General features: G+C 64.1%; 53 protein-coding genes and 2 tRNA genes (2 of these 55 cut by a window edge). 26 read left to right on the top strand and 29 right to left on the bottom strand.

Features of this window, described 5'->3' with window-relative positions; all coding sequences use genetic code 11:
• Together JGZ97_RS01380 and JGZ97_RS01375 are read right to left on the bottom strand one after the other, a co-directional pair.
• Positions 1-1210: the 5' portion of an ATP-binding protein gene (locus JGZ97_RS01380; protein ID WP_207060801.1), read on the bottom strand. It extends 1061 nt beyond the left edge of the window; only the first 1210 of its 2271 coding nucleotides appear in the window; it begins with the start codon at positions 1208-1210; its stop codon lies off the left edge, out of view.
• A gap of 78 nt (positions 1211-1288) precedes the next feature.
• Positions 1289-2062 carry a hypothetical protein gene (locus tag JGZ97_RS01375; RefSeq protein ID WP_207060800.1) on the bottom strand — a complete coding sequence of 258 codons (774 nt, stop codon included), beginning with the start codon at positions 2060-2062 and terminating at the stop codon, positions 1289-1291.
• 118 nt (positions 2063-2180) lie between these two features.
• On the opposite strand from JGZ97_RS01375, the gene JGZ97_RS01370 reads away from it, so the two are divergent.
• Positions 2181-4499 carry a DUF6351 family protein gene (locus JGZ97_RS01370; RefSeq protein ID WP_207060799.1) on the top strand — a complete coding sequence of 773 codons (2319 nt, stop codon included), beginning with the start codon at positions 2181-2183 and terminating at the stop codon, positions 4497-4499.
• Positions 4500-4552: 53 nt separating this feature from the next.
• Here JGZ97_RS01370 and JGZ97_RS01365 read toward each other — a convergent pair whose 3' ends face one another.
• The 3 genes from JGZ97_RS01365 to JGZ97_RS01355 form a co-directional block, all read right to left on the bottom strand.
• Positions 4553-4825, bottom strand: a complete 273-nt coding sequence (locus tag JGZ97_RS01365) for an oxidative damage protection protein (protein WP_207060798.1) — start codon at positions 4823-4825, stop codon at positions 4553-4555.
• A 63-nt stretch (positions 4826-4888) separates the two neighbouring features.
• Positions 4889-5932, bottom strand: a complete 1044-nt coding sequence (gene mutY, locus JGZ97_RS01360) for an A/G-specific adenine glycosylase (protein WP_207060797.1) — start codon at positions 5930-5932, stop codon at positions 4889-4891.
• A gap of 1 nt (position 5933) precedes the next feature.
• The gene (locus JGZ97_RS01355; RefSeq protein ID WP_207060796.1) at positions 5934-8075 is read right to left on the bottom strand and encodes an AsmA family protein; all 2142 of its coding nucleotides are present in this window, start codon (positions 8073-8075) and stop codon (positions 5934-5936) included.
• 157 nt (positions 8076-8232) lie between these two features.
• Between JGZ97_RS01355 and hisB the strand changes: the two genes are divergently transcribed.
• Genes hisB through JGZ97_RS01330 form a run of 5 tightly spaced genes read left to right on the top strand, consistent with a single transcriptional unit; the run spans position 8233 to position 12213 of the window.
• Positions 8233-8826, top strand: a complete 594-nt coding sequence (gene hisB / locus JGZ97_RS01350; protein WP_207060795.1) for an imidazoleglycerol-phosphate dehydratase HisB — start codon at positions 8233-8235, stop codon at positions 8824-8826.
• A gap of 14 nt (positions 8827-8840) precedes the next feature.
• Complete coding sequence (gene hisH, locus JGZ97_RS01345; RefSeq protein ID WP_207060794.1) at positions 8841-9488, top strand: imidazole glycerol phosphate synthase subunit HisH; 648 nt, start codon at positions 8841-8843, stop codon at positions 9486-9488.
• A gap of 18 nt (positions 9489-9506) precedes the next feature.
• Positions 9507-10268 carry a 1-(5-phosphoribosyl)-5-[(5-phosphoribosylamino)methylideneamino]imidazole-4-carboxamide isomerase gene (hisA, locus tag JGZ97_RS01340; protein ID WP_207060793.1) on the top strand — a complete coding sequence of 254 codons (762 nt, stop codon included), beginning with the start codon at positions 9507-9509 and terminating at the stop codon, positions 10266-10268.
• Between the two features lie 15 nt (positions 10269-10283).
• Positions 10284-11057, top strand: a complete 774-nt coding sequence (gene hisF, locus JGZ97_RS01335) for an imidazole glycerol phosphate synthase subunit HisF (protein WP_207060792.1) — start codon at positions 10284-10286, stop codon at positions 11055-11057.
• 37 nt (positions 11058-11094) lie between these two features.
• Positions 11095-12213, top strand: coding sequence for a beta-ketoacyl-ACP synthase III (locus JGZ97_RS01330; protein ID WP_207060791.1), 1119 nt, complete (start codon positions 11095-11097; stop codon positions 12211-12213).
• Between the two features lie 10 nt (positions 12214-12223).
• Here the strand turns inward: JGZ97_RS01330 and JGZ97_RS01325 are convergent, their stop codons facing one another.
• Both JGZ97_RS01325 and pyrE read right to left on the bottom strand, forming a co-directional pair.
• Positions 12224-12613 carry a hypothetical protein gene (locus JGZ97_RS01325; RefSeq protein WP_207060790.1) on the bottom strand — a complete coding sequence of 130 codons (390 nt, stop codon included), beginning with the start codon at positions 12611-12613 and terminating at the stop codon, positions 12224-12226.
• A gap of 80 nt (positions 12614-12693) precedes the next feature.
• Positions 12694-13335, bottom strand: coding sequence for an orotate phosphoribosyltransferase (gene pyrE / locus JGZ97_RS01320; protein ID WP_207060789.1), 642 nt, complete (start codon positions 13333-13335; stop codon positions 12694-12696).
• Positions 13336-13540: 205 nt separating this feature from the next.
• On the opposite strand from pyrE, the gene JGZ97_RS01315 reads away from it, so the two are divergent.
• The 5 genes from JGZ97_RS01315 to JGZ97_RS01295 all read left to right on the top strand — a co-directional run bounded on the left by JGZ97_RS01315 (position 13541) and on the right by JGZ97_RS01295 (position 17561).
• Positions 13541-14314 (top strand): exodeoxyribonuclease III, encoded by a 774-nt coding sequence (locus JGZ97_RS01315; RefSeq protein ID WP_207060788.1) that lies wholly within the window; start codon positions 13541-13543, stop codon positions 14312-14314.
• A gap of 128 nt (positions 14315-14442) precedes the next feature.
• Positions 14443-14910, top strand: coding sequence for an inorganic diphosphatase (locus JGZ97_RS01310; protein ID WP_207060787.1), 468 nt, complete (start codon positions 14443-14445; stop codon positions 14908-14910).
• 156 nt (positions 14911-15066) lie between these two features.
• Positions 15067-16074 carry an NADP-dependent oxidoreductase gene (locus JGZ97_RS01305; protein WP_207060786.1) on the top strand — a complete coding sequence of 336 codons (1008 nt, stop codon included), beginning with the start codon at positions 15067-15069 and terminating at the stop codon, positions 16072-16074.
• A gap of 265 nt (positions 16075-16339) precedes the next feature.
• Positions 16340-17050: an MlaD family protein gene (locus JGZ97_RS01300; protein ID WP_207060785.1), complete on the top strand. Its 711-nt coding sequence runs from the start codon at positions 16340-16342 to the stop codon at positions 17048-17050.
• A gap of 19 nt (positions 17051-17069) precedes the next feature.
• Positions 17070-17561 (top strand): NlpC/P60 family protein, encoded by a 492-nt coding sequence (locus tag JGZ97_RS01295; protein WP_207060784.1) that lies wholly within the window; start codon positions 17070-17072, stop codon positions 17559-17561.
• Between the two features lie 255 nt (positions 17562-17816).
• On the opposite strand, the gene JGZ97_RS01290 is transcribed toward JGZ97_RS01295, so the two are convergent.
• The 11 genes from JGZ97_RS01290 to cysK form a co-directional block, all read right to left on the bottom strand.
• The gene (locus JGZ97_RS01290) at positions 17817-20951 is read right to left on the bottom strand and encodes an NAD-glutamate dehydrogenase domain-containing protein (RefSeq protein WP_207060783.1); all 3135 of its coding nucleotides are present in this window, start codon (positions 20949-20951) and stop codon (positions 17817-17819) included.
• 24 nt (positions 20952-20975) lie between these two features.
• Positions 20976-21896, bottom strand: coding sequence for a biotin-dependent carboxyltransferase family protein (locus tag JGZ97_RS01285; RefSeq protein ID WP_207060782.1), 921 nt, complete (start codon positions 21894-21896; stop codon positions 20976-20978).
• A complete protein-coding gene (pxpB, locus tag JGZ97_RS01280; RefSeq protein WP_207060781.1) occupies positions 21886-22578 on the bottom strand; it encodes a 5-oxoprolinase subunit PxpB in 693 nt (230 codons plus the stop codon). The genes JGZ97_RS01285 and pxpB overlap by 11 nt, the downstream gene beginning before the upstream one ends.
• Positions 22575-23309 (bottom strand): 5-oxoprolinase subunit PxpA, encoded by a 735-nt coding sequence (locus JGZ97_RS01275; protein ID WP_207060780.1) that lies wholly within the window; start codon positions 23307-23309, stop codon positions 22575-22577. Before JGZ97_RS01275 ends, pxpB begins: the two co-directional genes overlap by 4 nt.
• 126 nt (positions 23310-23435) lie before the next feature.
• A complete protein-coding gene (locus tag JGZ97_RS01270; RefSeq protein WP_207060779.1) occupies positions 23436-24743 on the bottom strand; it encodes a TRAP transporter large permease in 1308 nt (435 codons plus the stop codon).
• On the bottom strand, positions 24743-25261 hold the full coding sequence (locus JGZ97_RS01265; protein ID WP_207060778.1) for a TRAP transporter small permease: 519 nt from the start codon (positions 25259-25261) through the stop codon (positions 24743-24745). Before JGZ97_RS01265 ends, JGZ97_RS01270 begins: the two co-directional genes overlap by 1 nt.
• A 77-nt stretch (positions 25262-25338) precedes the next feature.
• A complete protein-coding gene (locus JGZ97_RS01260; protein ID WP_207060777.1) occupies positions 25339-26307 on the bottom strand; it encodes a TRAP transporter substrate-binding protein in 969 nt (322 codons plus the stop codon).
• Positions 26308-26366: 59 nt separating this feature from the next.
• Positions 26367-27182: a putative hydro-lyase gene (locus tag JGZ97_RS01255; RefSeq protein ID WP_207060776.1), complete on the bottom strand. Its 816-nt coding sequence runs from the start codon at positions 27180-27182 to the stop codon at positions 26367-26369.
• Positions 27183-27278: 96 nt separating this feature from the next.
• Positions 27279-28187 (bottom strand): LysR family transcriptional regulator, encoded by a 909-nt coding sequence (locus tag JGZ97_RS01250; protein WP_207060775.1) that lies wholly within the window; start codon positions 28185-28187, stop codon positions 27279-27281.
• The gene (locus tag JGZ97_RS01245) at positions 28184-29008 is read right to left on the bottom strand and encodes an ABC transporter substrate-binding protein (protein ID WP_207060774.1); all 825 of its coding nucleotides are present in this window, start codon (positions 29006-29008) and stop codon (positions 28184-28186) included. Before JGZ97_RS01245 ends, JGZ97_RS01250 begins: the two co-directional genes overlap by 4 nt.
• Positions 29009-29169: 161 nt before the next feature.
• The gene (gene cysK, locus JGZ97_RS01240; protein ID WP_207060773.1) at positions 29170-30657 is read right to left on the bottom strand and encodes a cysteine synthase A; all 1488 of its coding nucleotides are present in this window, start codon (positions 30655-30657) and stop codon (positions 29170-29172) included.
• A 163-nt stretch (positions 30658-30820) separates the two neighbouring features.
• Between cysK and JGZ97_RS01235 the strand changes: the two genes are divergently transcribed.
• Positions 30821-31282 carry an isoprenylcysteine carboxylmethyltransferase family protein gene (locus JGZ97_RS01235; protein ID WP_207060772.1) on the top strand — a complete coding sequence of 154 codons (462 nt, stop codon included), beginning with the start codon at positions 30821-30823 and terminating at the stop codon, positions 31280-31282.
• A 143-nt stretch (positions 31283-31425) separates the two neighbouring features.
• On the opposite strand, the gene JGZ97_RS01230 is transcribed toward JGZ97_RS01235, so the two are convergent.
• Positions 31426-32997, bottom strand: coding sequence for a PAS domain-containing methyl-accepting chemotaxis protein (locus JGZ97_RS01230; RefSeq protein WP_207060771.1), 1572 nt, complete (start codon positions 32995-32997; stop codon positions 31426-31428).
• Between the two features lie 232 nt (positions 32998-33229).
• Here JGZ97_RS01230 and JGZ97_RS01225 point away from each other — a divergent pair, with 232 nt between their 5' ends.
• From JGZ97_RS01225 to JGZ97_RS01190, 8 genes are all read left to right on the top strand, one after another.
• Positions 33230-33433 (top strand): hypothetical protein, encoded by a 204-nt coding sequence (locus JGZ97_RS01225; RefSeq protein WP_207060770.1) that lies wholly within the window; start codon positions 33230-33232, stop codon positions 33431-33433.
• Entirely contained in the window at positions 33426-36401 is a 2976-nt protein-coding gene (locus JGZ97_RS01220) for an ATP-binding protein (protein ID WP_207060769.1), read from the top strand. Before JGZ97_RS01225 ends, JGZ97_RS01220 begins: the two co-directional genes overlap by 8 nt.
• A 73-nt stretch (positions 36402-36474) precedes the next feature.
• Positions 36475-36561, top strand: a tRNA-Leu gene (locus tag JGZ97_RS01215).
• A gap of 111 nt (positions 36562-36672) precedes the next feature.
• Positions 36673-36759 (top strand) — tRNA-Leu (locus JGZ97_RS01210).
• A 77-nt stretch (positions 36760-36836) separates the two neighbouring features.
• Positions 36837-37331 carry a Fur family transcriptional regulator gene (locus JGZ97_RS01205; RefSeq protein ID WP_207060768.1) on the top strand — a complete coding sequence of 165 codons (495 nt, stop codon included), beginning with the start codon at positions 36837-36839 and terminating at the stop codon, positions 37329-37331.
• A complete protein-coding gene (gene znuC, locus JGZ97_RS01200) occupies positions 37328-38101 on the top strand; it encodes a zinc ABC transporter ATP-binding protein ZnuC (RefSeq protein WP_207060767.1) in 774 nt (257 codons plus the stop codon). The genes JGZ97_RS01205 and znuC overlap by 4 nt, the downstream gene beginning before the upstream one ends.
• A complete protein-coding gene (gene znuB / locus JGZ97_RS01195) occupies positions 38094-38882 on the top strand; it encodes a zinc ABC transporter permease subunit ZnuB (protein ID WP_207060766.1) in 789 nt (262 codons plus the stop codon). The genes znuC and znuB overlap by 8 nt, the downstream gene beginning before the upstream one ends.
• On the top strand, positions 38879-40240 hold the full coding sequence (locus JGZ97_RS01190) for an MATE family efflux transporter (RefSeq protein WP_207060765.1): 1362 nt from the start codon (positions 38879-38881) through the stop codon (positions 40238-40240). The genes znuB and JGZ97_RS01190 overlap by 4 nt, the downstream gene beginning before the upstream one ends.
• 30 nt (positions 40241-40270) lie before the next feature.
• Here JGZ97_RS01190 and JGZ97_RS01185 read toward each other — a convergent pair whose 3' ends face one another.
• Both JGZ97_RS01185 and prlC read right to left on the bottom strand, forming a co-directional pair.
• Complete coding sequence (locus tag JGZ97_RS01185) at positions 40271-40543, bottom strand: YheV family putative zinc ribbon protein (protein ID WP_207060764.1); 273 nt, start codon at positions 40541-40543, stop codon at positions 40271-40273.
• A complete protein-coding gene (gene prlC / locus JGZ97_RS01180; protein WP_207060763.1) occupies positions 40540-42588 on the bottom strand; it encodes an oligopeptidase A in 2049 nt (682 codons plus the stop codon). Before prlC ends, JGZ97_RS01185 begins: the two co-directional genes overlap by 4 nt.
• Before the next feature lie 138 nt (positions 42589-42726).
• Here prlC and JGZ97_RS01175 point away from each other — a divergent pair, with 138 nt between their 5' ends.
• Complete coding sequence (locus JGZ97_RS01175; protein WP_207060762.1) at positions 42727-43275, top strand: gamma carbonic anhydrase family protein; 549 nt, start codon at positions 42727-42729, stop codon at positions 43273-43275.
• A 6-nt stretch (positions 43276-43281) separates the two neighbouring features.
• Positions 43282-43770 carry a xanthine phosphoribosyltransferase gene (gene gpt, locus JGZ97_RS01170; RefSeq protein ID WP_207060761.1) on the top strand — a complete coding sequence of 163 codons (489 nt, stop codon included), beginning with the start codon at positions 43282-43284 and terminating at the stop codon, positions 43768-43770.
• 11 nt (positions 43771-43781) lie between these two features.
• Here the strand turns inward: gpt and JGZ97_RS01165 are convergent, their stop codons facing one another.
• The 8 genes from JGZ97_RS01165 to JGZ97_RS01130 form a co-directional block, all read right to left on the bottom strand.
• Complete coding sequence (locus JGZ97_RS01165; protein WP_207060760.1) at positions 43782-46154, bottom strand: Lon protease family protein; 2373 nt, start codon at positions 46152-46154, stop codon at positions 43782-43784.
• 30 nt (positions 46155-46184) lie between these two features.
• Positions 46185-47021, bottom strand: a complete 837-nt coding sequence (aroE, locus tag JGZ97_RS01160) for a shikimate dehydrogenase (protein ID WP_207060759.1) — start codon at positions 47019-47021, stop codon at positions 46185-46187.
• 69 nt (positions 47022-47090) lie between these two features.
• A complete protein-coding gene (hemF, locus tag JGZ97_RS01155; protein ID WP_207060758.1) occupies positions 47091-47996 on the bottom strand; it encodes an oxygen-dependent coproporphyrinogen oxidase in 906 nt (301 codons plus the stop codon).
• 13 nt (positions 47997-48009) lie between these two features.
• A complete protein-coding gene (locus tag JGZ97_RS01150; protein ID WP_207060757.1) occupies positions 48010-48597 on the bottom strand; it encodes an L-threonylcarbamoyladenylate synthase in 588 nt (195 codons plus the stop codon).
• Positions 48590-49678 (bottom strand): 5-(carboxyamino)imidazole ribonucleotide synthase, encoded by a 1089-nt coding sequence (locus JGZ97_RS01145; RefSeq protein ID WP_207060756.1) that lies wholly within the window; start codon positions 49676-49678, stop codon positions 48590-48592. The genes JGZ97_RS01150 and JGZ97_RS01145 overlap by 8 nt, the downstream gene beginning before the upstream one ends.
• A complete protein-coding gene (purE, locus tag JGZ97_RS01140) occupies positions 49675-50172 on the bottom strand; it encodes a 5-(carboxyamino)imidazole ribonucleotide mutase (RefSeq protein ID WP_207060755.1) in 498 nt (165 codons plus the stop codon). Before purE ends, JGZ97_RS01145 begins: the two co-directional genes overlap by 4 nt.
• Positions 50173-50321: 149 nt before the next feature.
• The gene (gene dprA / locus JGZ97_RS01135) at positions 50322-51437 is read right to left on the bottom strand and encodes a DNA-processing protein DprA (RefSeq protein WP_207060754.1); all 1116 of its coding nucleotides are present in this window, start codon (positions 51435-51437) and stop codon (positions 50322-50324) included.
• A gap of 39 nt (positions 51438-51476) precedes the next feature.
• On the bottom strand, positions 51477-52502 hold the full coding sequence (locus JGZ97_RS01130; RefSeq protein WP_207060753.1) for a LysM peptidoglycan-binding domain-containing protein: 1026 nt from the start codon (positions 52500-52502) through the stop codon (positions 51477-51479).
• 160 nt (positions 52503-52662) lie between these two features.
• Here JGZ97_RS01130 and def point away from each other — a divergent pair, with 160 nt between their 5' ends.
• The 4 genes in view from def to trkA are tightly spaced (at most 59 nt apart) and all read left to right on the top strand, a layout consistent with a single transcriptional unit that may run on beyond the window.
• Positions 52663-53178: a peptide deformylase gene (def, locus tag JGZ97_RS01125; protein WP_207060752.1), complete on the top strand. Its 516-nt coding sequence runs from the start codon at positions 52663-52665 to the stop codon at positions 53176-53178.
• A gap of 59 nt (positions 53179-53237) precedes the next feature.
• Positions 53238-54200 (top strand): methionyl-tRNA formyltransferase, encoded by a 963-nt coding sequence (fmt, locus tag JGZ97_RS01120; protein ID WP_207060751.1) that lies wholly within the window; start codon positions 53238-53240, stop codon positions 54198-54200.
• Complete coding sequence (gene rsmB, locus JGZ97_RS01115; protein WP_207060750.1) at positions 54197-55501, top strand: 16S rRNA (cytosine(967)-C(5))-methyltransferase RsmB; 1305 nt, start codon at positions 54197-54199, stop codon at positions 55499-55501. The genes fmt and rsmB overlap by 4 nt, the downstream gene beginning before the upstream one ends.
• A 4-nt stretch (positions 55502-55505) precedes the next feature.
• On the top strand, positions 55506-55702 hold the 5' portion of the coding sequence (trkA, locus tag JGZ97_RS01110) for a Trk system potassium transporter TrkA (RefSeq protein WP_207060749.1). Its footprint extends 1180 nt past the window's final position; the window shows 197 of its 1377 coding nt (coding positions 1-197); its start codon is at positions 55506-55508; its stop codon lies beyond the right edge, outside the window.

Raw genomic sequence — 55702 nt, 5'->3', positions numbered from 1 at the left:
TGCTGAAGTAGCGACCGATGATGTCGCTGTGGCTGTACTGGAACAGCTCGGTGGCGGTGGGATTGAAGGACTCGATGCGCCCCTGGTTGTCGAGGGTGATCAGCCCTGCCTGGGTATTGTCGATAATCGCCCGCACCCGGGCCTCGTTGGCCTCCAGCGCCCGCGTCGCCTGCAGTTTGAAACGCTGGCGCTCGCGCAGGGTGCGCCGTCGCAGCAGCCAGAACAGCAGCAGCAGGACGAGGATGATAAACACGAAGGCGGTCAGCGCCATGGTGTTCCAGACCCGCGCCGCCACCGGCGTCAGCTTGGCCAGGGCGACGATATTCAGCTCCGCCTCGGGCATCGGCTGGCTCAGCAGCATATACTGCCCGCCCGATACCCCTTCCAGGCCGCTGCCGACACTTTCGCCGCTGGATTCGAGCAGGGTGATGAGCTCGGCCTTCTCGGCGTAACGCTCGCGATTGAGAATGGGCAGGGAGCTTAACTTCTGATCCCCGTAGCGCAGGCTTTCGATGATCCGCTGCAGGTCCTGCGGGGCGAGCGGGGTCAGGGTCTTGAACTTCCACTCGTTGCGCGTACTGATAAAGACCACGTCATCGATATCGGTAACCAGCAGGTCCACCAGAGGGTCATTCCACTGCTCCTCAATGTCGTTGAGATCGATCTTGACCACAATGGCCCCGACGACTTCACCCGCCGCAAAGATCGGATGGGAGAAATAGTAACCCCGCTTGCGGGAGGTGGTACCCAGGGCGAAGTAGCGCCCCCCTTCACCCGCCATCGCCTGGCGGAAATAGGGGCGAAAATTAAAGTTCTTGCCGACGAAGGAGTCCGCCTGCTGCCAGTTGCTGGCGGAGACGGTGGTGCCGGTACGCGACATCAGATAGATATCGGAGGCGCCGGTAATGCGACTGACCTCTTCAAGGTAACGGTTGAGCTGGTGCGCCGCCAGCAGGTTATCGGGCGCCTGCAGTACCTGCACCAGTTCCCGGTGCGTGGCCAGCAGCTCCGGCAGGCTCTGGTATTTTTCCAGCTCGCTGCGCAGGCTCAGCCGGTAGCGGCTCAGGTCGGCCTCGATCTGCTGATACAGGGCTTGGAGTTCGTTCTGGCGGGTCAAGGTGGCGCTTTGCCAGACAGTAAAGGCAAACAGCAGCGTCAGAAGCAGGATAAGGGAGAGGCCTAAACGCTTGTCAGAGATCAAAGACGGCATCGGGAAGGCTCGGAGAACAGCATGGCTCCGATTCTATTACCTTCCTGAAAATAATTCATCGCCTTTGGGGAGCGCGCCTCACAGCTCCTTAGCCTTGTTGGCCAACACCGGGCTCGCGCCGCGGGGCGGATCCACTGCCTCGGTATCGTCGGCGTCGCGCTCCGCGGTCACTTCCTCAGACTTGGGAAGCAGCGCAATCAGATTGCGAGCGGTCTCCTCCACCACGGTGGTAAAGGTGATATCACGCTCGTTGAAGGTGTCCATCGCCAGATTGAGCTCCTCCACCCCCTCCCAGGCGATGGTGCCGTTTTCAGCATCCCAGACCTGAAAGAAAAGCCGGATATTGGCGTTCTTGGTGTGGAACAGTTTGAAGCCCAACATACTGTAGCGCCCCCGGGTCTGCTGGCTGAAGCTTGCCAGCTTGAGCTGCACCAGGTACCGGGCGTCAGTCACATCACCGACTTTGCGCAGGGTCTCCATCTCGAAAATACCGGTGTGCCGGTAATCGTCGAACATTCGCCGGTAATCGCCAGCCAGCCCCGCCCGGTTGATCGCCCCCAGGGTCTCGGGAAGCGAGAGGTATTTGATGTCGGGGCGCTCTTCATGCAGGGTCGAAGAGAACACCAACGCCAGGGTCTGGCGATCCTCCTCGTTACCGATCGCCATGGAGGGGCTGATAAACGCGATCCCATGCTCCTCAAGATCCTGGGGCGCGAGGGAGAGCGACTCGTGTTCCGAAGACGAGTACTTCTGGTTCAGGCTGCAGCCTCCCACCGTCAAGGCCACCCCGGCGATCAGCCAGGCTCGAAGGGTCCATTGAAGCAAGCGCACGGGCTGACGTAGATGGCTCATGTCGTTATTCCTCATGGGATCCCTCCCCATTTCTGCGCGTGAAGCCGAAGCCAATAGGGTCAGTCTAGACACTGTGGCAAGAACGGCCAAAACAAAAATGCCGGACTATTCTTGCCCTATGAATCGATTTCGCTTTCGCGCCGCCCACATCCTCTGGGCGTTGGCCGGACTAACCGCTTCGCTGCTTCTGGTCGCGGTGATTATTTTCTGGCCGGATCCCAAGGAGCCCCCTCGGCTACTGGCGACGCCTGCCCACAGCGGCCCCCTGCCCAACCTTCCAAGCTACCGGGGCGTCCACCCCGCCGTCAGCGCGCGCCCCGAAGAGAGCTTCCCGTTTCCCATCCCGCTGGGAACGGTCGGGCCGGCGACGCCGTTGTTCGCCGGCCCCCTGCGCTACCCCTTCCTCTGCCAGACCCAGGACTCTGACCTGGGGCAGCCACTGGTCGACAACCAGCAGGGGATCGGCGTCGCCGTTTACGAAACGCTGCCGGAGGGCGCACCGCCAGAGGCCAAACCGAAGATTGTCGGTTACAGCAAGGACTGCGGACTGCCAACCCAGGTGCTCTATTACTACCAGCGCCGCGGGGAGCCCCGCTTCTATCCCCTTGATGAGGCCGCCGGCGACATCGCCCGCGTTGAACTTAATGGACGTGCCGTAGAGATGATCGTGCGGGTCGAAGTCGGCACCATCAACCGCCACATTTATATGCTCGCCTCCCTGGCCGGTCCCGATGACAAACCCGAGGTACCGGACCTTAGCCACTGGAACCAGCGCCTGATCTACCAGTTCCGAGGCGGGGTCGGGGTGGGTCACAAGCAGGGCCGCATCGATATCGGCCAGCGGCTCGAGCGGCGTATAGACCAGTTGATGCAGGGCTATGCGCTGGCCTATTCCAGCGCCAACCAGACCTCCAATCACTACAACCTGCTGCTGGCCGAGGACACGGCAAGGCGGGTCAAGCAGCAGTTTGTCAGCCGCTACGGGGCGCCCCTGTATACCGTGGGTATCGGCGGCTCCGGCGGCGCCATCCAGCAGTACATTCTGGCCCAGAACGCGCCGGGGCTGCTCGATGGCGCCATCCCCCTGTACGGCTACCCGGACATGATCACCCAGACCATCTACGCCTTTGACTGCGAACTGCTGGAGCACTATTTCGATGTCACCGCCGCCGACAACCCCAAGTGGCGCCAGTGGGAAAGCCGCCAATGGGTCGAAGGATTGCGGGCCGGCCCCGCCCCGGCCTCCATGCGCCAGGTCGCCTTCGATCTGGCCCGGGTGCTGCAGGGGGCCCCGCCGCAGCTGTTCTCCGGCAGCAGCGAATGTGTGCACGGCTGGCGCGGCCTGACCCCGCTGACCCACAACCCACACTACCTTTCGTTTGCCGATGAGCTGGCGCCGGAGGTTTACCACAGCCACCACTGGAGTCACTGGGAAGACCTGCGCCACGTCTACGGCACCGATGCCAATGGGTATGCCCGCAGCAGCTGGGACAACGTGGGCGTGCAGTACGGCCTTGACGCACTGAAAGACGGAAAGATTACGCCCGAGGAGTTTCTGCACCTCAACCGCCATGTGGGCGGCTGGAAGCCGGCATCGGCCATGCAGCAGGAGCGCTTCTGGCGCTGGGGAGGTGAACCTTCTCTCTGGCGCTTCTCACCCTGGAGCCACCACAACATGACCCGTGCCGGGGCGGCGGGAGCGACGGCCCCGCGCTCCGAGGGCGACCCGCAGGCGATCGAAGCCGCTTACCGCTCAGGGCTGGTATTTCTGGGCGAGCTGCCCATTCCCGCCATCGCCCTGCGCCACTACCTGGAGCCCGAGCTGGATATGCATCACACCAGCGCCTCCTTCTCCACCCGCCGGCGTATTGAGCAGGCCGGAGGCGAGACCGGCAACCACCTGATCTGGGTGGCCCACAAGGATCACAACCCGGTGCCCGATGCGTTTGCCCTCATCGACCGCTGGCTGGTCCGGCTCAAGGCCATGGAAACGCCGGTCGTGGCCGAGGCACGCCCGGAAGAAGCTCTGGATCGCTGCTACGACGCCCAGGGGATCGTGATCGCCCAGGGGCAACAAGTCTGGGACGGGGCCTGGAACGGCCGCCCGACCGGCCCCTGCATGGCGCGCTACCCCATCTACAGCGATTCACGCCAGGTCGCCGGCGCCGACCTCTCAGGACTGACTTTCAAGTGCGCCCTGCAACCGGTCGAGAAGGCTCTTGAAAAAGGGCTTTACGGGCCAGTGGAGATGACCCCGCACCTGCCCGCCCTCAAGGCCATCTTTCCCCAGGGCGTCTGCGACTATCAACGCCCCTCGCCCTGGCTTCCTAGCGAGCTTTTGCGACCGCTCAAAACCGCTCATATCTTCAGCCTCAACCCGGGCGCGGAAACCCGCGTCGCCACTGCCGCCGAAGGCCAGGAGCGGAGCGACTCCTGAGCCCCCGGACCGGCCAAATCGCTGGCTGGGAAATACTCTTCTAGGACAAAGCGTTACTTGCTCGGCGGCACGTAGCCTTCCGCCTGGTCGAACGCTTCTCCTGAGAGGAATTTAGACATCTGTTCGCTCAGGTAGCTGCGCGCCTCGGGATCCATCATGTTCAGGTGCTTTTCGTTGATCAGCCGGGTCTGGTGCTCAAGCCACTCCTGCCAGGCCTGCTTGGAGACGTTCTCGTAAATCTCCTGGCCCTTGGCGCCGGGGTACGGCGGACGCTCCAAGCCTTCCATTTCACGCCCGTACTTCTTGCAGATAACCCTGTGTGTCATATCACTATGCCTCTGTCGATGATTCGTTGGCGCCCGCTTTATACCACGGCCGCCAACATAACCCTAGTTCTGCGCTAGGGTTTTCAGCAGCCGTACCACGGGGGCGGCCAGACCGATCTGGCCGGGCCGCTCGGGCGCGACCCAACGGCTCGGGGCCGCCTCCTCCAGTTGTTGCGCCGCACCCTGCAAGCGCATCTGCACCGGGTTTATCTCCAGCTGAAAATGGCTGAAGGTATGCACCCAGCCGGCCAGGGGTTCGGACTGCCCCCAGCCCTGAACATCGGCCTCGGCCTGCAGCTGTTCCGGCGTCTCGTACTGGGGAAAGCCCCAAAGCCCGCCCCAGAGTCCGCTGGGCGGGCGCTGCTGCAACAGCACTTCTTCGTTCGCGTTGACCAGTACCAGCATCCAGCACCGTCGTCGTGGCAACGCTTTTTTAGGCCGCGGCTGTGGGTATAGACTCACTTCGCCCCGGGCCCTTGCCAGGCATGAGGTCTGGAGCGGACAGCGCGGACAGTCAGGACGGGCGCGACTGCAGAGGGTAGCCCCCAGATCCATCATCGCCTGGGTGTAATCCGCGACCCGCTCCTCGGGGGTATAGCGCTCGGCGAGCGCCCAGAGCTGCTTCTGTACCTCGCTGCGCCCCGGCCAGCCCTCGACCGCGTGGTAACGGCACAGCACCCGTTTGACGTTGCCGTCCAGGATCGGGGCCCGCACGCCCCGGGAGATGGCGAGAATCGCCCCGGCGGTGGAGCGGCCGATACCGGGCAGTGCGCTCAGCTCCGCGACCGTCTCGGGAAACGCCCCGTCATGGATCTCCACCACCTGCTGCGCCGCCTTGTGCAGATTGCGGGCCCGTGCGTAGTAGCCGAGCCCCGTCCAGAGGTGAAGCACCGCGTCCACCGGCGCCCGCGCAAGACGCTGCACATCGGGGAAGGCCGCCATAAAGCGCTGGTAGTAGGGGATCACAGTGCTCACCTGGGTCTGTTGCAACATGATCTCCGAGACCCAGACCCGGTAGGGGGTTATCTGCTGCTGCCAGGGCAGGTCGTGACGCCCCTCCTTATCGAACCAGTCCAGTACCGCCTGGGAAAATGCTTCGGGCGCCATATCAGTTGAAGAGGCCTCGCAGGGCATCCTGCAACTTACCGTCCTCTTTAAGTTTCTCCTGCAGTTTTTCCCGCAGCTTGCCTTTTGCCTCCTCCTTGGCTTCCTCCACCTTGGCCTTGGCCTTTTCTCCATAGAGGGCAGCGATCGCCTCCTTCATGCGTGCGGTATCGGGCCCGCAGAGCTCTGCCGGCGGCTGCCCGAAACCGCCCTTGCAGCGCAGCGGCAGCGCCAGGTTATGCAACTGCTCGTCGATCTGGCAGTTGGGCCCCTTGAGCTCCTGCAATATGGACAGGTCCAGTCCATAGTCCAGCGCCTCCTGAGGCAGATCGACGGTGCCGGCGCCATCCAGGCTCACCCCCACCAGGGAGGCCCGCAGGTCCTGGTTGCTGGCCACCCCTTTATCAAGAGTCACGCTGCCACGGACGTTGCTGAACTCGGTGTAGTCCGCCACCGAAGCAGAACCGGGCGTTTTTCCCTGCAGCCGCAGAATGCCGCGGCACAGCGTATCGGTGAGGTTGACCCCCTCGAGCCGACCGTCGCTGAGGTCGAAGTTCATGTTGCCGTCCAGGCTGTTGACGATGTCATACACGGAATTGCCCCGGGCCCGGTACTGGCCCTGCATATCAAAGCGGCCACTGAACACCGCCTTTTCTGTCAGGTCCTGCAGCAGCTCCCCCAGGGCAATATCACTGACGTTCTTCTGAATGCTGTACGTCACCGGCTCTGTGCGGGCATCGATCAGGGCGCTGTTGTTGAACGCCCCCTGGTAAAGCCGGCCGGACACCTCCGAAACCTCCACCCGGCCGGCGTGAGCGCTCATCTTCAGGGCCAGTTCCTGCAGGTGCAGCCCGGCCACCTGCAGCGCTTCGAGGCCCAGGTCGGCATCCAGCTTCAGACCGCGCAGCGTTTCCAGCGGCAGCAAGGGCGCTTTCGAGTACCCCTCCGCGCTGCCGTCCGCCGGGGCCGCCTCGGTTTTCCCCCCAGCCCCGCCTTCGGGTGCCGGCGGCAGGTATCGATCCAGGTTCAGCTGGCCGCCCTGCAGACGCAGCGACTGGGCGCCGCTGGTCAGATCCATCCTCAACTCGCCCTTGAAGCGGGTGTCGTCCAGGTCGAGTTCAAGCGCGTTAAGCCCTAAGGTGCCGGCCGGACCGTCGACCTTGGCGGCGAAGGCGAGCGCGCGCAATGCCTCATCGTCCTGGGTCTGCGGCGGAGTCACGCCCAGGCTGTGCAGCAGCTTTTTCAGGTCGAACGCCGGCGCCTTGAACTCTCCGCTCAGCCGCGGGGTCCCCGAAAGCCCCGCCACCTGCAGGCTGGCCTGCAGGCTCATATTGGCCAGGCTCAGGCGGCTCTCCCGCACAAACGCCGTCTCTTGCGCCAGATCGGCACCCAGGGCACCGTCGAACTGGACCGGCACCGCCTGATCCCCGAAGGCCTCGCCTTGCAAGGTCAGCTTCAGGGCGGCCTGCTCGGCACGATACTGCTGTTGCTTCAAATCCAGGTACAGCTGGCCGTCGAATTCGCTCTCAACCCGAAGCACCGGCGCCTCGCCTGCTTGGTAAAGGCTGAGGGTAAACGCCATGCGTGCCGGGAAGCTGCGGGCACTGACCAGGTTATCGGCGCGAAAATTGAAATCCTCCAGCAGCAGCCGCTGCCCGGCCTGTGGATCCTGGTAGCGGATACGGGCATCGAGGATTTCCACGCGTCCCACGTCCAGCAGCAGCCCCGGGGCCCCGGCCACGGCGCCCTCGGGCGCGGGTTCCGAGTCCGGCTTCGAGGCCGCCGGCTTTTCGGTGCCCGGCGGGCGGATAATGTCCAGCGCCAGTCCGTGCACCACCAGACCGCTCATCTTCAGCTCCCCGGACAGCAGCGGCAGCAGGGCCACCCCGACTTCGGCGCGCTCCAAGGCAGCCAGCGGCTGGCCGGATGCATCCGCCACCTCCAGCGCCGGCAGCGCCAAAGCCAGGCCCGGAAACAGGGACCAGCCGATATCGCCTTGAATATCCAGCGCAAGGCCCGCCTTCTCCTGGGCCAGCCGTTCGATCTGGGGCTTATAGTCGTTGGGATCGAAGGTGGCCAGGAAAATGCCCGCCGCCAACAGCAGTAAAATCAGAAGTCCCGCGAAGAGTTTCGCGAAGAGTTTCATATACGCCTCCCGGGGATTGTCGCGTGAATGCTCCTATCTTAGCAGCGGTTACCCCCGCCCAGACAATCTAAACGCCCGAGATTCAAGGCCTTTGAGCATTCATTGACAACGCCATAGACTGTATAATGGCCAGCCTGACCAACCGGGAGAGACCAACATGGCCGACCGCCAAGCCCGCGTGTCCCGCGATACCCTGGAGACCCAAATCAGCGTTGCCGTGAACCTGGACGGCAGCGGCACGTTTGAAGCCGACACCGGCGTCCCCTTTCTAGAGCACATGCTCGACCAGATCGCCCGCCACGGGCTGATCGACATGAAGATTGAAGCCAAGGGGGATCTGCACATTGATGCTCACCACACCGTGGAAGACCTGGGCATCACCCTGGGCCAGGCTTTTGACAAGGCCGTAGGGGACAAGAAGGGGATCCGTCGCTACGGCCATGCCTACGTGCCCCTGGACGAGGCCCTGTCACGGGTGGTGATCGACTTCTCCGGTCGTCCTGGCCTGCACATGGATATCCCCTTTACCCGCACCCTGATCGGCAGTCTGGACGTGGAGCTGTTCGGCGAGTTCTTTCAAGGCTTCGCCAACCACGCCAAGGTCACCCTGCACATCGACAACCTCAAGGGTAAGAACGCCCACCACCAGGCCGAGACCGTATTCAAGGCCTTTGGCCGGGCGCTGCGCATGGCCCTGGAAATGGACGAGCGCATGGCCGGGCAGATGCCTTCCACCAAGGGCTGCCTGTGAGGAGTGATGAACCGATGAGCAGCGTCGCAGTCATTGATTACGGCATGGGCAACCTGCACTCGGTAGCCAAGGCTCTGGAGCACGTGATGCCCGGGGTCGAGGTGCGGGTCACCAGCGACCACGCGCAGATCCGCAGCGCCGACCGGGTGATCCTGCCCGGCGTCGGCGCCATCCGCGACTGCATGGGCGAGATCCGCCGGCTGGGGCTCGATGCCGTCGTCGAAGAGGTGATCCAGGCCGGCACACCCTTCCTCGCCATCTGTATCGGTATTCAGTCCCTGATGCGCCACAGCGAGGAGAACGGCGGCGTCGACTGCCTTGATCACTTCCCCGGTAATGCCTACTTCTTCGGCGACGATCACCGCGATCTCGACGGCACCCGACTGAAGGTGCCCCACATGGGCTGGAACCAGGTCAAGCAGCGGCGCCCCCACCCGCTCTGGAACGGCATCGAGGACGGCGCGCGGTTCTATTTCGTACACAGTTTCTATGTCAAGGCAGAAGACCGCGAGCAGGTGGCCGCCACCTGTGAGTATGGACTCACTTTCGACGTCGCCCTCACCGAAGGTAATGTCTTCGCAGTACAGTTCCACCCCGAGAAAAGCCAGAAACCGGGCCTGACCCTGCTGAAGAACTTTCTTCAGTGGGACGGCCGTGCCTGAGAATCCAAGGATTAAAGCATGCTGATCATCCCCGCGATCGACCTCAAGGACGGCAAGTGCGTGCGTCTGCGCCAGGGGCGTATGGACGACTCCACCGTCTTCTCCGACAACCCCGTGGACATGGCCGCCAAGTGGGTGGAGGCGGGCTGCCGCCGCCTGCACCTGGTGGACCTCAACGGCGCCTTTGCCGGTAAGCCGGTCAACGGCGAGATCGTCCAGGCGATCGCCCGCGCCTACCCCGAGCTGCCGATCCAGATCGGCGGCGGCATCCGCTCGGCGGAGATCATCGAAGCCTACCTCGAGGCCGGGGTCAGCCAGGTGATCATCGGCACCAAGGCGGTCAAGGAACCCGACTTTGTCACCGAAATGTGCCAGCGCTTCCCGGGTCACATTATCGTTGGCCTCGACGCCCAAGACGGCTATGTCGCCATCGACGGCTGGGCCGAGGTCACCGACGTCAAGGCGGTGGAGCTGGCCAAGCGGTTCCGTAACGACGGCGTCGAGTCCATCGTCTACACCGACATCGCCCGTGACGGCATGATGCAGGGGGTCAACGTCGAGGCCACGGTAAACCTGGCCGAAGAAGCCGGCATTCCGGTGATCGCCTCCGGCGGGGTCACCAACCTGGATGACATCCACGCCCTGGCCAAGGTCGCCGACCGGGGCATTCTGGGCGCCATCACCGGGCGCGCCATTTACGAGGGGACCCTGGATGTCGCTGAGGCCCAGGCGCTATGCGATAGCCTGGTGGGCAACTCACGCGTACCCACTCAAAACTGATCCCAGGAGAGATTCATGGCGCTGGCAAAACGCATTATCCCCTGCCTGGACGTGGAGAACGGCCGAGTGGTCAAGGGAGTCCAGTTCGTCGATATCCGTGACGCCGGAGATCCGGTGGAGGTGGCCAAGCGCTACGACGAGCAGGGCGCCGACGAGATCACCTTCCTCGACATCACCGCCAGTCACGAGGACCGTGACACCATGGTCCACACCGTGGAGGAGATGGCCAGCCAGGTGTTTATTCCCCTCACCGTGGGCGGCGGCATCCGCACCTGCGAGGATATCCGCAAAATGCTCAACGCCGGCGCCGACAAGGTGAGCATCAACACCGCCGCGGTCTTCAACCCGGAGTTCGTGCGCGAGGCCGCCGAGCGCTTCGGTTCCCAGTGCATCGTGGTGGCGATCGACGCCAAAAAGGTGAGCGGCCCGAAAGAGCCTGACCGCTGGGAGATTTTCACCCACGGCGGACGCAAGCCCACGGGGCTGGATGCGGTGGAGTGGGCGAAAAAAATGGTGGCCCTGGGCGCCGGCGAAATCCTCCTGACCAGCATGGACCAGGACGGGGTCAAGAACGGTTACGACCTGGGCGTCACCCGTGCCATCAGCGAAGCGGTACCGGTGCCGGTGATCGCCTCGGGCGGAGCCGGCAACCTGGACCACCTAGTCGACGGCGTGACGCTCGGCAAGGCCGACGCGGTGCTCGCCGCCAGCATCTTCCACTTCGGCGAGTACAGCATCCCAGAGGCCAAGGCCTACATGCAGAGCAAGGGGGTCGAGGTACGCCTCTGACCCCACTTTCCTCCAGTTTTATTTTTACGGAGCAATCATGAACGTCGTGATCAGTGGTAGCGGGTTATTTACCCCCGAACAGAGCATCAGCAACGACGAGCTGGTGGCCGCCTTTAACACCTATGTCGAGCGCCACAACCAAGCCCATCAGGCGGAGATCGACGCGGGCACCCGTGAGCCGCTGCAGCCCTCCAGCAGCGAGTTTATCGTCAAGGCCTCCGGCATCCACAGCCGCTACGTGATCGACAAAAAGGGGGTTCTCGACCCCGAGATCATGGCGCCGCGCCTGCCTGAGCGCCCGGACGACGAGCTGTCGATCCTGGCAGAGATCGGCGCCAAGGCGGCGCGCCAAGCCCTGGAGCAGGCCGGTCGCCGGGCAGACGAAGTAGACCTGGTCATCGTCGCCTGCTCCAACCTGCAACGGGCCTACCCGGCAATCGCCATCGAAATTCAGCAGGAGCTGGGCTGCCAGGGCTTTGGCTACGACATGAATGTGGCCTGCTCCTCCGCCACCTTCGGTATCGGCACCGCCGCCGACGCCATCCGCTCCGGCAGCGCCACCCGTGCGCTGGTGATCAACCCGGAGATCTGCTCAGGGCACCTGGAATTTCGCGACCGCGACTGTCATTTCATCTTTGGCGATGTCGCCACCGCGGTGCTGCTCGAGCGCGAGGACGCGTGCCAGACGGACGGCGCTTTCCGCCTGCTCGGAACCCACTTCAAGACCCGTTTCTCCAACAATATCCGCAACAACTTCGGCTTCCTCAACCGCACGGCCCCGGAAGCCCGGGACAATCGCGACAAGCTGTTCCGCCAGGAGGGTCGCAAGGTATTCAAAGAGTTGCTGCCGATGGTCACCTCCACCATCGACGAGCATTTGGAGAAGGCCGGATTCGCCGCCAGCGACGTCAAGCGCTTCTGGCTGCACCAGGCCAACCTGACCATGAACCTGTTTGCGGCGAAGAAACTGCTCGGGCGGGAGCCAAGCGCGGAAGAGGTGCCGATCGTGCTCGACCGCTATGCCAATACCAGCTCCGCCGGCTCGATCATCGCCTTCCACCTGCACAGCGCGGATTTACAAAGCGGCGAGCGCGGACTGCTCAGTTCGTTCGGCGCCGGTTACTCCGTCGGCAGCATATTGCTGGAGAAAGTCTGAGGGGCGCGGCTCAATCCCTGGCCTCGCGGCGCTGACTTCGCCAATAGGCCATCCGCGCCTGGTCAAAAATCGACTGGCCCAGGTCCGCGGGGAGCCGTAGCCGGTTCTCCGCCGCACGGCTCACCTCCGGCAGCTGGGCCAGGGTCTCGAAGCGGATATTGCGCAGGCCGTAGCGGGCAATTTCTGCCGTGGCCGGCGGGCGTTGGGATTTGACCGGGTAGCAATTACCGTCGCGGCAGATACTGTCCCGCGAGCGCGGCGCCTCGCCGCCAATCTTAACCCCCTGCCACTGTTCGCCCCGCACCAGGATATAGTCGGCCGCGCTGGCAGCAACCGGCGCGCCAAGCCCCAGCAGCACGCTGAACAGCGCCGCTGCGCAACCTCGGGTGAGCCGCTTCATGGGTGCCTCCTGCTCGAATTAGCTCATCTAGCACTCTGATTCAGAGCAGGTGCGGGGGCGACAAGTTCCCGCCCGAAGGCTCAGACGCCGTAGGCGTCGCGGTAGGCCTTGATGGCGCTAAGCTCGGCGTCCAGGCCGCCCCGCTCCTCGAGATACGCCACCAGGTCGTCGAGGCAGACGATGCTGACCACCGGCATGCCGTAGTCGCGCTCCACCTCCTGAATGGCGGAGAGCTCACCGTTGCCCCGCTCCTGGCGGTTGAGCGCGATGACCGCGGCGGCGGGGGTGGCGCCGGCGTCCTGGATCAGGGTCATCACCTCGCGAATGGCGGTGCCGGCGGTGATGACATCGTCGATGATCAGCACCCGGCCCTCAAGAGGCGCCCCCACCAGGTTGCCGCCCTCGCCATGGGTCTTGGCCTCCTTGCGGTTAAAGACGTAGGGCACGTCCTTGTGGTGGTCGTTAGCCAAGGCCACGGAGGTGGCTGCCGCCAGGGGAATCCCCTTGTAGGCAGGCCCCAGCATGACATCGTAGTCGATCCCGGACTGCTCGATGGCGGCCGCATAATAGCGGCCCAGCCGCGCCAGCGCCTCGCCACTGTTGAACAGGCCGGCGTTGAAGAAGTAGGGGCTGACCCGGCCGGACTTGAGGGTGAATTCACCAAAGCGCAGCACGCCGCGCTCGATGGCGAAGTCGAGAAATTCACGTTGATAGTCCTGCATGCGGGCCTCCCTTGGGGGTCTGGATAAAAAGGGGGCTATCATACCCCGATAAGAGAGGCTGCTCCATGCGCAGGCACCGGCCCGGACCCGTGACAACCCGGGACCAAGTTTGATTTCAGTTTTACCGGGTAAGGCATTACAATTCCGCCTTACCCGATTTCCGCTACTCTGATCACCAGACATTAGTATTAAGGCCCTACCCCGAATGCGCGTAATTACGTTGAATGTAGAGGGCATCCAGCAGGCTGCCGAACGCGGTTTTTTCGATTGGATGGTCAAGCAGAACGCCGATGTCGTCTGCCTGCAGAACATTCAGGCACGGGAATATCAGCTCGACGACGCCCTCTACCATCCCGAGGGTTACCAGGCCTATTTCTTCGAAGCTTTCGAAGACAACTTCAGCGGTGTCGCCCTCTACTGCAAGCAGCCCCCCAAAGCCATCATGACGGGGCTGGGCTTTGAGGCCTGCGACTTCAACGGTCGCTTTATCCAGGCCGACTACGAGCATGTCAGCATCGCCTCCATGATCATCCCCTCCGGGCTCAAGGATGACGCGGCCCAGTCCGCCAAGTTCCACTACATGGAGGAGTTTCTCAACCACCTGCGCAAGACCCTGCGCAAGCGGCGCCAGTTTATCTTCTGCGGCACCTGGAACATCGCCCACAAGACCCAGGACCTGAGCAACTGGTACGTGAACCAGAAAAACTCCGGCTTTCTGCCCGAAGAGCGCCAGTGGCTGGACATGGTGTTCGACGAGATGGGCTACATCGACGCCTTTCGCGAAGTGAACCACGCCGATCATCAGTTTACCTGGTGGCCCCCCTACAACCGGGCCTGGGCCCTGAACGAGGGCGCCCGTCTGGACTACCAGGTCACCACCGCCGGCCTGCGCAAGACCATCCGCAAGGCGCAGATTTTCAAGGGCGAGCGCTTCTCCAACCACGCTCCGGTCATCATCGACTACGACCTGCCCAAGTAAGCAGCTGGCCTGAACCTTTCTGCAGACACGCAGCTATACAGAGCCCCGCCCTCGCGGGGCTTTGTTGTTTTGAATGATGTTGTTTGCGGTGGTCTACAGTGGAGGCAGGCCCTGACAGGAGCGAACCTTTGGCAGACCCCTGGGTGGAGGTGGTGATCGAAATTCCCCGCGGCAGCTTTCTCAAGCGCGGCAGCACCGGCGAGGTGGACTTCGTTTCACCCTTTCCCTGCCCGTTCAACTACGGCTCGGTACCCGGCTATCTTGGCGGCGAGGGCGACCTGCTGGATGCCGTGGTGCTGGGCCCGCGCCTCGCCGCCGGCACCCGGGTGCGGGTGCCGGCGCGGGGCGCCGTCGGGCTCTCCGAGCGCTTCATGTACGACGACAAGCTGATCTGCAGCGCCGCCCCCCTGCGTCCTGTTCAGCGGCGGGCGGTACTGGCCTTCTTTCACTTTTACGCCTTCTGCAAGGGGCTGCTCAACCTCTACCGGCGCCGCCGCGGCGTCAGCCGCTGTGAAGGCTGGGGGGATGCCGCCGCCGCCATTGCCCGGGCGCGCCCCCTCAAAGCTCCCTGGGAGGGGCCCTCGGTACCCTTTTAAACAGAACCCTTTTAAGTGCAGCCTCATCATCACCGGTAGCCCGTGTTCGGCTAGGCTTAGCGTTGAATATGCGCGCGCCCATTGCATTGGATGCCGCTGCGGCACAGGAATAGAGCCACCTCTGACACTCGACAACACTTCACCCGAGGCCCCGCCATGCTTATCGAAAACAACCTCGAAATCCACCTCAAGCGCCGCCCGGTCGGTCTGCCGGCCAAGGAGGACTTCAGCCTCGTCTCCAACCCCATCGAAAGCCTGAAAGACGACGAGGTGCTGGTTAAAAATCTGTGGATGTCGGTCGACCCCTACATGCGCGGTCGCATGGTCGATCGCGAAAGCTACGTCCCCCCCTTTGCCCTTGATGCCGTCCTCGAAGGAGGCGCCATTGGCGAAGTGGTTGAATCCAACAACCCGGCCTTTGGGGTTGGCAGCAAAGTCGCCAGCATGAACGGCTGGCGTCAGTACTTCACCACCACCGGCAAAGACCTGCAGTTGCTGCCGGAAACCGGGATTGCCGAGCAGGCCTACCTGGGCGTGCTGGGAATGCCGGGCATGACGGCCTATACCGGACTGATGAAAATCGCCGGGCTTCAGCCTGGCGACAACGTGTTTGTCTCCGCGGCCTCGGGGGCGGTCGGGGCCATTGTCTGCCAGATCGCCAAGCTGAACGGCTGCCATGTGGCGGGCAGCGTCGGCTCCGACGACAAGGCCCGTTACCTCGAGGAGGAGCTAGGGGTCGATGCGGTGGTCAACTACAAGACCTGCGGCGATCTGCAGCAGGCAATTGCGAAAGCCTGCCCCGACGGCATCGACGTCTACTTTGAAAACGTGGGTGGCGCCCACCTGGAAGCGGTCCTCAACCTGATGAACGAAAACGGTCGTATCGCCGTGTGCGGCATGATCGATCAGTACAACGCGACAGCGCCCGCACCGGGCCCCGCCAACCTGTCGCAGATCATCATCAAGAAGCTGAAGTTGCAGGGCTTTATTGTCACCGACCACTGGGACGGCTACCCGGCGTTTGTGCAGCAGATGGGGCAGTGGATTCAACAGCAGAAGGTGACCTGGAAAGAGACCGTCTTTAACGGCATCGAGCAGGCGCCCGAAGCCTTTATCGGCCTGTTCGAAGGCAAGAACACCGGCAAGATGCTGGTCAAGCTATAGCTGCGCGCACGCTTTCGTTTAAAAGCGCTTTGGTATGGGTGCAGGTACGCAGTGGTATTGAGCATGACCGGGAATTCATTGCCGCTTTTGAGGCCAGCGCTGACATGCCACCCTGCCAGAAGCTGTAACGCCTCAGGACATCAACGCTCTTTTTTGTCGGTGTATTCAACCGCCGTTTGGCGGTCAAGGTCCGGCCTGCTATGGTGCAGGCCCGAATCAGGTTGTTTTGAACATCAGCTGACTGCCAACATCGCGGAGCCTCCCCATGAACATCAGCTTGAAAATACTCTTTGCTGCCACCGTGCTGTTCCTGGCGGGGTGCTCAGAGCAAAATTTGAGTTTCACGATCAGCTACAAGGATGTGAGCGGGCTGAAGAAAAGTGCCCCATTGATGTATCAGGGCCAGACCATCGGCACCGTGGATGAGGTTATCTACACCGCTCAGGGAGATTTTCAGGTAAGGGTATCCGTTGCCGAACCTTATCGCGCCCTTGCGACTGAATCAGCCCTGTTTGTGATTTCTGACGTCCCCAATCAAACAGACACCCGCATGATCCGGCTCATCGCAAGCGAAAAGCCAGGCCCATTGATACAGGAAGACCAGCTCGTTCAGGGCAGTACGGCCCTGGCAGGCGTCGCCAAAGAACTGGAAAACACCTTTGGCTCAGCGCTGGAATCCCTTTCTTCAACCATGGCAGATTCCTGGGCGTCTTTGTCCCAGCCATCGGCGGAACCGCAGGCCGAAAAACAGACGGAACAACAGGCACAACAACTGCAGTTAGAGCTGGACAAAATGCTGGAAGAGGCCAAACGTTTGAGTGATGCCGCCAAAGCACGACTGAAAGCAGATGTGATTCCGGCCATGAAACAGCAAATTGAAGCGCTAAGAAAACAATTGGAGCAAACGGCCCCTGACGACTCGGTGGATCAGGCTGAAGACAAGCTGGACGAACTGGAGCGCAGGCTGGAGACGTAAGCTAACGGAGTGGATCAACATGAATTCGTTAATTCGCTTTATTCCACTCCTCATTTTCCTTTTACCTTTCGTTGTCGGTTGTTCAACGACTTATACAGTTCAAAAACCGCATCCACCGCCCGCCGCGGTAAGTAGCACTGACCCGGCAGCCAAACCGCTTATCGCTCACTTTCGCGAATGGGAAGGGACGCCCTATAAAATGGGCGGGCAGAGCAAAAATGGAATCGACTGTTCAGGTTATATCCAATTAGCCTATCTCGAGGTCTTTAACAGGAAGGTTCCCCGCACAACAGAAGAGCTATCGGTCAGCGGACACCAAGTAGCGGACCATAAACGACGCTTTGGCGATTTGCTGGTCTTTAACACAGGCCTTACTCAGAAGCACGTTGGCATCTACATTGGCAACCGTCAGTTCATTCATGCATCAAGCTCCAAAGGCGTAACCGTATCCAGCTTAGATAATCCTTACTGGTCGCGAAAATACCGTCAGAGCCGGCGGGTTGCTGACTAGCTTTCCACCGGCCGCAGAGCACGCCCTAGCGCCAGCTTATGACCCCAGGCAGCCTGTTAGTAGTTCCTGATGTGACCTCAAAGCGGTCATCTCCCACGCCACTGACATCAAGCTCTACGCAATAGCCATGTCAAAATCCGTCAGATTGCGCAGTAACCGCTTCCACTAAAATAGCCGCCCGGTGGGCGGTTTTTTTATGTTTCCTGAACCGCTACCCGGGTTGAGGCCCTTGGAAAAAGTACGGGCAGGCTGCCGTCAGCCGCGGCTATCCGGCACCTCGCCCAGTTGCTGCAGGCTGTTGCACAGGGCGATCAGCATAGCGAGGTGGCGGCTCGGCTGCAGCCTGACCTCGTTGATCCGCTCGCGCAGGGCCTTGGCCGCCCCCGCGACCGCCCCGTCGCCCTCCCCGGCCCCGAGCCGGTACTCAAGATGACGTTTGACGGCGCTGTCGATATCCCGGATCAGCGCCTGTTTGGCCTTGCGGTGCCACTTGTCGAAGGCGGGCAGGCGCTCCACCTCCTGGCGCAGCCAGAACAGGTCCAGCTCTTTGTTGACGGCGAAAAAGCGCTTGGCCACCGTTTCAAGAGGCGCGCCTATCCGCTCGGCTACCTGGGCGATGTCGAAGGCATAGTAAAGCCACTCGAGCTGCTCCACCTGCGCCTGCAGGGTGGTGGCCACCTCGCCGAGACAGTCCCGGGTGCACTGCACCGCCCGACGGTAGTGTTCGACCAGAGTCGGGGTATCCCGGGTCCAGTCGGCCTGCTCCAGTACCCAGTGGGTGGCCCGCTCCAGGGGATGATGGATTTGCAGCTGCAGTTCCATCTGGGTGGCGTTGTCGAGGTTGAAGCCCTCGCCCTCGATCGCCTTGACCAGATCGCCGACACCCAGGGCCTCCCGGGCCACGGCGTAAGACTGGATCCAGCGGGCGCAGCTGACGTCCTGCTCCTCCAGCAAGCGGATCGCGAAGGTGGAGCCCATGCGGTTCATCACCTGGTTGGTGAGCTGGGCGGCGAGTATTTCCCGGCACAGCGGGTGAGCCAGAATGGCCTCTGGAAAGCGCTCGCGGATGGCGGCCGGGAAGTAGTCGTAGAGGGCCTGGACGATAAAGGGGTCGTCAATCAGGTCGGTGGCGGCCAGTTTCTCGAACAGCCGGCTCTTGGCATAGGCCAGCAGCACGGCGATCTCGGGGCGCGACAGTCCCTCGCCGTTGCCGATACGCTCTTCAATCTCGACATCGTCCGGCAGCGCCTCCAGCCGCCGGTCGAGGCGCCCCTCACGCTCCAGGAGCTGGATCAGGTGGGCGTGCTTGGCGATAAAGGCGGGCGCGGTGTAGTTGGACTGGCTCAGCATCTTGCTCTGCTGGTAGTTGTTGTCGAGCACCAACCGGGCCACCTCGTCGGTCATCTCTTCCAGCAACCGGTCCCGCCCCTCGCCGTCGAGGGCGCCGTCAATCACGAGGGCATCGAGCAGGATCTTGATGTTGACCTCGTGGTCCGAGCAGTCGACCCCGGCGGAGTTATCCACCGCGTCGGTGGTAATGCGCCCGCCGCTCCGTGCAAACTCGATTCGCGCCGCCTGAGTAAGCCCCAGGTTGCCCCCCTCGACCACGACCCGAACCCGCAGCTCCGGGGCGCTGATGCGCAGCGGGTCGTTGCTGCGATCACCCACCTGCGCATCGCTCTCGTGGCTGGCGCGAACGTAGGTGCCGATGCCGCCGTTCCAGAGCAGGTCCACCTTGGCGCTGAGAATGGCGCGAATCAGGGCATCCGGGGAGAGCTGCTCAACCCCCTCTTCGATGGCCAGGGCCCGGCGAACCTGGGGGGAGACCGGTATGCGTTTGCTGGTGCGGGCATGGACCCCGCCCCCCGGGGAGATCAGCGTGGGGTCGTAATCGCTCCAGCGGGCGCCGCCGGGGGTTGCAAATAGCCGTTGCCGCTCGGCAAAGGAGCTTGCCGGATCAGGCGTCGGGTCGAGAAAGATGTGCTCGTGGTTGAACGCAGCCACCAGCTTGATCTGGCGCGACAGCAACATGCCGTTGCCGAACACATCGCCGCCCATGTCACCGATGCCCACCACCTGGAAAGGGGTGGTCTGGGTATCCACGCCCAGCTCCCGGAACAGGCGCTTGGTGGACTCCCACGCCCCGCGGGCGGTAATCCCCATCTTCTTGTGGTCGTACCCCTTGGAGCCGCCGGAGGCAAAGGCGTCCCCCAGCCAGAAGCCCGCCTGCTGGGCGATGCCGTTGGCGGTATCGGAGAAGGTGGCGGTGCCCTTGTCGGCGGCGACGACCAGGTAAGGGTCGTCGTCGTCGTAACGTACCACCTGTGACGGCGGCACCACGACGCCGCCGAACCGATTGTCGGTGACCTCCAGCAGGGCGTTGATGTAGGAGCAGTAGGCCTGACGCACCTGCTCGGCGCGCTGACGGGGATCGCCCTCGCCGTTGAGACGCTTGCAGATAAAGCCGCCTTTGGCGCCGGTGGGAACGATCACCGCGTTCTTCACCATCTGCGCTTTCACCAGCCCCAGCACCTCGGTGCGGTAGTCCTCCTGGCGCTCGGACCAGCGCAGCCCTCCGCGGGCCACCTTGCCGCCGCGCAGGTGCACTCCTTCCACGGCGGTGCCGTAGACAAAGATCTCAAAGGCCGGCGCCGGCTGGGGCAAGTTGTGGATCAGCCCGGGCGTGAGTTTGAAAACCAGACAGCGGCCGGCCTCCTTCCACAGGCTATCGACAAAGAAATTGGTGCGAACAATGGCGTCGATCACCTCGATATAGGCGGTCAGAATACGCTCTTCATCGAGGGAGGCGACCGACTCGGCCAGGGCCACGGCCTGCTCCCGGCACCGGACGCCCTCTGCCGCATCCAGGGCCTGGTCCGGGTCGAACCTGGCCCTGAAATAATCGACCAGGGCCGTTGCCGCCTCGGGGTGCTGGCACAGGGTCGCCGCCATGTGGTCACGGCTGAACGGCAGGTTGATCAGCGACAGGTAGCGGGCAAGCCCCCGCAGCAGCACGCACTTGCGCAGGCCAAAATCGCCCAGGGTCACCAGGCGGTTGAAGCCATCGTTGTCGGCCCGGCCGTCGGCGACCGCCAGCAGGGTATCGACGAAACGCGCCTGCATGGGCACCGACGAGAGCAGCTCGGCCACGGCGGGGCGCAGGGAGAGGTCGATCTGCCAGCCGTCTGCTTGGGAACGGCTGGCCGAGGTGACCACCTCCACCCCCAGGTTCTCCACCTTGGGCAACAGCCGGGAAAGCGGCATCAACGGGCCAACACCGATCACCCGCAGCTCGATGCGCTCGCCATCGGCGGAAGCGGCGTCAAAAGCCCCGTCGGTCAGGGACGAGTGATGCGGTTCGACCGCGCAAGACTCGGATTTGGTGCTCATGAAGCGATGGCTCCTGAGGGCGCTCTAAAGGCCCAGGCTACGGTTGAAGAGCAGGCGTTCGGCTTCGGCCTCCCCCACGTCCATGGGATAAAAGCTGACCCGGCATCCGGGACCGCGCTGTGCCAAAGCGCCCGCACCCAGGGTGCTCAGGCACCCCAGCTTGGGGTAGCCGCCGATGGTCTGGCGGTCGCGCATCAGCACGATCGGGTTGCCATCCTTGGGTACCTGGATGGCCCCGTAGGCGATTCCTTCGGAGACGATGCCGTCGAGGTCACAGTGCACCGGGGAACCCGCGAGGCGATACCCCATGCGATCGATGTTCTGGGTCACCTCGTAAGTCTCGCTGAAAAAGGTCATCAGGGCGGTACGGGGAAAATGGGCCTGCTGATAGCCTAGCATCACCCCCAGGCGCAGGGGCTTTTGATAGTCGGGAACCGCCCAGCCCGGCACGCGGGCATCCAGGGGCGTTTCGAGGGCGCGATAAGGCAGGCGGTCCCCCTGACGCAATTTGGCCCCCTGCCCGTCCAACCCGCCCAGCTGTTCGCGGCTGACCGTGGCACAGCTGCCCAGCACCGGTTTGACCTCAAAGCCGCCGTGCACCGCCAGGTAGGCCCGCAGGCCGCTGCGCGGGCTTTGAAAGCGCAGCCGGTCGCCGGGGCGAACCGCATGAGTGCACCAGGGGGCGAGGGCCTCACCGTTGAGCTCGGCGCCGAGATCCGCACCGGTCAGGGCAATCGTGGTCGAGGCCTCGGCTCTCAGCTCCAGCATGCCGAAGGTGATTTCCAGTTGCGCGGCGCCGGCGGCGTTGCCCAGCAACTGGTTGGCCCAGTGGAAAGCGTGGCTGTCCATGGGCCCGCCGGTGGTGATGCCCTGGTGCTGATAGCCGTGACGGCCGCGGTCCTGGATCAGGGTCAGCATGCCCGGATTGATCACTTCAAAGCTCATCGAACCGGCCTCCCAGCTCCCGGTATTCCTCACGACTGATAGGTCTAAAGCGCACCCGGTCACCCACCTGTACCCGGGCCAGCGAGGCGCTGGACCAGTCGACCATGGCCAGCGGCGTGCGGCCGATGACCTGCCAGCCGCCGGGAGTGCTGCTGGGGTAGATGGCGGTCTGGGTGTCGGCGATGCCGAGACTGCCGCTGGGCACCTTCAGGCGCGGCGTGGATTTGCGGGACATGGCGATGCGTCGGTCGGTATTGCCGAGGTAAGCAAAGCCCGGGCTGAAGCCGATGGCGTATACCCGATAGTCGGTCTCGCTGTGGATGCGGACCACCTCTTCCGGGCTGAGTCCGGCGTGTTCGCAGATATCCGCCAGGTCCAGGGCCACTTCAGGACCGTAATAGACCGGCAGCTCCACGGTGCGCGGCTCAAAGCCCGCCCCGCCCGCCGCCTCGCCTCTCTCCAACGCCCGCCGCAACCGTGTCCGAATGCCGAAACGGTCGATGCGGGTCAGGTCATAGCAGACCAGGATCGAGGTGTAGGACGGCACCAGGTCCACCAGCAGCTCGCCCAGCTCTTCGCGAATGGCGGCCACCGCCCGGGTCACCCGCGCGGAGACCGCCTCGTCGATGGTCTCGCCGAGGTAGACGATGCAGCTCTCTTCGTTGAGGGCCTCGATCCTCATTGGGCATTGACCACGCTGCGAATGTGGCGCGCCGCCTCCACGGCGTGGTGGCTGTCGCCGTGAATGCAGATGGTGTCCGCCTCGATCGGAATGGACTGGCCGGTAATCGAGGTGACCCGGCCTTCGCGGATAATCTGCAGCACCTGCTGTTCGATGGCCTCGGTGGTCTCGTGCACCGACCCCGGTACCGAGCGTTTTACCAGCCGGCCCTCATCGTCGTAGGCGCGGTCGGAAAACGCCTCAAACCAGACCTGGACGCCCATCTCCCGGGCCAGCTTGCGGATGCGCGACGCATCCGGCGTCGCCATCACCACCAGCGGGCAATGAGGGGCGTAGGCCTGTACCGCCGCCATCACCGCGGTCAGGGTGCAGTCATCCACCATCATCTTGTTGTAAAGGGCGCCGTGGGGCTTCACGTACTCGATACCGGTCCCCTGGGTGCGGCAGATACCGTCCAGGGCCGCCAGTTGGTAAATCAGGATCGGCTTGAGCTCCTCGGGGTGGCACTCAAGCTCGCGACGCCCAAATCCGAGCAGGTCCGGGTAGCCGGGGTGGGCGCCGATGGTGACATTCTCTGCCCGGGCCATCTTCACCGTGCGTTCCATGGTCAGGGGGTCGGAGGCGTGAAAGCCACAGGCAATGCTGGCCATGTCGATGAAGGGCATGACCTGCTCGTCCATCCCCTTGGTCCAGGTACCGAAGCTTTCGCCCATATCGCAGTTGAGTTTCATCATCTTTCTCCGGGCAAAGGCCGCCCCCGCCGCGTCGTGGCGGGCATCTGGAAAGGGGCGGCGGTGTGGATAACGGGGCCTGACATGGGTCGCTCGTCTGGGGCCAGGCCGTGGCTCAGGTGTGCATCAACCGTGGCTCATGGTCGTGGGCAGGTAGGTGACGATGCCCGGGAACCAGCTGATCAGCACCACCGCGGCGAGTATCAGCAGGAAAAAGGGCAGCGCGGCCCGCGCCACGTAGAGGATGTCCTTGCCTGTCAGGGCCTGGATCACGAACAGGTTGAAGCCCACCGGCGGCGTAATCTGGCTCATTTCCACCACCAGTACGATGTAGATACCGAACCAGAGCAGGTCGATGTTGGCCTGCTGCACCATGGGCAGCACCACCGCCACGGTCAGCACCACCACCGAGATGCCGTCCAGGAAACAGCCCAGGGCGACGAAGAGCACGGTCAGGTAGACCAGCAGCTCGAAGGGGCTCAGGTTCATGGCCCCGATCCACTCGGCCAGGGCCCGGGGAATCCCCAGAAAGCCCATCGCCAGGGTCAGGAAGTGGGCGCCCACCAGGATCAAGCCGATCATGCAGGAGCTTTTCACCGCCCCCAGCAGGCTCTCCTTGAAGCTGCTGCGGCTCAGAGAACCCGTGGCGGCGGCCAGCAGCAGCGCGCCGAACACGCCCAGGGCGGCGGCTTCGGTGGGGGTGGTCAGGCCGCCGTAGATAGAGCCGAGCACGAAGCCGATCAGGCCGACGATGGGCAGCAGCTTGCGCAGGGCGCCGAGTTTGGCCGCCAGGGACACCTGTTCCTTGCTGTGGCGCGGCAACTGATCGCGGTTAAACAGGGCCCAGAGCATGGTGTAACCCATGAACAGGCCCACCAGCATCAGCCCGGGCAGGGCGCCTGCAATAAACAGGCGACCGATGGAAACTTCCGCCGCGACACCGTAAACGATCAGGATGATGGAAGGCGGAATCAGCAGGCCCAGGGTGCCGGAGCCGGCCAGGGTGCCCACCGCCATGCGGTCGCTGTAGCCCTGTGCCTTGAGCTCGGGCAGGGTCATGCGACCGATGGTGGCGGCGGTGGCCGCCGAGGAGCCGGAGACGGCGGCGAAGATGCCACAGCTGAGCACGTTCACGTGCAGCAGCTTGCCGGGCAAGCCGCCCAGCCAGGGCGCCAGCCCCTTGAACAGGTCCTCGGAGAGGCGGGTGCGGAACAGCACCTCGCCCATCCAGATAAACATCGGCAGTGCGGTCAGCGACCAGCCGGTGCTCGCGCCCCAGCTGGAGGTGGCGAACAGCAGGCCGATCTGGTCGTTACCGGACAGCAGCAGTCCCAGGGCGCCGACGCCCACCAGGGTCAGCGACACCCAGAACCCGGCGGCCAGCATCAGGATCATGGCGGCGGCGAGGATGATTGAGAGCAGGGTGATGTCCATCACACTTCCTCCAGGTTCAGCTCACCCTCGTGGGGGGCGTATGAGGGTGTGCGTCCCAGCAGCAGGGTGACCAGGTCATCCAGGACCGCGATGTTAAAGGCCAGCGCGCCGATACCCACCGGCACCTGGGGCATCCAGAGGGGAATGGGCAGGTAGCCGTGAGAAACCTCCTCGAAGATGTAGGACTCCCAGACCATGTGCCAGCAGTAGTAGGTCATGAAACAGGCCAGGCCCAGGGCCAGCAGCAACACCACCGCCTCCTGGTAGAAGCGGGCCCGCTTGGACCAGCTCTGAATCACCAGGGTGACACGGATATGGCCGCCTTCACGGAAGGTGTAGGCGAGCCCGAAGAAGGTCGCCGCGGCCAGAGCCCAGCCGGAGAAGTCCTCCGCCGATGGCACGATGAACCCGAACAGGCGGCCGACGATCTGCGCCAGGATGATCAGCATGATCAGCACAATGCACAGACCCGACGCGTAGCCCGACGCCAGGTAAAGCTTATCGCGAAATGACTTCATAGCGGTTGCCTCGCTGGGGGAGCGCCCCGCCGGGTGGCGAATGCGCTCCCGCTTTCGTTAACTGAGCAACCGGGCGGTTACTGCTGGTATTGCTCGAGAATCGCGGAAACCTCCTCGGGGGCCTCCTGCTTCCACTCCTCGATCATGGTGTCGCCGATCTTCTGCATCTCGGCCATCAGCTCGGCGGAGGGCTCGCTCACCACGATGCCGTTGTCGGCCAGGGTCTGGGTGTCCTCGGCGGCCTTCTTGCGAACCCCTTCCCAGCCTTTGGCTTCAGCGCGGGCGGCGGCGTCGAGAATGGCCTGCTGGGCGTCTTTATCCAGGCGACGGAAAGCGCGCTTGTTGACCACCACCACGTTCTTGGGAATCCAGGCCTTCACGTCGGTGTAGTGGCTCAGGTAATCCCAGGCCTGACCGTTCACCCCGGTTGAAGGGGAGGTGATCATGGCGTCGATGATGCCGGTGCTGAACGCCTGGGGAATCTCCGGCACCTGCACGGTGGTGGGGGTGGTGTTCATCAGGTCAGCCAGGCGCGAGGTGGAGGGGCTGTAGGCGCGCATTTTCAGCCCCTGCAGGTCCGCCAGGGTATTGACCGGTGCCTTGGTGTAGAGGCTCTGCGCCGGCCAGGCCACGGTGTAGAGCAGGGTCATGCCTTCGCGGTCGAGCTGCTTTTCGACCTGCGGCTTGGCCGCTTCCCAGAGCTTCTTGGCGTCATCGAAGTTGGTGGCCAGGAAGGGGATATTGTCGTGCTTGAACACCGGGTGGGTGTTACCCATGATGCCGATGAAGATTTCTCCCAACTGCACCTGGCCGGTCTTCACCGCCCGCGGGATCTCGGGATGCTTCACCAGGGAGGCGCCGGAGTGGACGGTAATGTCCAACTCGCCGCCGGTGGCCTCCTTAACCTCCTTGGCGAACTCATGGGCGATCTGGGTGGGCAGGTTGGCGTCGCCGTAGGGGGTGGGCATGTGCCACTTCTCCGCCTGGGCGGCGCCGGCGGTAAGGCCGCCGATCAACAGTGCAGTTGCGGTGAGCTTCTTTATCATCTGGGTTCTCCCATTGTTTTCGTTTTTAATTCTGTTGGGGAGCCGGGCGCGGCCGGCTTCTACAGTATTGCCAGTTCTTCGTTAAGTCGCTCGGTAATAAGCATTTTTCCGGGTACGTGAGTAATGGCGAGCGGCGGACGGGCGTTTTCAAGCGCCACCTGCGGCGTCACCCCGCAGGCCCAGAACAGGGGCAGCTCGCCGGCTTCGACGGTAACCGCATCGCCGAAATCGGGGGCGCTCAAATCGTCGATGCCGATCAGGGCTGGGTCGCCCAGGTGCACCGGGGCGCCGTGGGCCTTGGGCAGGCGGGTGGTGATCTGAATGGCGCGAATGGCGTCGCTGCTGTTGAAGGGGCGCATGGAGACCACCATGCGGCCATGAAAGCGACCGGCGGGCACGGTCTCGATATTGCTCCGGTACATAGATACGTTGGCGCCGCTCTCGATGTTGCGCACCTTGAGGCCGGCCCGCTGCAGGGCGTCTTCAAAGGAGAACGAGCAGCCCAGCACGAAGGTGACCATCTGCTGATCCCACAGCTCATTGATATCGCTGACCGTGTCAACGCGCTGGCCGTCGCGGAAAACGTGGTACTCGGGAATGTCGGTGCGGATATCGAGGTCATCACCAAGGCCGGGCAGCGCTGCCTCGCCGGGCTGGGACATGGCGATCAGGGGGCAGGCGACGGGATTGGCCTGGCAGAAGGCCAGAAACTCCGCGGCCCAGTCGGCAGGGAGAATCACCACGTTGCCCTGCACCAGCCCCGGGGCGTGGCCGCTGGTGGTGCCGCGGTAGACGCCGGCACGGATGTTGGCGCGAAGCTCGGCGGCCTGCTCAAGGACGCTGCGCTTGTAGGCGGAAGGCTCCGGAAGGCGCATGTGGATTCTCCTGTACCGACGGGGTTTTATTCTTTTCTGACAGGTTATCCCAGCGGAAACAAAAGTCTAATTATGGTTTTTTAAGTTAGTTGATAATTATTTTTTATCAACATCTCGGGCGTAGCGGTGGGCGACCTTGACCGCCAGGCTGGCGGCGGTCTCCGCCAGCGGGTTGAACGGGGCCGCCGAGTAGGAGGCGGTAAAGGAGAGTTCCGAGGGGGTCCAGGTGGTCTTGAGCCGCACCAGCTCGCCGCTCGCCAGCTGGTGGGCGATCATCACGTAAGGCAGGGAGGAGACCCCGACCCCGTCCAGGGTCAGCCGGTGGCAGGCGGCCAGGGAGCTGGAGGAGAAGAAGCGGGTCGGCTCGCCGTCCAACTCTCGGAACTTCTGACTGATCTCCGCAAAGGGCTTGGTGGTGCGGGCGTAGGTGATCACCGGCCAGGCCGCCAGCTCCTCCAGGTAGAGCATCCGGTCCGGCAGGTTCAACGCCGGGCTGGCCACCCAGACCAGCGGAAAGCGGCACAGGCTCTGGTTGGCGATGGAGGGTTCCGACACCGGCCCCATCAGAAAGGCCAGGTCCAATGAACGGTCGAGCAAGCCGGCGCGCAGGTTGCCGGTCACGTCCACGCTCATCTCAACGTCCAGGTGGGGCATCTCCCGGTGCAGGGAGCGGAGGAACTCCGGCAGCCAGGTGTGGACGATGGTCTCCGAGACGCCGAGGCGCAAGTTACCCGAGTGCAGGACCGAAGCGTTGGCCCGCTTGCGGAACTGGTCGGACATGAACAGGATTTTCTCCGCATATGGCAGCAGCGCCTTGCCCTTGGCGGTAAGGGTGATGCCGCCGGGACCGCCGTCGCGCTGGAACAGCTTGACCCCCAGCTCCTCCTCGAGGGCGGCAATGCGACTGGAGACCGCCGGCTGGGTGGTGAACTGCCGTTCCGCCGCCTTGCGAAAGCTGCCCAGGGTGGCCACCCAGACAAAGGTTTCCAGGCGTTTGAAGTTCATCGCACACTCTCCCGGGCGATGACGTGCCGGGCGGGCGAGGCCGCCAGCCCGTAGCCGTGCTCGCGCAGGATCTCCCCGTAGCGACCGCTGGCCTTGAGCTGCTCCAGGGCCTGGGCGAAGGCGGGCGCCAGCAACTGCCGCTTGGAGGCGCGGGAGAAGGCCAGGTAGCTCGGCACCCGCTCGATCTCCCCGGGCACCCGCACAATGCGCGGCCCAAGACCCAGGCGCTCGCGATAGAAGTCGGCGATACCGGTACTGCTCACCACCAGGTCGACCCGCCCCGAATCCAGCAACAGAAACTTGGTGCGCTCGTCGTTGGCCTGAATCACGTAGGGCAGCAGCTCCTTGAGCGCCCGGTCAAAGTGCTGCCCGTAGCTGACCGCCCGGGTAACGCCGATGCGGTAGGGAATCAATGCAGCCAGGGCGCCGTCGAAATGCAGCGGGCGATCGCTGCGCCGGTAAAGCGCGATCACCTGCTCAATCAGGGGCTTGCCGGCGTAGCGCAGGAAGGTTTCCCGCTCCGGGTTCTTGAAGATGGTAAAGATGCCGTCGGCCTGCCCGTGCTCCACGTACTGCAGGGAACGGGGCCAGGGCAGGATCTCCACCGTCACCGAGTGCCCCATGGACTCGAACGCCTCGCGCACCAGCGCCGTCGCCACCCCCTTGACCTCTCCATTCTCCTGGTAGACCAGCGGCGGGTACTGGAAGGAGACCAGGCGCACCGTGTCGGCCTGCACCGCAACGCAGAGCCAGCCAACGAAAAAGAAGAGTGCTGCCCGCCAGCGCCAGCCTGTGAAAGGAAGGCCCCTGCCCTGCTCCATTATCCGTGCTCCTTGATGATCAATCCGTGGCTCAGGGTAAGGGTAATACCGGCAGAATCAAAAGAGAAAGTTATCGCTTGGGTTAATAAACGATAACAAACAATCCAAGGTCCCGTGGGCTGCGCCCGTCGGGTCAACACAGAAGGAAGTGATCTGCCCCCTCAGCGCGGGTGCAGCCAGCTGGGCAGGAAACTGTAGGGATCCGCGGTTTCCTGCTCGTTGAAAGAGACCCCGTTATCCTTCAGCAAGGTCTGCAGGGAGCCGTCCCGGCAACGGTCGAACAGGTCGGTGCAGCCGCCGACAAACTCGCCGCCGATAAAGATCTGCGGCAGGGTGGTCCAGCCGGTCTTGTCTTTCAGCACCGCCCGCATCTTTCCGCCCAGATCGTCCTCCTGGTACGCCACCGAGTCCAGGTCCACCGAGCGGTAGGGAATCTGGTACTTGGCCATCACCTTGCGCACCGACCAGCAGAACTCGCACCACTCCAGGGCGAACATCACCACCGGGTTGTCCGGATCCTTGGTCGCCGCCTCCACCTGCCGAACCGCCTCGGGGTCCAGCGGCGCTGCCTGCTCGGCCGCAGGGGCCGGGACCGCCGACGGCTGATCAAAGCGATAGCCGGAGGTCGAGCGGGAAATGGCCTCCTCCTCCTCGGTCATGGTCTCGGGCACATCCAGGAACAGGGGCGTGGTCAGGTAGCGCTCGCCGGTATCGGGCAGCATGCACAGGAGGGTCGCCCCCTCCGGCGCCCGCTTGGCCACCTCAAGGGCACCGGCAAAGGTGGCACCGCCGCTGATACCGACGAAAATACCCTCCCGCGTCGCCAGCGCCTTGGCGCAGCGCAGGGCGTCGTTGCCGTTGATGGGAATGAATTCGTCGATGGCGTCGCTCTGCAGCACCGGCTCGACCAGTTGCGGCACGAAGTCGGGACTCCAGCCCTGCATCAGGTGGGGCCGAAATTTCGGGTGGCTCTGGCTGTGGGAGCCGTCGGCGCGACGCGGTTGGGCGATGCCGCTGGCCAGCATCGCGGAGTTGTCCGGCTCGCACACCACGATGCGGGTCCCGGGGCTGCGTTCACGCAGCACTGATGAGACACCGCTCAGGGTGCCGCCGGTGCCGAACCCGGTGACCCAGTAATCTAGGGGCAGGTCGTCAAAATCACGCAGGATCTCGACCGCGGTGGTGCGCCGGTGAATCTCGGCATTGGCCGGGTTCTCAAACTGCCGTGATCGCCACCAGCCGTGGGCCTCGGCCAGCTCCTCGGCCTTGGCGACCATCCCCGAGCCTTTTTCGGAGGCCGGCGTCAGCACCACCTTGGCGCCGAGAAAACGCATCAGCTTGCGCCGCTCGACACTGAAGTTCTCGGCCATGGTCACCACCAGCGGGTAGCCTCTCTGGGCACAGACCATCGCCAGGCCGATGCCGGTATTGCCGCTGGTGGCCTCCACCACCGTCTGCCCGGGTTTCAATTCGCCTTTGCGTTCGGCGTCCTCGATCACCCCCAGCGCCAGCCGGTCCTTAACCGACCCCATAGGGTTGAAGGACTCGACCTTGACGAACAGCTGCACATGCGCCGGAGCCAGGTGATTGATGCGCACCACCGGCGTATTGCCGATCGTGTCCAGAATGGAGTCAAAACGGTGCGACATGGCGAAAGTCCCCGAAAAGTGGGTGAGGGGCAGAGCGACCCCATACAGCTAAGTGTAGCCATCACCTGCCCGCCAGCCGCCCGTACATCCTCCGTCGCCCATTTGGCCCTTCGTGCTTGGCTGGGGCAGAATCCTTGTTTACCCGGAGACACGGAGCCTGCCCATGCTGCAACGCCTGGAACTGAAGATCCCCCCGCTTTTGCTGGTGCTGCTGTTCGCCGGCATGATGTGGCTGGCGGCACCGCTCGGCGCCCTGCCCTTGCCGCTCTCCCTGCGCCAGGGGCTCGCCGGCTTGCTGCTGGTTAGCGGTGCCACGCTCTGCGTCCTGGGCGTGCTGCACTTTCGCCGCGCCCGCACCAGCGTCAACCCCCTCGATCCGGGCCAGGCCACCACTCTGGTCAGCGAGGGCGTCTACCGCCTGAGCCGCAACCCCATGTACCTGGGCTTTGCCTTCAGCCTGCTGGCCTGGGGGCTGCTGCTGGGCAGCGCGGCCGCCCTGCTGCTGGCGCTGCTCTTTGTTCCCTGCATTCAGCGGCTACAGATCCTCCCCGAGGAGCGGGTCATGGCGCAGCGCTTCAACGGCGCCTACCTCGCCTACAAACGGCGGGTACGCCGCTGGCTCTGAGCCCGGACGAGGCCGGGACGCCCCGCCCCAAGGGCATAAAAAAGGCGGGCCGCCCAAAGCGCGCCCGCCTGTTACCGGCGCCCCGCTCACGGGGCACCCTCGCAAAGCCGCTATAACGGCAGCCCGGCCTTAGCCTCGCATCATCAGCCGCGCATAAACTGCCGAATCAATCGCTGCTGCTGGCCGGTCTGCTCGTTGAAGCGTTCGCTGATCTGCAGGGCCCGCTTGCTACCCTCCAGGTTGCCGATGGAGAGGTCATTCACCTGGTTCACATTGCGACTGATCTCCCCCGCCACGGCGCTTTGCTGCTCGGTAGCGCTGGCGACCTGCAGCCCCATCTCGGAGATCCTCGCCACCGCTTCGGTGATGCGGTCAAACACCTCGCCGGTACGCTCCATGTCCTTGATGCTGGACTGGGAGATACTCTGACTGCGCTGCATGGCGGTAACGCTCTCGCGCACCCCTTCCTGCAGCCCGTGAATCTGCTGGGCGATCTCCTCAGTGGACTGCTGGGTGCGCTGGGCCAGGGTCCGCACCTCGTCAGCCACCACCGCGAAACCCCGTCCGGCGTCGCCGGCCCGGGCGGCTTCGATCGCCGCATTCAGGGCCAGCAGGTTGGTCTGCTCCGCCACCAGCTTGATCACGTCCAGCACCGATTCGATGCTGGCGCTGTGGCGATCCAGCTCCTGGATACGGCGGGTGGCGTCTTCCACCTCGGCTACCAGCTCCCGGATCGACTGGAAGCTGTGGTCCACGTCGGTACGGCCGGTCACGGCCGCTTCGTGGGCCTCGTTGGCAGCCTCGGCGGTCGCCTGCACGTGGCCGGCCACATCCTCGATGGTGGAGGACATCTCGTCCATGGCGGTAGCGACCTGGTGGAGCTCGTCCTGCTGGCGCCGGGCTCCCTCGGCGTTGGCGCGCATATCCGCCATCGCATCGTCCGCCGTGACCTGCACCTGCTCGCTGGAGTCCTTGACCCGGGCGACCACGGCCCGCAGTTCCGCCTCCATCTTCTTCATCGCCACCTGCACCTCGCCCACCTCGTCACGACGACCGGTGTAGAGGTACTGCATCAGGGGGTTGTGGTAACGCTTACGCGCCTCCGCGGAGAGCTGGCGCAACGAGCCAGTGAGCCCGTAGAGCAGGCCGCCGCAGCACAGCAGCGACAGGACCAGGGCGACCAGGGTCCCCGTCTCGACGCCCTGGTAGAGGCTCCATCCCATCAAGGGGGTAAAGCCCAGCAGGCTGCCCAGCAGCAGCTTGAGGTGAAGGGACAGCCGGGGGGCTTTCAGGGCCGCAGGGGTGTTGCCCTCCATCAGCGACGGGTAGACCTTCTCCGCCCGGGCCACCGCCTTGCGGTCGGGCTGGACCCGCACCGACTGGTACTCCTGGGTGCGACCGTCCTCCTGGATCGGCGTTACATAGGCATCGACCCAGTAATGGTCGCCGTTCTTGCAACGGTTCTTCACCAGCCCCATCCAGGATTCACCGCCCTTGATGGTCTGCCAGAGGTTTTCAAAGGCCGCCGGGGGCATATCGGGGTGGCGTACCATGTTGTGGTTGCGCCCCAGCAACTCGTCGGTCTCAAAGCCCGAGACCTCGACGAACTCCTGGTTGATGTAGGTGATGGCGCCCTTGAGGTCGGTCGTTGAGAGAATGTTGTAATGGGCCGGATAGTCCAGCTCTCTATTTGTGACGGGAAGGTTCTTTTTCATCGCTTACACCGAAAACATGGGGTTCAGTCAACCTTCCGTGGCAACTCTGGGTAGGGGTGGGGGGGGGGATTTTAAAACATTAGCAAGGCCGTTCCAATGATACATGTCAGCATAACCAAGCATTAAGGTCGGAAATATCTTAGGGCCGAGCGGTGAAGGTATTCCGGCTGAGCTAGACTTAGTCCCACCGCAGAATCAATTTCATCTTTAAGTTCCACAGGTTGTAGTACCCATGAAGGGAAATCCCCGGCCCCTCGCGCGCTTCAGCACCCAGGCCCTGTTTTTTATTCTCGGCGCCCTGGCCCTTAGCTGGCCCCTGTTGGCCAGTCCCGGCGAGTGGGCACTGGGACAGCTGTTCCTGTTCCTGTTCCTGGTCTGGGGGCTGCTGGTGACCACCCTCTTCGCCGTGGCGCAACAGGGTGGAGAGGATGTTTGATCCCCGGCTGATCCTGCTGGTGCTGCTGGGTTACATCGCGTTCCTATTCCTGCTCGCCAACTGGGCCCAGAGGCGCGCCGAGGAGAAACGCAAAGCGCCTTCGGGCTGGATCTATGCGCTCTCCATCTGCGTCTTTTGCACCTCCTGGACCTTCTACGGCAGCGTGGGGGCGGCGGCCAACGGCGGCATTAGCTTTCTCGCCGTCTACTTCGGCCCTACCCTGGTCCTGCTGTTTGCCGGCACCCTGGTGCGCAAGATGGTGCGCCTGAAAAGCCTGCACCACATCACCAGCATCGCCGACCTCATCTCCACCCGCTACAACAAGTCCCAGGGCATTGCCGCCCTGGTCACGCTGATCTGCCTGGTGGGGATTCTTCCCTACATCGCGCTGCAACTGAAAGCGATCACCACCACCTTCGAGCTGATCGCAAGCCGCTCGGTGACGGTATCCAGCTTCACCGTCGAGTGGGTCACGGTGGTCCTGATGACGCTTTTCACCATTCTGTTCGGCGTCCGTCAGCTCGACCCCACCGAGCGCCACCAGGGGATGATGTTCGCCCTGGCCGCCGAAAGCCTGGTCAAGCTGATCGCCTTTCTGGCCGTTGGCCTGTTCGTCAGCTTCGGACTGTTCGATGGCCTGGGCGATCTGTTCACCCAGGCGCAACAGCACCGGCAGAGCCTGCCGGCGCTGGCCAACCTGACCGCCGCGCCCCCGTTCACCAACTGGGTCACCCTGATCGTGCTGTCGATGGCGGCCTTTATGTTTCTGCCCCGTCAGTTTCACGTCATGGTGGTGGAGAACGCCGACGAGCAGCATATTTCAACCGCCCAGTGGCTGGTCCCGGCCTACCTGCTGCTGATCAACATCTTCGTGCTGCCCATCGCCGCCGCCGGCCTGCTGCAAGGCATGGGGCCGGACGCCGCCGACAGTTACGTGCTCCGCCTGCCCCTGCTGGCAGAACAAAACAGCCTCTCGCTGCTGGTGTTCATCGGCGGCTTCTCCGCCGCCACGGGAATGATCCTGGTCAGCGCCATGACCCTCTCCACCATGATCACCAACCACCTGCTGCTACCGGTGATCGAAGTGCTGCCGGGGCTGCGGCGGCTGCGGGTCTACCTGCTGCAGTGGCGCTGGCTGGCGGTCACCCTGTTTATCGCCGGCGGTGCGCTGTTCAACCACACCCTGGGCGAGTCCTACATGCTGGTCAACATGGGGCTGATCTCCTTCGCCGCGGTCCTCCAGTTTGCCCCGGCCCTCATCGGCGGCCTGTTCTGGCGCCAGGGCAGCGCCCGCGGCGCAAGCGCAGGGCTTCTGGCCGGTTTTGGCCTCTGGGCCTACACCCTGCTGCTGCCGGCCTTCAGCAAAAGCGGCTGGATCGGCGATGCCTGGCTGACCGAAGGGCCGTTGGGGCTCGGGCTGCTGACCCCAGAAAGCCTGTTCGGTTTCACCCAACTGGCGCCGCTCCCCCACGCCGTGTTCTGGAGTCTGGCGGTCAACCTGCTGGCCTATATCGGCGTCTCCATCGCCGACCGCCCCGGCCGGGAGGGCCGCGCCCTGGCCAACGAATTCGTCGACATCCTGCTCAGCGGCGACCGCCCGGCCCCGGCCATCGCCCAGGAAAACACCATCCACCTGCCGCCCAAGGTCCACCTGCTGCGCCGCTGTTTCGCCGATTACCTCCCCCCTGCCGCTTGCAACACCGCCCTTGAGCACTGCCTGGCGTCGGCGGGCCTGAGCGGGCGCAACGAGGCCAGCCTGATGGAAATGGCCTACCTGCAGAAAGAGGCGGAAAACCTGCTCGCCGGGGCTATCGGCGGCGCCTCAGCACACAAGGCGATGCAGCGCTGCGGCCTGTTCCGGGTGGATGAGCAGGAGCAACTCTCAAGCCTCTACTCCCGTTTTCTGGCGGAGATTCACCTGACCCCCGAGGAGCTGCTCAGCAAAATCGACTACTACCAGGAACGGGAGCAGATGATCGCCGACCACACGGCCGAGCAGGACCGCACCATCGAGCGCCTGGAGAGCGAGGTGGCGCACCGGCTGGCGGCCGAGCGCGCCTTGCAGGAGCTGAACGAGAAACTCGAGCAGCGGGTGGAGCAGCGCACCACCGAGCTCAAGAGCAGCAACCTCAACCTGCGCACCACCCTGCAACAGCTCCAGCAGACCCAACGCAAACTGGTGGAAGCGGACAAGATGGCCGCCCTGGGCGGGCTGGTCGCCGGCGTTGCCCACGAGATCAACACCCCGCTGGGCAACAGCCTGACCGCCGTCACCCTGCTCAAGGACGAGTTCCAGCGCCTGGCATTCGCCTACCAGTCAGGAGATCTCAAACGCAGCGATCTGGAGGCCTTCAACGCGGTGGCCGAGGAGAGCCTGGACATCATCCACAGTAACGCCACCCGCGCCGCCCAGCTGGTCCAGAGCTTCAAGCAGGTGGCCGTTGACCAGGCCAGCGACGAGGAGCGCTCATTCCCGGTGCGGGGCTATATCGAGGAGGTGCTCTTCTCCCTGCGCCCGCAGCTCAAGCACACGCCGCACCGGGTGGAAGTGAACGGCGACCCGGATATCACCATCGACAGCTACCCAGGGGCCTTTTCCCAGATCATCACCAACCTGGTGATGAACTCCCTGCAGCACGGCTTTGAGGAGCAGGAGGCCGCAGGGCTGATCCGCATCGACCTGGCGCAGGAGGATGATACGCTGCGGCTGGAGTACAGCGACGACGGCCGCGGCATGAGCCAGCGTCAGCTGCGACGCATCTTCGAGCCCTTTTACACCACCCGCCGGGGGCGCGGCGGGTCGGGCCTGGGCGCCCACATTATCTACAACCTAGTCACCCAGCGCCTGGGTGGAGAGATCGACTGTGACAGCGAACCGGGCAAGGGCACGCACTTCAAGATTACCCTGCCCCTGCACCGCCCCGCCGAGCCGGAATCTGAATCCGAAGCCGAGCGGTCGCCACCCTGAAACCGAACAGCGAAAAAACACTTGCAATCGGAAAAAAGACCGGTTTAAATACGCGCCACGTCAGAGATGACACGCAGATGTGGCGGAATTGGTAGACGCGCTAGCTTCAGGTGCTAGTGTCCGAAAGGACGTGGGAGTTCGAGTCTCCCCATCTGCACCACCTCCTCAAGTATCCTTACTCTCCCTGGATTCAATCCAACAGCGAAGGCCCTGCTTCGAGCGCACTTGTCTCTAACGTTTTACTTGCCCGCGGCGCACGCCCGGACAAGATGCAGATGTGGCGGAATTGGTAGACGCGCTAGCTTCAGGTGCTAGTGTCCGAAAGGACGTGGGAGTTCGAGTCTCCCCATCTGCACCACCTCCCGGTTGAACAAAGCCCCCTCCCGCAGCGAAACTGTTATAACATTACAGTCTCATTTCCGGACGGTCGCTTCCATGTGTACACCCCCGCCTGACGAGGCGTTCAGCAACACTCACGATCACCAACACTGTATCGATTCCGCAGTAACCATTGCCGTGGCCCTGTGCAAATCCCGTGGCTGTCGCCTGACGCCGGTGCGCAAGCGGGTCCTGGAGCTGGTCTGGCAGAGCCACAAGCCACTGGGTGCCTACCAGTTGCTGGCGATGCTCGCCCACGAAGGCTTCAGCCCGGCGCCACCCACCGTCTACCGGGCTCTCGACTTTCTGCTCGAGCAGGGTCTGATCCACCGTCTCGCCTCCCTTAACGCCTTTATCGGATGCCGCGATCCCCGTCACAACCACCACGGCTATTTTCTGATCTGCCGAATCTGCGGCTGCGCCCTGGAGCTTGAATCGGAGCGCCTCGCCGGCGTCCTGCAGCACAGCGCCGACGCCCGCGGGTTCGCCCTGGAGAGTGAAACGGTGGAGCTGTTCGGGCGCTGCCCGCCCTGCCAGGAGAACCCCGCTTGAGCGCGCCCCTGGTCACCCTGCAGGGGGTCAACCTGCGCCTGGGCGGACGCCCGGTGATTCAGGACGTGAGCCTTGAGCTTAACCCCGGGCGCATCACCACCCTGATCGGCCCCAACGGCTCCGGCAAGTCCACCCTGATCCGCCTCCTGCTGGGGCTGCTGCAGCCCGACAGCGGCAAGGTGCAGCGCCAGCCTAGTCTTCGGATCGGTTACATGCCGCAGAAGCTGCACGTGGACGCGACCCTGCCCCTGACCGTGCGCCGCTTTATGCAGCTGCCAAGGCGCATGGATAAAACCGCCCTGCGCGAAGCACTGGCGATGGTCAACGCCGACCACCTGATGGAGAGCCCCCTGCAAAGCCTGTCCGGTGGAGAAACCCAGCGGGTGCTGCTGGCCCGCGCCCTGCTCCGCCGCCCCCAGCTGCTGGTGCTGGACGAGCCGGTGCAGGGGGTCGACATCAACGGCCAGATCGAACTCTACCGGCTGATCGGCGAGATTCGGGCCCGCTACGGCTGCGCCGTCTTCATGGTCTCCCACGATTTGCACCTGGTGATGGCCAGCACCGACACGGTGATCTGCCTGAACCATCACATCTGCTGCTCGGGGCATCCCGAACAGGTCAGCCACGACCCCGCCTTTGTCGAACTCTTTGGCCTGGAAGGGGCCCGCAGCCTGGCCCTCTACAGCCACCAGCACAACCATGATCACGACGCCCACGGCAACGTCATCTCCGACCGGCCGCAGGCCCCAGCGGGGTGCCGCCATGGCTGACTTTCTACTGCGGGCCCTGCTGGGCGGCATCGGCGTTGCCCTGGTGGCAGGCCCCCTTGGCGCCTTCGTGGTCTGGCGCCGGATGGCCTATTTCGGTGACACCCTGGCCCACTCGGCGCTGCTGGGGATCAGCCTGGGCATCCTGTTCGACGTCAACCTCAACCTGGCGGTGGTGGTGTGCTGCGTGCTGCTGTCGGTGCTGCTGGTAGCGCTGCAGAAGAAACACCTGATCGCGAGCGACACCCTGCTCGGGATCATGGCCCACAGCAGCCTCTCCCTGGGCCTGGTGGCGATCAGCTTTCTGCCGGATTTGCGCATCGACCTGATGAGCTACCTGTTCGGCGACCTGCTGGCGGTGAGCCGCGACGACCTTTACTGGATCTACGGCGGCGGCGCCCTGGTCGGGGCGCTGCTGCTGAAACTGTGGAATCCGCTGCTGGCGATCACCGTCAACGAGGAGCTGGCCCAGGTCGAGGGCGTGCCGGTGACCCTGACCCGCCTGGCGCTGATGCTGCTGGTAGGCATCGTCATCGCCGTGGCCATGAAGGTGGTGGGCGTGCTGCTGATCACCTCCCTGCTGATCATTCCCGCCGCCACCGCGCGACGCCTGGCCAACAGCCCCGAGCGCATGGCGGCGCTGGCCAGCCTGATCGGCTGTATCGCCGTCTGCCTGGGGCTGCTCGCCTCCTACCAGTGGAACACACCGGCCGGCCCCTCGGTGGTGGTCGCCGCGGCCTTCCTGTTCAGCCTCAGCCAGATCCTGCGACTGCCCCACCGATGAGCCTGGGGGCCACCTTCTGGCACGGTGAAAGCCATCGCCGGGTCTGGCAGCTGGCCTGGCCGATGATTCTCTCCAATATCACCGTGCCGCTGCTGGGCATGGTGGACACGGCGGTGATCGGCCACCTGCCCGAGCCCCACTACCTGGGTGCGGTCGCGATCGGGGCCAGCCTCTTCTCCCTGCTCTACTGGAGCTTCGGCTTTCTGCGCATGGGCACCACCGGGCTCACCGCGCGGGCCCTGGGACGCCAGGATCCCCTGGCGCAACGGCGCCTGCTGGGGCAGAGCCTGGTCTTGGCCGCCTTACTGGGGCTGGGATTGATCCTGCTGCAACAGCCGCTGCTCAGCCTGGGGCTGGCCCTGATGGACCCCAGTCCGGCGGTACTGGAGCAGGCCCGCCTGTACTGCGCCCTCCGCATCTACAGCGCCCCCGCGGTACTGGCCAATTATGCCCTGCTGGGGTGGTTTCTGGGCTTGCAGAACAGCCGGGTGCCCCTGCTGCTGCTGGTCAGCGCCAACCTGGTGAACATGATCCTGGACCTGCTGCTGGTGATGGGGCTCGGGTGGGGGGTGACGGGGGTAGCGGTGGCCAGCCTCTGCGCCGACTACGCCAGCCTGGGGCTGGGTGGCTGGCTGGCCCTGCGCCACCTGCAGCGGCTGCCCGGACCGAAGCTGCCGCTCGCCGCCCTGTGGCGCTGGCGCGACTACGGGCCCCTGCTGCGCAGCAACCGCTACCTGATGGTGCGTACCCTCTGCCTGCTGTTCTGCTTCGCCTTCTTCACCGCCCAGGGCGCGCGCCTGGGAGACAGTGTCCTGGCCGCCAACGCGGTGCTGCTGAACTTCCTGCTGCTGATCTCCCACGGCCTGGACGGGTTCGCCCACGCGGTGGAGGCGCTTTGCGGACGCTACCTGGGTGCCCGGGATCAGCAGGGGTTTATTCGGGCCTGCGCCGCGGCGACGCTCTGGTCCCTGGGCACGGCCCTGGGGTTCGCCGCCCTCTTTTACTTAGGGGGGGAGCTGCTGATCCGCCTGCTGACTGATATTCCCGCCGTCGTCAGCACGGCACGCAGCTACCTGCCCTGGCTGGTGGCGCTGCCCCTGCTGGGCGTCTGGAGTTACCTGTTAGATGGCATCTTTATCGGCGCCAACTGGTTCCGCGCCATGCAAAACTGCATGCTGGTCGCCACCCTGGGGATCTACCTGCCGGCCTGGTACCTGGGCCAGGGGCTCGGCAACCACGGTCTCTGGCTGGCCCTGGCACTGCTGCTGGCCGGGCGGGGAGTGCTGGGCGGTGCGGTGTTTGCCGCCTTTGTGCGCCGCCGCCCGGCTGGTGATTCCCGCTGTGATGAGCCCCGCTGAGCGGCGAGCTCATCAGCTGTTGCAGCCCTCTCAGGACTCCTTGCGGGCTTTCGCGCCCAGCTTGGGATTGGGCACAAACTGCAGCACCTGCTCGCCACTGGACGCCGCCGGGCGGGGGCTGTTGACCCGGGTCTCCATCTCGCGGGGGCTGGGCGCCCCGTCCAGGCGCATGCTGTCCTCGTAGCCGCAGGCCACGCACTCGCGGTGCTCGTGAATGGCGTCACGGTAGGTGCGGAGTTTGTCCATGGCCGCGCAACGGGGGCAGACGGCGCCGGCGATAAAGCGTTTGGTGATAGAACTCATGGGGCCTCCTGGGTGGCCGCGGTGATGCCGGTGTGACGCAGCAGGGCATCGACCCGGGGCTCACGGCCGCGAAACGCGACGAACAGGTCCATCGCCTCCCGCGCACCGCCCTGGGCGAGAATCGCCTGCTCAAAGGCGCGCCCGGTCTCGGGATTGAAGATCCCCTCCTCCTCGAACCGGGAGAAGGCGTCGGCGGAGAGCACTTCGGCCCACTTGTAGCTGTAGTAACCCGCGGCATAACCACCGGCGAAGATGTGGGAGAAGCTGTGCTGAAAGCGGTTGAACGCCGGGGGAGTCACCACCGATACCTCGGCGCGCACCCGGTCCAGCAGGGCCTGGACATCGGTGGCCGGCTCGGGCCGGTAGTCCCGGTGCAGCAGGAAGTCGAACAGGGAAAACTCCAGCTGGCGCACCATCATCATCCCCGCCTGGAAATTGCGGGCCGCCAGCATCCGCTCGAGCAATTCGGCGGGCAGGGGCTCGCCGGTCTGGTAGTGACCGCTGATCAGCGCCAGCGCCTCGGGCTCCCAGCACCAGTTCTCCAGGAACTGGCTGGGCAGCTCCACCGCGTCCCAGGCCACCCCATTGATCCCGGACACCCCCGCCCACTCGATACGGGTCAGCAGGTGGTGCAGGCCGTGACCGAATTCATGGAACAGGGTCGACACCTCGGTGTGGGTCAGCAGCGCGGGCGTCTCCCCTACCGGGGCGTTGAAGTTGCAAACGAGGTAGGCGACCGGCAACTGTACCGATCCGTCTTCAAGACGCCGGCGCACCCGGCACTCGTCCATCCAGGCTCCTCCCCGCTTGTGGCTGCGGGCGTACAGGTCGAGGTAGAAATAGCCCAGCGGCTGACCATCTCGCTCGATTCGAAACAGGCGCGCATCGGAATGCCAGAGCTGGTCGGCCTGCTCTTCCTGGATCTCGATGCCGTAGAGGCGCTGCACCACGGCAAACATGCCCGGCAGCACGCGATCCACCGGAAAATAGGGGCGCAACTCCTCCTGGGAGAGGGCGTAGCGCTGCTGACGCAGCTTTTCGCCAAAGTAGCCTATGTCCCAGGCCTCGAGGCGCTCGACCCCCGCCTGGCGGGCGAACCCGGCCAGCTCGCGGTACTCCGCCTGCGCCACGGGGCGGCTCTTGTGCGCCAGGTCGTTGAGAAAGCCCACCACCTGGTCGGTGGACTCCGCCATCTTGGTGGCCAGGGAGTAGGCGGCGTAGTTTTCGTAACCCAGCAACTGCGCCAGCTCGTGACGCAGGCGCAGAATTTCGTCGATCGCCTCGCTGTTATCCCAGCGCCCGCCCTGGGGGCCCTGGTCGGAGGCGCGGGTGCAGAAGGCCTCGTAGACCTCGCGACGCAGGTCGCGGTTGTCGGCGAAGGTCATCACCGCAAAGTAGGAAGGGAACTCCAGGGTGATGAGGTAACCCTCCAGCTCCTGTTGCCGGGCGGCCTGCGCCGCCTGGGCCAGAGCGTTCTCCGGCAGCCCCTGCAGCGGCGCCGCGTCGCTGAAGTGCTTGGTCCAGCCCTGGGTGGCGTCCAGCACGTTTTCCGAGAACTGGCTGCCCAGCTTTGACAACCGTTGCTTGAGTTCGCCGAAGCGGCGCTTCTTCGCCTCCGGCAGATCCACCCCGGAGAGGTGAAAATCCCGCAACGCATTGTGCACCAGCTGCTGTTGCGCCTGGTCCAACCCGCTGAATTCATCACTCTCGGCCAGCCCTTTGAACGCCTGGTAAAGACGGCGGTTCTGCCCGAGCTCCGTGTGGTACTCGGTGAGCTTGGGCAGCACCGCGTTGTAGGCCTCGCGCAGGGGCTCGGAGTTGACTACCGAATTCATGTGGCTCACCGGCGACCAGGCCTGGCTGAGAAGGTCATCGATGGCTTCAAGGCGTTCCACCAGCGCCCAGCCGGCGGGCGGATCGGCCAGCAGGGTCTCCAGCTCGGCGCGGCTCTCGGCCAGCAGGCGGTCAAAGGCCGGTTCCACATGCTCGGGCTGAATACGGGAAAACGGAGGGAAACGGTGCGCTTCCAGCAGGGGGTTACTCATAGGGTGTCCATGGATTCGGCGGCGGCAGCGGACGGCCGCGTAAACATTGATGACTCATCATCCCCGCCGGCTTGGGGTAAAATGGCGCTCCCGCCCCGGGCCGGGGTAATCTTGACAGTTTACATGGGAGAAAGATCCATGAAAATCCGCAGCTACCAAGGCACCTCACCGCGCCTGGGCGAACGCGTCTTCGTCGACCCCAGCGCCGTCGTGCTGGGGGATGTCACCCTCGGCGACGACACCTCGGTCTGGCCCCTGGTGGTGATCCGCGGCGACATGCACCGGATCCGGATCGGTGCCCGCACCAGCGTGCAGGACGGATCAGTCCTGCACATTACCCACGCCGGCCCCTACAACCCCGATGGTTTTCCCCTGGAGATCGGCGACGACGTCACCATCGGCCACCAGGCCATGCTCCACGGCTGCACGTTGGGCGACCGCATCCTGGTGGGCATGGGCGCCATGGTGATGGACGGCGCCGTGGTGGAGTCGGAGGTGATCATCGGCGCAGGCTCCCTGGTGCCCCCGGGCAAAACCCTCAAGAGCGGTTACCTCTACGTGGGCCGCCCTGCCAAGCAGGCCCGCCCCCTGACCGAAAAAGAGCGCGAGTTTTTCACCTACACCGCCGCCAACTACGTGCGCCTGAAGGACAAGCACCTGGCGGAGAACTACGACGAGCAGGATTAACCCCCTATGAGCAATCCCTACCAAAAAGACTTTCCCATCTCCTGGGCAGAACTGCACCGCGACGCACGGGCGCTCTCCTGGAGACTGCTGGAACGGGGCCCCTGGAAAGGCATCATTGCCATTACCCGCGGCGGCCTGGTGCCGGCCGCCATCATCGCCCGGGAGCTGGACCTGCGCCTGATCGACACCATCTGCGTGGTGAGCTACCAGGAGGGGGAGCAAGGGGAGCAGCAGCATCAGGGCGAGCTGAAGGTGCTGAAAAACGTCGAGGGCGACGGCGAAGGCTTTCTGCTGATCGACGACCTGGTGGATACCGGCAAGACTGCCCGGGTGGTGCGCGAAATGCTTCCCAAAGCCCACTTCGCCACCATCTACGCCAAGCCGGCAGGACGCCCGTTGGTAGACACCTTTATCACCGAGGTGAGCCAGGATACCTGGATCCGCTTCCCCTGGGACATGGAGTTCCAGTTCGCTGCCCCGCTGGCTTCCCGCTGAGGCCGCAAACCTCAGGGCTTGGCCTTGGCCATCTCCCGCAGTCGCTTGACCACCCGGTGGTTGAGCGAGCGCTGGGTAAAGGTGCCGTCACTCTTCAACACCCCCGCCTTGCGCCCGGTCAGCAGCTCCAGGGCCTGGTCCACGGTGGCGACGGTGTAGATGTGAAACAGCCCCATCTCCACCGCCCCCACCACTTCGGCCTTGAGCATCAGGTTGCGGCGGTTGGCCCGCGGGATAATCACCCCCTGGCTGCCGCTTAACCCCTTGCTCTTGCAGATCTCGAAGAAGCCCTCGATCTTCTCGTTGACCCCGCCGATCGCCTGCACCTCGCCATACTGGTTAATGGAGCCGGTCAGCGCGTACTCCTGGCTGATGGGGGTGTGGGTCAGGGCCGAAATCAGGGTACAGATTTCGGCCAAAGAGGCGCTGTCGCCGTCCACGTGGCCGTAGGACTGCTCCAGGGCAATACTGGCCGAGACCGAGAGGGGGAAGTCCTGGGCGTATTTGTGGCCCAGGTAGCCGGACAGGATCAGCACCCCCTTGGAATGGATCGGCTGCCCCAGAGTCACCTCCCGCTCAATGTCCACCACCCCCCGGTCGCCGGGATGCACGGTGGCGGTGATCCGCGCCGGGGTGCCGAAGCTGACATCCCCCACCTGCAGCACCGTGAGGCCGTTGCACTTGCCCACCGCTTTGCCTTCGGTGTTGATGAGGATCACCTCGTTAAGAATTTCGTCCCGCAGCTTGGTGCTGAGGCGGTCGGTGCGCCGCTCCTTGGCCAGTAGGGCCATCTCGATGTGCTCGTGGCCGATCAGCGCTTCGCCGGTGCGCTCGCGCTTGAAGTCAGCCTCGAAGACCAGGTCCATCATCTCCCCGATATGGGCCGAGAGCAGCTCCTGGTCTTCGGCCAGCCGCGAGCTGTGCTCCACCAGCCGCGCCACGGCCCTGCGAGTCATGTGGGCGCAACCCTCTTTCTGCGCCAGCGTCTTGATCAGGCGCGCGTAGTTGCGGATCGCGGCCTCGGTGCGCGGCACCTCCTCGTCGAAGTCCACCACCACCCGAAACAGCTTGGGAAAATCGCCGTCCATCTGCTGCAGCAGGTAGTACAGATCACGCTCGCCGATGATCACCACCTTGACGTTCAGGGGGATCGCCTCCGGGGCCAGGGTGATGGTGTTGATCCCCGCCATCTCGGCAAAGGGGCTCTCGATGCGCAGCTCCTTGGACTTCAATGCCCGCTTGAGGGCGCTCCAGACCATGGGATGCTCAAACAGCTTCTCGGCTTCCAGTACCAAGTAGCCGCCGTTGGCCTGGTGCAGGGAGCCGTCGCGGATAAGCTGGAAGCTGGTCAGCAAAGCCCCCATCTCGCTGGTGTACTCCACCCGACCGAACAGGTTTTCATAGGTGGGATGGGACTCGAACACCACCGGCACGCCCTTGGTCTTGTGGTGGTCAACCAGCAGGTTGACGCCGTAGGTCTGCTCCAGCTCCGCCGAACGCATCAACTCGCTCTTGTTCTCCCCCGACTTGTCCTCGCCGACCAGATCGGCGGCGTTCTTGATCAGGTCCGCCTCCACCCGCTTGAGGTAGCTCACGACCCGGGGCTGTGACGCGTATTTCTCTTTCAGGGGCTGAAACAGGGGGGCGAGGGTTTCGCGCGCGGTTTCGTGCTCGAGCTTCTTCTGCTTCTCGTTGGCCTCCCGGCGCCATTGCGGCAGGGTGGTCAGGGATTCGTTGAGAAAGTCTTCCAGCTCGCTGATGTTCTGGTTGATCTGGTTGCGCTCGCCCTCTTCCAGCTGGGAAAACGCTGCCTCGTCCATGGCCTGGCCGTTGACCACCGGGGTAAAGCCAACACTGCCCGCATCCCGGTAGAGGGCGATACTGCGGCCCCTGGCCTCGTTCTCCACCGTTTCCAAGGCCTGGTCGTAGAGGCGGCTGAACTCGCGGTCAATCTGGCTCTTCTGCCGCTGGTAGCCGGGGTTCTCAAACGCGGCGGGCAATTCACTGGCGGTCCGCTCGAGCAGGGTATTGACGTCTTTACGAAACACGCTGCCCTTGCCGGCAGCGAAGTAGAACGCCAGGGGATTGCGGGGATCGGCAAGGTTATTGAGGTAACACCAGTCCTGGGGGTTCTTCTCTTTTTTGGCGGCTTTTTTCAGGGTCTCCATGACAAAGGAGAAGCGGCCGCTCTGGGAGTGCCCCATAACAAAGAGGTTATAGTCGGTGCGGCGCATGCCCATGCCGAAAGCCATCGCTTCCACGGCCCGCTCCTGGCCGTAAATACCGTGGAAGTCTTCCAGGTTTTCGGTGGTTTTGAATGGCAGCAACTCCGGGTCGCAACCGCGGTAAATCTCCTTGCTGGACAGCCGATTCGGCCCTGACATGACATCCCCTTCTACAGCCCTGTGAACAATTTACGCCCGTGCCGAGTCTTCCAGCTGGCAGCGCATCTCAAGGATAACCGATCGCGTCTGCGGTGTGACGCCCCGCCACAGGCGGAACGCCTCGGCGGCCTGCTCCACCAGCATGCCCAGGCCATCCATCACCCGTGCCGCGCCCGCCTGTTGCGCCCAGCGGTTGAATACCGTGGGCTCGGCCCCGTACATCATATCGTAAGCCCAGGCACCCTCCGCCCAGATCCGCTCGGACAGGGACGGCAGCTCGCCGTGCAGGCTCGCCGCGCTGCCGTTGATCACTAGGTCAAAGGGCGCGTTAACTGCCGCGAAACCACAGCCGCGCACATTTCCGAGCGCCGAAAAATGCTCAGCCAGCGCTTCGGCCTTGGAAGCCGTTCTGTTTGCAATCACTAACTCGCCTGGTTTTCTCTTAAGAAGCGGCTCGAGAACACCTCTTACTGCGCCTCCTGCGCCGATAGCAAGTACTCGCTTATTTACAATATCCCCGCCGTGATTACGCTGGATGTCGGTAATCAGCCCCTGGCCATCCGTGTTGTCGCCAACCAAGCGACCGTCCTCGTCCCGGTATAGGGTATTGACCGCCCCTGCCAGTCGCGCCCGTTCACTGAGCCGCCCGGCAAGTTTCCAGGCCTCCTCCTTGAACGGCACCGTGACATTGAGCCCCTTCCCTTCCGCGGCGAAGAAAGCCTCCACCGCGGCGGCGAAGCTGCCCGGGGCCACCCGGATTGCCTCGTAGGTCAGGTCCTGTCCGGTCTGGGCGGCAAAGGCCGCGTGAATCTGGGGCGACTTGCTGTGGCTGATGGGATCCCCCATCACGGCGTAACGGTCGGTCATGGCTCTCCTTTCACGTGCGGTTGAGGCGCGGGCCTGGGCTCAGCGGCTCACACCTCAAAGTCGCTGTCTCTATGCCCAGTCCCGGGGTTTTAGGTAGCGCTCGTACAGTTCGGCTTCGGGGGTGCCGGGCTCGGGGTGCCAGTTGTATTCCCAGCGCACCTCGGGAGGTAGCGACATCAGGATCGACTCCGTGCGTCCCCCGGACTGCAGGCCAAAAAGGGTACCCCGGTCCCAGACCAGGTTGAACTCCACGTAACGCCCGCGCCGGTAGCGCTGAAACTGCTTCTCCCGCTCGCCATAGGGGGTGTCCGCGCGGCGTTCGACCAACGGCGCGTAGCCCTGCAGGTAGGTCTCCCCCACATCCCGGACAAAGGCAAAGCAACTTTCAAAGTCGGGCGTATTAAGGTCATCGAAGAAGATGCCGCCGACTCCGCGGGGCTCGTCCCGGTGCTTGAGGTAGAAATAGCGGTCGCACCAGGCCTTATATTCGGCGTAGCGCTCAGGGCCAAAGCGGTCGCAGACGGCCTTGGCGGCCCGGTGCCAGTCACGGCAATCTTCGTCGAAGCCATAACAGGGGGTCAGGTCGAAACCGCCCCCGAACCACCAGATGGGCGCCTCGCCTTCCTTCTCGGCAACGAAAAACCGCACGTTGGCGTGGGAGGTCGGCACGTAAGGGTTGTGGGGGTGCATCACCAGGGAAACGCCGACCGCCTGGTAATGACGTCCTGCCAATTCGGGCCGGTGGGCGGTGGCGGAGGCGGGCATGGAATCGCCACGAACGTGAGAGAAGTTGACCCCGCCTTTCTCAAAGCGAGCGCCGTCGGTCATGATCCGTGAACGACCACCGCCCCCTTCCGGGCGGATCCACCGATCCTCCGCAAAACGTCCATTGCCATCCAGGGCCTCAAGCCCCTCGCAGATGCGCTCTTGCAGGCTTTCCATAGAGGCGATGACCGCCGCGATATTTACCGCCATTGAACTCTCCGGGTCAGTGTCTGAGGGTATCCAAGGTGCGCAGATCTCGAATTTCGCTGGGCCGCTCGCGCCCCCCCAGCGCCCCCGGTAACAGGTAGTCCAGACCCGGGCCCAGCGCCAGACGTACCTCACGCGGAGTGCGCCCCGGCGGATGGCCGGCCCGATTGGCCGAGGTGGACACCAGGGGGCCGCCAAACGCGCGACAGAGTTCGGCCACCAGGGGGTGATCACTCACCCGTACCGCGACCGTAGGGTGCCCCCCCTTGATCCATGCCGGGACCCAGTCCTGCGGGTCGGGTAGCAGCCAGGTCACCGGGCCCGGCCAGCTGGCCGCCAGGTGTTGCGCCTGGGCCGGGGTCAGCTCATTCAACAGCGGTGCGATCTGGCTGCGGTCGGCGGCGATCAGGATAACCCCCTTCTCGGGCGGGCGGCGCTTGAGCGCCAGCAGGCGACGAAAAGCGGCCTCGTTCCACGGATCACACCCTAGCCCCCACACCGCCTCGGTGGGGTAGGCGATCACCCCCCCGGCCTGCAATGCCCGGGTAGCCTGCTTCAGGCGCCAGCGGTCAACGCCTCGGCCTCGGGTGCCTCCTTTAACCATCCTGGAGAAGGGCCTCCGCGGCGGCAATCCGCTCGGCCAGCGCCTCCGGTGAGCCGGCCCGCAGGGTCACGTGCCCCACTTTACGTCCGGTCCGGGCCTCTTTCTGGTAATCATGCAGGTGGGCGCCGGGAATGGCCAGCACCGCCTCGGCAGCGGGTACCCGGCCAATGAAGTTGACCATGGCGCTCTCACCCACCGGGTCGGTCGCCCCCAGCGGCAGATCCAGCACCGCCCGCAGGTGGTTTTCAAACTGGCTGGTTTCAGCGCCTTCGATGGTCCAGTGCCCGGAGTTATGCACCCTTGGCGCGATCTCGTTGGCCAGCAGTTGCCCGTCCATCTCGAACAGCTCCAGGGTCAGCACCCCGACATAGTCGAGCGCTTCGGCAATCTTGCGGAGACAAGCCTGAGCCTCTTCCTGCATGGGATCCGAGGCGCGACAAACCGCAAGGTGCAGAATACCGTCGCGGTGTGTGTTCTCCGATATGGGGTAGAAACACATGGCGCCATCTCGGGTACGCACCCCGATAATCGAGATTTCACGGCTGTAGTTCACAAAGCCTTCCAGGATCAGGGGCACGCCGCCGAGGCGTTCCCAGGCCGGCTCCAGATCAGCGGCGGTGCGCAGCACCGCTTGTCCCTTGCCGTCATAGCCTTCGGTACGGGTTTTGAGCACCGCCGGCAGCCCTACGTCAGCAACGGCCAAGCGCAGGCCCTCCAGGCTGTCCACAGCGGCAAAGGGGGCGACGCCAATTCCGAGATCACGAAACAGGTTTTTTTCCCGCAGGCGATCCTGGGCGGTGCCCAGGGCCCCGGCCGGGGGGTAGGCGGGAAGCTTCGCTGCCAGCCGCTCGACGCTGGCCGCCGGCACATTCTCGAACTCGAAGGTCACCACCTCGGCCCAGTCTGCCAGCTCATCCAACGCCTCGGGATCACCGTAGCCGGCGCGGATGCCGGTCGATATGTCGCCGGCACAGGCGCTGGAAGAAGGATCCAGAAAACGTACCTCAAGCCCCAGGGGCGGTGCAGCCAGCGCCATCATCCGTGCCAGCTGCCCCCCCCCGATAATGCCCAGCCGCTTCATGCGTCACCATCCCTCGGATCGGGGTTGGCCAGCACCTTCTCCGTCTGCTCGTTTCGAAACGCGTTCAGGGCGCTGCGTATTTGCGGGTACTTGTTGCCCAGCATGGCGGCGGCAAGCAGGGCGGCGTTGGCGGCACCCGCCTTGCCGATGGAGAGAGTGCCCACGGGAATACCCGCCGGCATCTGCACGATTGAGAGCAGCGAGTCCATGCCGTTAAGCGCGCGAGACTGAACCGGAACGCCCAGTACCGGCAGCACGGTTTTGGAAGCGGCCATACCCGGCAGGTGGGCAGCCCCGCCAGCCCCGGCGATGATCACTTCCAGGCCGCGGGACTCGGCGTTCTGAGCGTATTCAAACAGTTTTTCGGGCGTCCGATGGGCCGATACGACCTCCACCTCGTGGGAGACACCGAGCTTTTCCAGAATCGTTACCGCCTCGCTCATGGTTTCCCAGTCGGAACGCGAGCCCATGATGACTCCAACCAGCGCACCCATGTTTCTCTCCTCAACTGCTTCAGCTTAAATGGAATAAAGACTCCACACCGAGCCGCTCCGGCCCGCGCGGAAAAAGCGTCCATTATCGCCCAGATAAAAGAGTAGAGCCAGTCGCTCAGCCGTCCTGTCGAAGACGTACGTCCCCAAACCTAGCGCCGTTGATAGCCCCCTGCGACCGCGGTAACCCGTCCTGCCAGCTCCAGGGCCAGCAGCTCGCTCTGCACCACACCCGCGCTCAGACCGCTGCGCTCGACCACCCGGTCCAGGGGAGTGGTGTCGTAACCGCAGGCCGCCAACACCCGCGCCGCGCCGCTTTCCAGCGGCTCCTCTTCCTGACCCGTGGGATCTCCTCCGGCGTCCTCCCTCGCATTAAACGGCAGCTGCGGTGCCACCTCTTCGAGAATGTGGTCCACCGTCTCCACCAGCTTGGCCCCCTGGCGAATCAGTCGATGACAGCCCCGGGCCGCCGGATTGTGGATTGAGCCGGGCATGGCGAACACCTCTCGTCCCTGCTCCAGCGCCAACCTGGCAGTGATCAAGGAGCCAGACTCCTGTGCTGCCTCAATCACCAGCACGCCCAGGCTCAAGCCACTGATAATGCGGTTACGGCGGGGAAAATTCTGCGCCCTGGGCGGGCTTTGCAGGGGCAGTTCAGAGACGAGGGCGCCGCCAGCGGCCACAATCGACTCAGCGAGACTCCGATGGCGGGCCGGGTACGGCCGATCACAGCCCGAGCCCAGCACGCCAAGCGTCACCCCCAACCCCTCCAGCGCGCCCCGGTGCGCCTCGCCGTCGATCCCCAGCGCCAAACCGCTGGTGACGACGAAGCCGGCCTGCGACAGGGCGCGACCGAAATCCCGCGCAGCCTCCAGACCGCTGATCGTGGCATGACGACTGCCCACCAGCGCCAACTGGGGCTGAACCAGCACCTCCGGATCACCGGCGACGTAAAGACAGGGAGGCGGATCCGGAATATTCCAGAGACGGGAGGGGTAGCGGGGATCGTCGGGGCAGAGAAGGTGATGATCGGGCGCCGCCAGCCAGTCGTGAAGTGCGATACGCTCCGTCTCGGGCAGGGGCTGCTGGGCGGCTATCGCCACCCGTGCCGCCACCGCAGGCCGCAGGCCCAGGGCCTGCAACTGGCTCGGCGGGGCTGCGAGGACCGCTTGCGGCGAACCCAGGGTTTCGCGCAGCTGCTTGAGCGCCCGGGGGCCAAGGCCCGAAACCCGGCTCAGGCGCAACCAGGCACTTACATGCTCATCCATGGGCGGTCATCCTTGAACGCCATCTCGTGTTGGTTGGTTTTAGCGGGCGCTGCGCACCTCATCCAGGACGGACAGGGTATTTTGCGCCTCCATGACCAGGGCGTAGCTGACCTTTTCAAAGACGTTGAACACCATGACCACCCCGCCGCGCTCCTTGGGCAGCGTCAGCATCTCTCCGGTGACCGGATCCTTGATGATTTCGCCCTGCTTGTAGACGTGGAATACGTGTCCCGGCTCCAGCCCTTCGCGCTGGCCCAGGTTGATCGCCACCACGTCGAACTGACCGATCTTGGCGACGCCACGCAGCACGGAGAGAATCTTGCCGCTCAGCTCTGTGGCCGGCGCGCTGGGATAGAACACAGACTGGACCACCTGCTCCTGGGTCGGCAGCACGCGATCGAGGACCCGTACCTCTTCGCTGGTACGCTTGAGTTCAAGGGTGAGAATATCGTCCTTGGTGTTGACCAGGTAACCGCCGCCGATGGACTGGGACTCATAGCCCAGCACTTCGCCGGTGTCGGGATCAGTGTAGGTGCGGGCCGGGCGGTAGACGCCGAAGTAGTTCTGCTCATCGTCAGGCAGATCGCCCCGGGCGTAAACGCGATCGCCGGCGCCGGCGATGATGCTCTCATTGACCCCGCCGATCACGTAGGGCGCCTTGTCCAGCAGGTTCTCGGACAGCACCAGGTTGTCGGAGAGGAAACTCTTGATGTCCTGCAGGGGGATGGCGGGGATTGCCTGCTCCAGCGAGGAAGTACGAATTTCGGGCGAGAGCTTGCGGTCGCCCCGCTTGAGCCGCAGTTCCGGCTTGCCGTTCACGAACACCAGGTAAACGATATCCCCGGGATAGATGAGGTGCGGGTTATCAATCTGGGGGTTGACGGTCCAGACCTTGGGCCAGAGCCAGGGGCTTTCGAGAAAACGGGCGGAGATATCCCAGAGGGTGTCGCCCTTCACGACCACATACTGATCGGGGTAATCATCGGCCAGGTTGATCACATCGGCACGGGCCGGACCCCATCCAACCAGCAACAGCACTGCAAATCCGATCAGGAGCTTTCTCATGGGCAATTCCCTTAAAACGCGGGTAACAACGGGCCTGTAGGCCGCATGGTGCCTTATTCTTCCTATGGAATCGGCGGTTGTAAACAGTATAATAGGTCTATCGTTGAAATAAACAACGGCAAATCCCCTTCAATCCCTCCTTTAACGTCCTGTTTTATTTATGGCTTTACTCCCGATTTTAGAGTTCCCCGACCCCCGCCTGCGGACCCGGGCCGAACCCCTTGAAAGCGTCGATGAAAGTGTCGGCAAGCTGATCGACGACATGTTCGAAACCATGTACGACGCCCCGGGTATCGGCTTGGCCGCGACCCAGGTCAACGTCCACCGTCGCATCATCGTAATCGACATCAGCGAAGACAAGAGCGAGCCCCTGGTGCTGATCAATCCCGAGTTCGACGTGCTGGACGAGAGCCGGGAGGAGAGCCAGGAGGGCTGCCTGTCCGTGCCTGGCTTTTACGAGCCGGTCGAGCGCGCCAACCACATCCGCGTGCGGGCCCTGGATCGCGAGGGAAAACCCTTTGAGAAGGAAGCCGAGGGGCTGCTCGCCGTCTGCATTCAGCATGAAATCGACCACCTGGACGGCAAACTCTTCGTCGACTACCTGTCGCCGCTCAAGCGCAACCGCATTCGCAAAAAGCTTGAGAAGCTTCACCGCCAGGCCGGCCAGGCCTCCTGAACTGAGTCTCACACGGCAGGGCGTGACGTTAGCGCCCTGCCCTGATTAAACCGGATCCTATGGAAACAAAGCCGCTCCGCATCGTTTTTGCCGGTACCCCGGCCTTTGCCGCCGCCAGCCTGGACGCGCTGCTTAACACGCCACACCAGCTGGTCGGCGTCTATACCCAGCCCGACCGCCCTTCCGGGCGGGGCAAGAAACTGACACCCAGCGCCGTCAAACTGCGGGCCATTGAGGCGGGCCTGACGGTGTTCCAGCCGCAGAGCCTGAAAACCCCGGAGGCGCAAGCGGAACTGGCGGCGCTGGAGCCCGACCTGATGGTGGTGGTGGCTTACGGCCTGCTGCTTCCCAAGGCCGTGCTGGATATTCCCCGCCTGGGCTGCATCAACGTCCATGCCTCCCTGCTGCCCCGCTGGCGTGGCGCGGCGCCGATCGAGCGGGCCCTGCTGGCCGGCGACGAAGAGACCGGGATCACCATCATGCAGATGGACGAGGGGCTTGATACCGGCGACATGCTGCTCAAGAAGCGCTGCCCGATTGCCGCTGATGACACCAGTCACAAACTGCACGAGCGCCTGATGGGGCTGGGCGCCGAAGCCCTGGACGAGGCCCTGGAAAACATCGCTCTGGGACGCGCCGTGCCGGAACCCCAGGACGAGACCCGAGCCTGCTACGCCGCCAAGCTGACCAAGGCCGAAGGGGCGCTGGACTGGGCACTGCCCGCGGCGGAGCTCGACCGCCGCATCCGCGGCCTCAACCCGCGACCGGTGGCCTTCAGCGATCTGAACGGCGAGCGTGTGCGAATCTGGGATGCGTTCCTCACCAAAGAGTCCAGTGAGCGCCCCCCCGGGGAGCTGATTTGCGCCGAGAAGGAAGGCCTCAAGGTCGCGACCGGCAGCGGCGTGCTGGTGATCACCCGCATGCAGCTGCCGGGCAAGAAACAGTTACCCGTGGCTGACCTGCTTAATGCCCGCCAGGACCTGTTCCGCGCCGGCAACCGCTTCGAAAGCGTAACCGCGTGAGCCAGCGGCTACAGGCGGCCCGCGTCCTGGCCCGCGTGCTCAAGCGCGAGGCCAGCCTCGCCAGCGCCCTGCCCCCGGTCCTGGCACGCCTCGAGCCGGCCCAGCGTCCGCTGGTGCAGGAGCTGTGTTACGGGACCTGCCGGTTTTTACCCCGGCTAGAGCGGCTCGCCAAGCAGCTGCTGAAAAAGCCGCTCAAACGCAAGGACCAGGACGTACAGGCACTGATCCTGCTGGGACTCTACCAGCTGGACTACATGCGGGTGCCGGCACACGCGGCCATCGGCGAGACCGTCCAGGCGGCGTTAAAACTCAAGAAACCCTGGGCCAAGGGGCTGATCAACGGCGTGCTGCGCAGCTTCCAGCGCGACCCCCAGTTAGCCGCCGCCCTCCAGGCCGATCCGGTATTTCATTTCGCCCACCCCGCCTGGCTTATCGAGCGCCTGGCCGGGGCCTGGGGTGAGCAGCATGCGGCCATCCTTGAGGCCAATAACCGCCAGGCCCCCCTCACCCTGCGCGTTAACCAGCAGCGCAGCGATCGGCCGAGCTACCTGGCCCGGCTCGAGCAGGCGGGCATCAAGGCCCGGCCCACCCCGTTCGCTCCCGAGGGGCTGACTCTTGATGAGGCCCAGGACGTGGAGCAGCTGCCGGGGTTTTCCGAGGGGGGAATCAGCGTTCAGGACGAGGCGGCCCAGCTGGCGGCTGGGCTGCTCGACCTGGGGCCCGGACAACGGGTGCTGGACGCCTGCGCGGCCCCCGGCGGCAAGACCGGCCATATTCTGGAATCTGAAGGTATGCTGAAGGCCTGCCTGGCGCTGGATGTCAGCGAGGAGCGGCTGCCGCGGATCGAGCAGAACCTCGACCGCCTGGGGCTGCGCGCCGACCTGAAGGCGGCCGACGCCAGCGACCGAGCGTGGTGGGACGGCGCGCCCTTCGACCGTATCCTGCTGGATGCGCCCTGCTCCGCTACGGGGGTAATTCGACGCAACCCGGACATTAAATACCTGCGCCAGGCAGACGATATCGCCCCGCTCGCCGTCCTGCAGGGAAAGCTGCTGGATAACCTCTGGCCCATGCTCAAACCGGGTGGAAGGCTGGTTTACGCCACCTGCTCGGTACTGCCCGAGGAGAACGAAAAGGTTGTGCAAGCCTTTCTGGCAAGGCATCCTCAGGCCCGTGAGTGCCCTGTCAAGGCCGAGTGGGGGATGACACGCCCCGTCGGCCGACAGCTGTTTCCCCAGCCTCAGGGTCATGACGGCTTCTACTACGCGGTACTGGAAAAACCTTCCGGGTGTACAGACTAAACCTATGAAAATCATTATTCTCGGTGCCGGCCAGGTGGGCGCGACCCTGGCGGAGAACCTCGCCAACGAAGCCAATGACATCACCGTGGTGGACACCGACTTCAGCCGCCTGCGGGAACTGCAGGACCGGCTGGATATCCGCACGGTAGAGGGACAGGGCTCCACCCCCTCGATCCTGGCCCAGGCCGGCGCCGAGGACGC

Origin of the sequence: Motiliproteus sp. SC1-56 (genome assembly GCF_017309075.1) — a bacterium.
Classification (GTDB): Bacteria; Pseudomonadota; Gammaproteobacteria; order Pseudomonadales; family Balneatricaceae; genus Motiliproteus.
Note: the sequence above shows the minus strand (reverse complement) of the source record. Positions and strands in the feature narration are given on the sequence as shown.

Bases quoted from the DNA above. Each gene is read 5' to 3' on its own strand.
- JGZ97_RS01375 (WP_207060800.1), bottom strand. From the start codon at position 2,062: ATGAGCCATCTACGTCAGCCCGTGCGCTTGCTTCAATGGACCCTTCGA.
- JGZ97_RS01370 (WP_207060799.1), top strand. From the start codon at position 2,181: ATGAATCGATTTCGCTTTCGCGCCGCCCACATCCTCTGGGCGTTGGCC.
- JGZ97_RS01365 (WP_207060798.1), bottom strand. From the start codon at position 4,825: ATGACACACAGGGTTATCTGCAAGAAGTACGGGCGTGAAATGGAAGGC.
- mutY (WP_207060797.1), bottom strand. From the start codon at position 5,932: ATGGCGCCCGAAGCATTTTCCCAGGCGGTACTGGACTGGTTCGATAAG.
- JGZ97_RS01355 (WP_207060796.1), bottom strand. From the start codon at position 8,075: ATGAAACTCTTCGCGAAACTCTTCGCGGGACTTCTGATTTTACTGCTG.
- hisB (WP_207060795.1), top strand. From the start codon at position 8,233: ATGGCCGACCGCCAAGCCCGCGTGTCCCGCGATACCCTGGAGACCCAA.
- hisH (WP_207060794.1), top strand. From the start codon at position 8,841: ATGAGCAGCGTCGCAGTCATTGATTACGGCATGGGCAACCTGCACTCG.
- hisA (WP_207060793.1), top strand. From the start codon at position 9,507: ATGCTGATCATCCCCGCGATCGACCTCAAGGACGGCAAGTGCGTGCGT.
- hisF (WP_207060792.1), top strand. From the start codon at position 10,284: ATGGCGCTGGCAAAACGCATTATCCCCTGCCTGGACGTGGAGAACGGC.
- JGZ97_RS01330 (WP_207060791.1), top strand. From the start codon at position 11,095: ATGAACGTCGTGATCAGTGGTAGCGGGTTATTTACCCCCGAACAGAGC.
- JGZ97_RS01325 (WP_207060790.1), bottom strand. From the start codon at position 12,613: ATGAAGCGGCTCACCCGAGGTTGCGCAGCGGCGCTGTTCAGCGTGCTG.
- pyrE (WP_207060789.1), bottom strand. From the start codon at position 13,335: ATGCAGGACTATCAACGTGAATTTCTCGACTTCGCCATCGAGCGCGGC.
- JGZ97_RS01315 (WP_207060788.1), top strand. From the start codon at position 13,541: ATGCGCGTAATTACGTTGAATGTAGAGGGCATCCAGCAGGCTGCCGAA.
- JGZ97_RS01305 (WP_207060786.1), top strand. From the start codon at position 15,067: ATGCTTATCGAAAACAACCTCGAAATCCACCTCAAGCGCCGCCCGGTC.
- JGZ97_RS01300 (WP_207060785.1), top strand. From the start codon at position 16,340: ATGAACATCAGCTTGAAAATACTCTTTGCTGCCACCGTGCTGTTCCTG.
- JGZ97_RS01295 (WP_207060784.1), top strand. From the start codon at position 17,070: ATGAATTCGTTAATTCGCTTTATTCCACTCCTCATTTTCCTTTTACCT.
- JGZ97_RS01290 (WP_207060783.1), bottom strand. From the start codon at position 20,951: ATGAGCACCAAATCCGAGTCTTGCGCGGTCGAACCGCATCACTCGTCC.
- JGZ97_RS01285 (WP_207060782.1), bottom strand. From the start codon at position 21,896: ATGAGCTTTGAAGTGATCAATCCGGGCATGCTGACCCTGATCCAGGAC.
- pxpB (WP_207060781.1), bottom strand. From the start codon at position 22,578: ATGAGGATCGAGGCCCTCAACGAAGAGAGCTGCATCGTCTACCTCGGC.
- JGZ97_RS01275 (WP_207060780.1), bottom strand. From the start codon at position 23,309: ATGAAACTCAACTGCGATATGGGCGAAAGCTTCGGTACCTGGACCAAG.
- JGZ97_RS01270 (WP_207060779.1), bottom strand. From the start codon at position 24,743: ATGGACATCACCCTGCTCTCAATCATCCTCGCCGCCGCCATGATCCTG.
- JGZ97_RS01265 (WP_207060778.1), bottom strand. From the start codon at position 25,261: ATGAAGTCATTTCGCGATAAGCTTTACCTGGCGTCGGGCTACGCGTCG.
- JGZ97_RS01260 (WP_207060777.1), bottom strand. From the start codon at position 26,307: ATGATAAAGAAGCTCACCGCAACTGCACTGTTGATCGGCGGCCTTACC.
- JGZ97_RS01255 (WP_207060776.1), bottom strand. From the start codon at position 27,182: ATGCGCCTTCCGGAGCCTTCCGCCTACAAGCGCAGCGTCCTTGAGCAG.
- JGZ97_RS01250 (WP_207060775.1), bottom strand. From the start codon at position 28,187: ATGAACTTCAAACGCCTGGAAACCTTTGTCTGGGTGGCCACCCTGGGC.
- JGZ97_RS01245 (WP_207060774.1), bottom strand. From the start codon at position 29,008: ATGGAGCAGGGCAGGGGCCTTCCTTTCACAGGCTGGCGCTGGCGGGCA.
- cysK (WP_207060773.1), bottom strand. From the start codon at position 30,657: ATGTCGCACCGTTTTGACTCCATTCTGGACACGATCGGCAATACGCCG.
- JGZ97_RS01235 (WP_207060772.1), top strand. From the start codon at position 30,821: ATGCTGCAACGCCTGGAACTGAAGATCCCCCCGCTTTTGCTGGTGCTG.
- JGZ97_RS01230 (WP_207060771.1), bottom strand. From the start codon at position 32,997: ATGAAAAAGAACCTTCCCGTCACAAATAGAGAGCTGGACTATCCGGCC.
- JGZ97_RS01225 (WP_207060770.1), top strand. From the start codon at position 33,230: ATGAAGGGAAATCCCCGGCCCCTCGCGCGCTTCAGCACCCAGGCCCTG.
- JGZ97_RS01220 (WP_207060769.1), top strand. From the start codon at position 33,426: ATGTTTGATCCCCGGCTGATCCTGCTGGTGCTGCTGGGTTACATCGCG.
- JGZ97_RS01205 (WP_207060768.1), top strand. From the start codon at position 36,837: ATGTGTACACCCCCGCCTGACGAGGCGTTCAGCAACACTCACGATCAC.
- znuB (WP_207060766.1), top strand. From the start codon at position 38,094: ATGGCTGACTTTCTACTGCGGGCCCTGCTGGGCGGCATCGGCGTTGCC.
- JGZ97_RS01190 (WP_207060765.1), top strand. From the start codon at position 38,879: ATGAGCCTGGGGGCCACCTTCTGGCACGGTGAAAGCCATCGCCGGGTC.
- JGZ97_RS01185 (WP_207060764.1), bottom strand. From the start codon at position 40,543: ATGAGTTCTATCACCAAACGCTTTATCGCCGGCGCCGTCTGCCCCCGT.
- prlC (WP_207060763.1), bottom strand. From the start codon at position 42,588: ATGAGTAACCCCCTGCTGGAAGCGCACCGTTTCCCTCCGTTTTCCCGT.
- JGZ97_RS01175 (WP_207060762.1), top strand. From the start codon at position 42,727: ATGAAAATCCGCAGCTACCAAGGCACCTCACCGCGCCTGGGCGAACGC.
- gpt (WP_207060761.1), top strand. From the start codon at position 43,282: ATGAGCAATCCCTACCAAAAAGACTTTCCCATCTCCTGGGCAGAACTG.
- JGZ97_RS01165 (WP_207060760.1), bottom strand. From the start codon at position 46,154: ATGTCAGGGCCGAATCGGCTGTCCAGCAAGGAGATTTACCGCGGTTGC.
- aroE (WP_207060759.1), bottom strand. From the start codon at position 47,021: ATGACCGACCGTTACGCCGTGATGGGGGATCCCATCAGCCACAGCAAG.
- hemF (WP_207060758.1), bottom strand. From the start codon at position 47,996: ATGGCGGTAAATATCGCGGCGGTCATCGCCTCTATGGAAAGCCTGCAA.
- JGZ97_RS01150 (WP_207060757.1), bottom strand. From the start codon at position 48,597: ATGGTTAAAGGAGGCACCCGAGGCCGAGGCGTTGACCGCTGGCGCCTG.
- JGZ97_RS01145 (WP_207060756.1), bottom strand. From the start codon at position 49,678: ATGAAGCGGCTGGGCATTATCGGGGGGGGGCAGCTGGCACGGATGATG.
- purE (WP_207060755.1), bottom strand. From the start codon at position 50,172: ATGGGTGCGCTGGTTGGAGTCATCATGGGCTCGCGTTCCGACTGGGAA.
- dprA (WP_207060754.1), bottom strand. From the start codon at position 51,437: ATGGATGAGCATGTAAGTGCCTGGTTGCGCCTGAGCCGGGTTTCGGGC.
- JGZ97_RS01130 (WP_207060753.1), bottom strand. From the start codon at position 52,502: ATGAGAAAGCTCCTGATCGGATTTGCAGTGCTGTTGCTGGTTGGATGG.
- def (WP_207060752.1), top strand. From the start codon at position 52,663: ATGGCTTTACTCCCGATTTTAGAGTTCCCCGACCCCCGCCTGCGGACC.
- fmt (WP_207060751.1), top strand. From the start codon at position 53,238: ATGGAAACAAAGCCGCTCCGCATCGTTTTTGCCGGTACCCCGGCCTTT.